Annotated in this window: 47 protein-coding genes, 2 pseudogenes and 1 riboswitch (2 of these 50 running past the window's edge); of the genes and pseudogenes, 22 read left to right on the forward strand and 27 right to left on the reverse strand. The window is 61.9% G+C overall.

Annotated features, from left to right (window positions below):
• A protein-coding gene (locus ACTG20_RS20190) for a substrate-binding periplasmic protein (protein WP_439987356.1) crosses the window boundary here: on the reverse strand, positions 1–514 show its 5' portion. 224 nt of this gene lie to the left of the window's left edge; 514 of the gene's 738 nt are visible here — the first part of the coding sequence; the start codon lies at positions 512–514; its stop codon lies beyond the left edge, outside the window.
• A 120-nt stretch (positions 515–634) separates the two neighbouring features.
• On the opposite strand from ACTG20_RS20190, the gene ACTG20_RS20195 reads away from it, so the two are divergent.
• From ACTG20_RS20195 to ACTG20_RS20205, 3 genes are all read left to right on the forward strand, one after another.
• A complete protein-coding gene (locus tag ACTG20_RS20195) occupies positions 635–1,465 on the forward strand; it encodes a lysostaphin resistance A-like protein (RefSeq protein ID WP_439987357.1) in 831 nt (276 codons plus the stop codon).
• Between the two features lie 194 nt (positions 1,466–1,659).
• Positions 1,660–2,976, forward strand: a complete 1,317-nt coding sequence (locus ACTG20_RS20200) for a sphingomyelin phosphodiesterase (RefSeq protein WP_439987358.1) — start codon at positions 1,660–1,662, stop codon at positions 2,974–2,976.
• On the forward strand, positions 2,973–3,758 hold the full coding sequence (locus ACTG20_RS20205; protein ID WP_439987359.1) for a hypothetical protein: 786 nt from the start codon (positions 2,973–2,975) through the stop codon (positions 3,756–3,758). Before ACTG20_RS20200 ends, ACTG20_RS20205 begins: the two co-directional genes overlap by 4 nt.
• Positions 3,759–3,760: 2 nt before the next feature.
• Here the strand turns inward: ACTG20_RS20205 and ACTG20_RS20210 are convergent, their stop codons facing one another.
• Positions 3,761–4,981 carry a DEAD/DEAH box helicase gene (locus tag ACTG20_RS20210; protein WP_439987360.1) on the reverse strand — a complete coding sequence of 407 codons (1,221 nt, stop codon included), beginning with the start codon at positions 4,979–4,981 and terminating at the stop codon, positions 3,761–3,763.
• 143 nt (positions 4,982–5,124) lie between these two features.
• Here ACTG20_RS20210 and ACTG20_RS20215 point away from each other — a divergent pair, with 143 nt between their 5' ends.
• Complete coding sequence (locus ACTG20_RS20215) at positions 5,125–5,952, forward strand: ABC transporter substrate-binding protein (protein ID WP_439987362.1); 828 nt, start codon at positions 5,125–5,127, stop codon at positions 5,950–5,952.
• Between the two features lie 58 nt (positions 5,953–6,010).
• Here the strand turns inward: ACTG20_RS20215 and tpx are convergent, their stop codons facing one another.
• Entirely contained in the window at positions 6,011–6,511 is a 501-nt protein-coding gene (tpx, locus tag ACTG20_RS20220) for a thiol peroxidase (RefSeq protein ID WP_005341463.1), read from the reverse strand.
• Between the two features lie 184 nt (positions 6,512–6,695).
• Between tpx and ACTG20_RS20225 the strand changes: the two genes are divergently transcribed.
• Complete coding sequence (locus tag ACTG20_RS20225) at positions 6,696–9,149, forward strand: zinc/cadmium/mercury/lead-transporting ATPase (protein ID WP_439987363.1); 2,454 nt, start codon at positions 6,696–6,698, stop codon at positions 9,147–9,149.
• Between the two features lie 210 nt (positions 9,150–9,359).
• On the opposite strand, the gene pulA is transcribed toward ACTG20_RS20225, so the two are convergent.
• Positions 9,360–13,424 carry a pullulanase-type alpha-1,6-glucosidase gene (gene pulA / locus ACTG20_RS20230; RefSeq protein ID WP_439987364.1) on the reverse strand — a complete coding sequence of 1,355 codons (4,065 nt, stop codon included), beginning with the start codon at positions 13,422–13,424 and terminating at the stop codon, positions 9,360–9,362.
• A gap of 261 nt (positions 13,425–13,685) precedes the next feature.
• Here pulA and ACTG20_RS20235 point away from each other — a divergent pair, with 261 nt between their 5' ends.
• Positions 13,686–14,099 carry a hypothetical protein gene (locus ACTG20_RS20235; protein ID WP_005348835.1) on the forward strand — a complete coding sequence of 138 codons (414 nt, stop codon included), beginning with the start codon at positions 13,686–13,688 and terminating at the stop codon, positions 14,097–14,099.
• 47 nt (positions 14,100–14,146) lie between these two features.
• Here ACTG20_RS20235 and dmeF read toward each other — a convergent pair whose 3' ends face one another.
• Complete coding sequence (gene dmeF / locus ACTG20_RS20240; protein WP_439987365.1) at positions 14,147–15,118, reverse strand: CDF family Co(II)/Ni(II) efflux transporter DmeF; 972 nt, start codon at positions 15,116–15,118, stop codon at positions 14,147–14,149.
• Between the two features lie 71 nt (positions 15,119–15,189).
• Here dmeF and ACTG20_RS20245 point away from each other — a divergent pair, with 71 nt between their 5' ends.
• The 3 genes from ACTG20_RS20245 to ACTG20_RS20255 all read left to right on the forward strand — a co-directional run bounded on the left by ACTG20_RS20245 (position 15,190) and on the right by ACTG20_RS20255 (position 17,884).
• Positions 15,190–15,465, forward strand: coding sequence for a metal/formaldehyde-sensitive transcriptional repressor (locus ACTG20_RS20245; RefSeq protein ID WP_058058594.1), 276 nt, complete (start codon positions 15,190–15,192; stop codon positions 15,463–15,465).
• A 127-nt stretch (positions 15,466–15,592) separates the two neighbouring features.
• Positions 15,593–16,789, forward strand: coding sequence for an amino acid aminotransferase (locus tag ACTG20_RS20250; protein ID WP_439987366.1), 1,197 nt, complete (start codon positions 15,593–15,595; stop codon positions 16,787–16,789).
• A gap of 162 nt (positions 16,790–16,951) precedes the next feature.
• Complete coding sequence (locus ACTG20_RS20255) at positions 16,952–17,884, forward strand: LysR family transcriptional regulator (protein ID WP_047434445.1); 933 nt, start codon at positions 16,952–16,954, stop codon at positions 17,882–17,884.
• Between the two features lie 63 nt (positions 17,885–17,947).
• On the opposite strand, the gene ACTG20_RS20260 is transcribed toward ACTG20_RS20255, so the two are convergent.
• The 6 genes from ACTG20_RS20260 to ACTG20_RS20285 all read right to left on the reverse strand — a co-directional run bounded on the left by ACTG20_RS20260 (position 17,948) and on the right by ACTG20_RS20285 (position 22,601).
• Positions 17,948–18,271 carry a DUF1820 family protein gene (locus ACTG20_RS20260; protein WP_005340296.1) on the reverse strand — a complete coding sequence of 108 codons (324 nt, stop codon included), beginning with the start codon at positions 18,269–18,271 and terminating at the stop codon, positions 17,948–17,950.
• A gap of 138 nt (positions 18,272–18,409) precedes the next feature.
• Entirely contained in the window at positions 18,410–19,297 is an 888-nt protein-coding gene (locus ACTG20_RS20265; protein ID WP_439987367.1) for a YjjW family glycine radical enzyme activase, read from the reverse strand.
• A gap of 10 nt (positions 19,298–19,307) precedes the next feature.
• Positions 19,308–20,834, reverse strand: a complete 1,527-nt coding sequence (locus ACTG20_RS20270; RefSeq protein WP_439987368.1) for a YjjI family glycine radical enzyme — start codon at positions 20,832–20,834, stop codon at positions 19,308–19,310.
• Between the two features lie 122 nt (positions 20,835–20,956).
• Positions 20,957–21,292, reverse strand: a complete 336-nt coding sequence (locus ACTG20_RS20275; RefSeq protein WP_439987369.1) for an AzlD domain-containing protein — start codon at positions 21,290–21,292, stop codon at positions 20,957–20,959.
• A gap of 1 nt (position 21,293) precedes the next feature.
• On the reverse strand, positions 21,294–22,001 hold the full coding sequence (locus ACTG20_RS20280) for an AzlC family ABC transporter permease (RefSeq protein ID WP_279488810.1): 708 nt from the start codon (positions 21,999–22,001) through the stop codon (positions 21,294–21,296).
• A 120-nt stretch (positions 22,002–22,121) separates the two neighbouring features.
• Complete coding sequence (locus ACTG20_RS20285) at positions 22,122–22,601, reverse strand: L,D-transpeptidase family protein (RefSeq protein WP_005340284.1); 480 nt, start codon at positions 22,599–22,601, stop codon at positions 22,122–22,124.
• A 278-nt stretch (positions 22,602–22,879) separates the two neighbouring features.
• Here ACTG20_RS20285 and ACTG20_RS20290 point away from each other — a divergent pair, with 278 nt between their 5' ends.
• On the forward strand, positions 22,880–26,047 hold the full coding sequence (locus tag ACTG20_RS20290; RefSeq protein WP_439987370.1) for a S41 family peptidase: 3,168 nt from the start codon (positions 22,880–22,882) through the stop codon (positions 26,045–26,047).
• A gap of 15 nt (positions 26,048–26,062) precedes the next feature.
• Here ACTG20_RS20290 and ACTG20_RS20295 read toward each other — a convergent pair whose 3' ends face one another.
• Positions 26,063–27,361 carry a ferredoxin reductase family protein gene (locus ACTG20_RS20295; protein WP_439987371.1) on the reverse strand — a complete coding sequence of 433 codons (1,299 nt, stop codon included), beginning with the start codon at positions 27,359–27,361 and terminating at the stop codon, positions 26,063–26,065.
• Between the two features lie 305 nt (positions 27,362–27,666).
• Between ACTG20_RS20295 and ACTG20_RS20300 the strand changes: the two genes are divergently transcribed.
• Complete coding sequence (locus tag ACTG20_RS20300; protein ID WP_194495323.1) at positions 27,667–27,900, forward strand: hypothetical protein; 234 nt, start codon at positions 27,667–27,669, stop codon at positions 27,898–27,900.
• A 144-nt stretch (positions 27,901–28,044) separates the two neighbouring features.
• Here the strand turns inward: ACTG20_RS20300 and ACTG20_RS20305 are convergent, their stop codons facing one another.
• The 5 genes from ACTG20_RS20305 to ACTG20_RS20325 all read right to left on the reverse strand — a co-directional run bounded on the left by ACTG20_RS20305 (position 28,045) and on the right by ACTG20_RS20325 (position 36,357).
• A complete protein-coding gene (locus tag ACTG20_RS20305; RefSeq protein ID WP_194495258.1) occupies positions 28,045–28,365 on the reverse strand; it encodes a hypothetical protein in 321 nt (106 codons plus the stop codon).
• On the reverse strand, positions 28,352–29,602 hold the full coding sequence (pgaC, locus tag ACTG20_RS20310) for a poly-beta-1,6-N-acetyl-D-glucosamine synthase (protein ID WP_194495256.1): 1,251 nt from the start codon (positions 29,600–29,602) through the stop codon (positions 28,352–28,354). The genes ACTG20_RS20305 and pgaC overlap by 14 nt, the downstream gene beginning before the upstream one ends.
• Positions 29,599–31,557 (reverse strand): poly-beta-1,6-N-acetyl-D-glucosamine N-deacetylase PgaB, encoded by a 1,959-nt coding sequence (gene pgaB, locus ACTG20_RS20315; protein ID WP_194495254.1) that lies wholly within the window; start codon positions 31,555–31,557, stop codon positions 29,599–29,601. Before pgaB ends, pgaC begins: the two co-directional genes overlap by 4 nt.
• Complete coding sequence (gene pgaA / locus ACTG20_RS20320; RefSeq protein WP_234915295.1) at positions 31,557–33,941, reverse strand: poly-beta-1,6 N-acetyl-D-glucosamine export porin PgaA; 2,385 nt, start codon at positions 33,939–33,941, stop codon at positions 31,557–31,559. Before pgaA ends, pgaB begins: the two co-directional genes overlap by 1 nt.
• 571 nt (positions 33,942–34,512) lie before the next feature.
• Positions 34,513–36,357: a M3 family metallopeptidase gene (locus ACTG20_RS20325; protein WP_439987373.1), complete on the reverse strand. Its 1,845-nt coding sequence runs from the start codon at positions 36,355–36,357 to the stop codon at positions 34,513–34,515.
• Between the two features lie 276 nt (positions 36,358–36,633).
• Here ACTG20_RS20325 and ACTG20_RS20330 point away from each other — a divergent pair, with 276 nt between their 5' ends.
• Both ACTG20_RS20330 and gbpA read left to right on the forward strand, forming a co-directional pair.
• Positions 36,634–38,316 carry a methyl-accepting chemotaxis protein gene (locus ACTG20_RS20330; protein ID WP_194495249.1) on the forward strand — a complete coding sequence of 561 codons (1,683 nt, stop codon included), beginning with the start codon at positions 36,634–36,636 and terminating at the stop codon, positions 38,314–38,316.
• A 265-nt stretch (positions 38,317–38,581) separates the two neighbouring features.
• Positions 38,582–38,667, forward strand: a riboswitch (cyclic di-GMP riboswitch).
• 65 nt (positions 38,668–38,732) lie between these two features.
• A pseudogene (gene gbpA / locus ACTG20_RS20335) lies at positions 38,733–40,152 on the forward strand (N-acetylglucosamine-binding protein GbpA).
• A gap of 58 nt (positions 40,153–40,210) precedes the next feature.
• Here the strand turns inward: gbpA and cbl are convergent.
• The 6 genes and pseudogenes from cbl to ACTG20_RS20365 form a co-directional block, all read right to left on the reverse strand.
• Positions 40,211–41,158, reverse strand: coding sequence for an HTH-type transcriptional regulator Cbl (cbl, locus tag ACTG20_RS20340; RefSeq protein ID WP_194495245.1), 948 nt, complete (start codon positions 41,156–41,158; stop codon positions 40,211–40,213).
• 123 nt (positions 41,159–41,281) lie between these two features.
• Positions 41,282–42,349, reverse strand: coding sequence for a sulfate/molybdate ABC transporter ATP-binding protein (locus ACTG20_RS20345; RefSeq protein ID WP_058058577.1), 1,068 nt, complete (start codon positions 42,347–42,349; stop codon positions 41,282–41,284).
• A 22-nt stretch (positions 42,350–42,371) separates the two neighbouring features.
• Positions 42,372–43,260: pseudogene (gene cysW, locus ACTG20_RS20350) on the reverse strand (sulfate ABC transporter permease subunit CysW).
• Positions 43,257–44,096, reverse strand: a complete 840-nt coding sequence (gene cysT, locus ACTG20_RS20355; RefSeq protein WP_040067348.1) for a sulfate ABC transporter permease subunit CysT — start codon at positions 44,094–44,096, stop codon at positions 43,257–43,259. Before cysT ends, cysW begins: the two are co-directional and overlap by 4 nt.
• A gap of 271 nt (positions 44,097–44,367) precedes the next feature.
• Positions 44,368–44,943 (reverse strand): RBBP9/YdeN family alpha/beta hydrolase, encoded by a 576-nt coding sequence (locus tag ACTG20_RS20360; RefSeq protein WP_194495243.1) that lies wholly within the window; start codon positions 44,941–44,943, stop codon positions 44,368–44,370.
• 56 nt (positions 44,944–44,999) lie between these two features.
• Positions 45,000–46,001, reverse strand: a complete 1,002-nt coding sequence (locus ACTG20_RS20365; protein ID WP_194495241.1) for a sulfate ABC transporter substrate-binding protein — start codon at positions 45,999–46,001, stop codon at positions 45,000–45,002.
• Between the two features lie 219 nt (positions 46,002–46,220).
• On the opposite strand from ACTG20_RS20365, the gene ACTG20_RS20370 reads away from it, so the two are divergent.
• The 4 genes from ACTG20_RS20370 (at position 46,221) to ACTG20_RS20385 (ending at position 48,872) form a co-directional block, all read left to right on the forward strand.
• On the forward strand, positions 46,221–47,483 hold the full coding sequence (locus ACTG20_RS20370) for an MgtC/SapB family protein (protein ID WP_194495239.1): 1,263 nt from the start codon (positions 46,221–46,223) through the stop codon (positions 47,481–47,483).
• An 86-nt stretch (positions 47,484–47,569) separates the two neighbouring features.
• On the forward strand, positions 47,570–48,160 hold the full coding sequence (locus ACTG20_RS20375; RefSeq protein WP_439987374.1) for a sugar O-acetyltransferase: 591 nt from the start codon (positions 47,570–47,572) through the stop codon (positions 48,158–48,160).
• Positions 48,157–48,495 (forward strand): DUF1294 domain-containing protein, encoded by a 339-nt coding sequence (locus ACTG20_RS20380; protein ID WP_194495237.1) that lies wholly within the window; start codon positions 48,157–48,159, stop codon positions 48,493–48,495. The genes ACTG20_RS20375 and ACTG20_RS20380 overlap by 4 nt, the downstream gene beginning before the upstream one ends.
• Positions 48,496–48,659: 164 nt before the next feature.
• Positions 48,660–48,872, forward strand: coding sequence for a hypothetical protein (locus ACTG20_RS20385; protein ID WP_040067337.1), 213 nt, complete (start codon positions 48,660–48,662; stop codon positions 48,870–48,872).
• Positions 48,873–48,957: 85 nt separating this feature from the next.
• Here ACTG20_RS20385 and yrfG read toward each other — a convergent pair whose 3' ends face one another.
• Positions 48,958–49,638, reverse strand: coding sequence for a GMP/IMP nucleotidase (gene yrfG, locus ACTG20_RS20390; RefSeq protein ID WP_194495235.1), 681 nt, complete (start codon positions 49,636–49,638; stop codon positions 48,958–48,960).
• A 144-nt stretch (positions 49,639–49,782) separates the two neighbouring features.
• On the opposite strand from yrfG, the gene nudE reads away from it, so the two are divergent.
• The 3 genes from nudE (at position 49,783) to ACTG20_RS20405 (ending at position 52,950) form a co-directional block, all read left to right on the forward strand.
• Complete coding sequence (gene nudE, locus ACTG20_RS20395; protein WP_194495233.1) at positions 49,783–50,391, forward strand: ADP compounds hydrolase NudE; 609 nt, start codon at positions 49,783–49,785, stop codon at positions 50,389–50,391.
• Positions 50,392–50,428: 37 nt separating this feature from the next.
• Positions 50,429–51,241 carry a 3'(2'),5'-bisphosphate nucleotidase CysQ gene (gene cysQ / locus ACTG20_RS20400; protein ID WP_005357849.1) on the forward strand — a complete coding sequence of 271 codons (813 nt, stop codon included), beginning with the start codon at positions 50,429–50,431 and terminating at the stop codon, positions 51,239–51,241.
• Between the two features lie 437 nt (positions 51,242–51,678).
• On the forward strand, positions 51,679–52,950 hold the full coding sequence (locus ACTG20_RS20405) for an aromatic amino acid transport family protein (protein ID WP_194495231.1): 1,272 nt from the start codon (positions 51,679–51,681) through the stop codon (positions 52,948–52,950).
• A 71-nt stretch (positions 52,951–53,021) separates the two neighbouring features.
• On the opposite strand, the gene ACTG20_RS20410 is transcribed toward ACTG20_RS20405, so the two are convergent.
• From ACTG20_RS20410 to metJ, 3 genes are all read right to left on the reverse strand, one after another.
• Complete coding sequence (locus tag ACTG20_RS20410) at positions 53,022–53,360, reverse strand: tRNA-binding protein (RefSeq protein WP_194495229.1); 339 nt, start codon at positions 53,358–53,360, stop codon at positions 53,022–53,024.
• 84 nt (positions 53,361–53,444) lie between these two features.
• Entirely contained in the window at positions 53,445–54,167 is a 723-nt protein-coding gene (locus ACTG20_RS20415; RefSeq protein ID WP_194495227.1) for an AraC family transcriptional regulator, read from the reverse strand.
• Positions 54,168–54,208: 41 nt separating this feature from the next.
• Positions 54,209–54,532 (reverse strand): met regulon transcriptional regulator MetJ, encoded by a 324-nt coding sequence (gene metJ / locus ACTG20_RS20420; protein ID WP_005343046.1) that lies wholly within the window; start codon positions 54,530–54,532, stop codon positions 54,209–54,211.
• Between the two features lie 205 nt (positions 54,533–54,737).
• On the opposite strand from metJ, the gene metB reads away from it, so the two are divergent.
• On the forward strand, positions 54,738–55,910 hold the full coding sequence (gene metB / locus ACTG20_RS20425; RefSeq protein ID WP_194495225.1) for a cystathionine gamma-synthase: 1,173 nt from the start codon (positions 54,738–54,740) through the stop codon (positions 55,908–55,910).
• Positions 55,910–57,671: the 5' portion of a bifunctional aspartate kinase/homoserine dehydrogenase II gene (locus ACTG20_RS20430; protein ID WP_194495223.1), read on the forward strand. The gene runs 695 nt beyond the window's last position; only the first 1,762 of its 2,457 coding nucleotides appear in the window; its start codon is at positions 55,910–55,912; its stop codon lies beyond the right edge, outside the window. The genes metB and ACTG20_RS20430 overlap by 1 nt, the downstream gene beginning before the upstream one ends.

A 57,671-nucleotide genomic window follows, 5' to 3' on the forward strand; every position in this document is an offset into this window, starting at 1 on the left:
TCTCGTTCATCGGCAGCAGATCGATCCGTTTGCGATCCAGCAGTTGCAGACACTGTGCCAGGGTCTTGGGGCGCTGCAGATCCAGCCCGAAACTCTTGATCACCCCGTCGGCATGGCTGGTACTCCACCCCAGCGGAATACAGACACGCAACCCTTGCCAGCGGCCAGCCTGAATGGCCTCGCTCCCCCGATAGGTAAACCAGGAGAGGCGATCAATATGAATGGGAGCGCTGTAGTGGAAGAGCTTGGCCCGCTCGGCAGTCCAGGCGTAGGGGAAGGTGGCCGCGACCAACCCATTGCGGGTCAACAGATAGCCGCGGGGCCAGGGCAGGTAGTCGACCTGGAGCTCTCGATACCCGGCCTCTTGCAGCAGGGTCGTCACCAGCCGGGTGCTCTCGCCGCCTTCAGGCAGGGCCTTGCCGGTATAGGGGGTGAACTCACCGGTCACCAGCAGCAAGGGTACCGCTTGCAGCCAGACACACCAACAACACAACAACCACAGACAGTGCTTCATCAGCTGCTCTCCCTTTACCCTGTTGATGAGTATAGAGAAGGGATCCGACCACCTCCTGCGCGGTTGTCCTGCTGGCGCCCACTTGTTAAGGTTGCCGCCTGCCTCGATCAAGGAGATCCAATGTTACCCCTTCCCGACTCATTTATCTGGGGCGCGCTGGCGCTGGCCGTGCTGCTTGCCCTCTTCCGCCAACGTCTTCCCGCCTTTGCTCTGCTGGGACTCTCCCTGCTGCTGGCACTGTGGCTTGACCGAATGACGCTACCCGCCCTGCTGGTCTCGGTCGCAGGATTACTGCTGGCGTGGCGTACGCCAACCCTCCCCGCCCGCTGGGCGATGGCGGCCAGAGTGGTGCTGATCCTCTGGGCGATTGCGCTGACCCTGCACCTCATCCCCGGCTTCAACAATCTCAAGGTGCTGGATCAGGCGCTGGCAGGCCCCGCCAGCGTGCCGTTCAACATGTATCTGAACCTCGACAAGCCGCTGCTGCTCTTTGGCTTGCTGCTGGCCTGCCCGATGCTGCTGGGCAAGGGGGGCGTAATCCGCTGGCGCCCGCTGGCCCTGTTACTGCTGCCGCTGGGTGCCCTGCTGGTCATCGCCTGGCAGTTGGGGGCACTGAAACCGGAAGTGGGTCTGCCCCACTGGTGGTGGCTGTTTGCACTCAACAATCTGCTGTTCACCTGTGTGGCAGAAGAGGCGCTGTTTCGCGGCGCGATCCAGCAGGGGCTGACCGAACGTTACCGCCCCTGGATTGGCATCGTCGTGGCTGCGCTACTGTTCGGAGCCATCCACCTGCCCGCTGGCCCGCTGCTGGCGCTGTTTGCGACCCTGGCAGGCTGCTGCTATGGCCTGGCATTCCAGCTCAGCGGGCGGCTCTCCGTGGCCATCCTGATCCACTTCGCCTTCAACTTCGCCCATCTGGCGCTCTTCACCTACCCGCTGGCCCACCGCTAACTCCTGAAGGCGCCTGACACGGGCGCCTTCCCTCGCTCCTCTCTCTTTAAGCGTGCTGCCTCGCTCGCTTTACACCGCCATAAAGCTCCAAACAAAACCAATTCATTTACTTGTAACCAAAATGTAAACAAACTGACCTCTGCATTCGCCATAACAGTCACTTTCCATTGCCCTGCAACCAAAAGGATCCTGTGATGCAGAAAACCCTCAGTTATGCCGCCCTGCTGCTGGTCAGCCAGTTCCCGCAACTGGCACTGGCCGATACCGATGTCTACCTCACCAACAACAGTCCTGAACCGCTCCAGATCGACATCCGCCAAAGCGGCAGCGGCCAGCTGCAACCCGGCAGTCATTGGAGCCAGCACCGCACCGAGCTGGGCCCGTGGGAGAGCGCCATGGTACTCAGCTTCAATCGCTATGAGGGGGTCAAGGCGGGCAAGAGCTATCTGTTCGAAACCCGCGTGACCACAGCGGGTGGCGACGTCTATCGGCTCAACCAGCTGATGGAGGGAACCTGGTGGAACACCACCTTGCAGCACGGTGGCGAGACACCGACCAGCGCATCCGGCTGGCAAAACGATCGGGCGATCCACCGAGTTACGGGGCCACAAGATCTGGCCTTTGCCGCCAAGTTCACCGGCCGTTACGACGATTTGCACTATATGATCACGCCTCCCCAAAAACGGGAGCAACCGGAACCGGCAGAAAACAGGCTCAAGGTGGCCAGCTACAACGTCTGGGCACTGCCGGTGATCGCCTCCAGCATCGGCGAGCGGTTGACCTTGCTGCCCGATTATCTCAAGGGCTATGACGCCCTGCTGCTGCAAGAGGTATTCGATGGCCGCCGCGAGGGCTTTTTGCAGGCGCTGGCGAAAGAGTACCCCTACCAGACCAAAGTACTCGACAAGCCCGGGGTCAACATTCATGACGGCGGCGTGGTGATCGTCAGCCGCTATCCCATAGTGCGGGAGGCCCAGCTGGTCTATCCCCAATGCACCGGTACCGACTGCTTCGCCGACAAGGGGGTGATGTACGCCGAGGTGATCAAGGGGGGCAAGGCGTGGCACCTGTTCGCCACCCACACCGCCAGCTTCGACACCGACGAGGCGCGCAAGCTGCGGCAGATCCAGTTCGGTCAGATCCGCTCTCTGGCAGCCAGCCTCAAGATCCCGGCCACCGACACCGTCATCTACGGCGGCGACTTCAACGTCAACAAACGCAAGTTTGCCGATGACTACGCCAACATGCTGGCTAATCTGAACGCCCATGAACTCGCCTATGGCGGCTATACCGAAGCCACCTTCGACCCCAGGATCAACCCCTATGCCGGTGGCCCGCTCTCCGGTGGCGCCAACGTAGAGTATCTGGACTATCTGGTGGTGAGCCGGGAATACGGCAGCGCCAGCCACAACCTCAACACGGTCTGGATCCCGCGCAGCAGCGATGGCAGCCTCTGGCCCGCCAGCAACCTCTCAGACCACTTCCCGGTCAAGGGAGAGATCAGCCGATGACTCGCCGTTACAGGATACTGGCACTGGCTATCCTGACCCTTTTGCTGGTGAATCTGGGCTGGCAGGAAGAGCAGCCCCCGATATCGCCAGAACGGTCGACGACGCCTTCTCCGGCCGATGTGCAGTTGCCAGCAGAACCGGGGAGCCCGCCTCCCCGCATGCCAAACGCTGAGGGGATGGATGGCAAAAGCAAAGAAGTGCCCAGCAGCTGGCAGGCGATGCCGGATGAACTGATCAACCAGCTTGCCAGCGAGATCAGCGACAGCGAGTTGCCGCTGGCGCAGCGTGTGAGCAATCTGGAAGCAACAGAGGCCGGGTGGCTGAGCGAGGGTGAGAGCCTGATCCGGCTACAGGGGCGCTATGCCCTGGCGCTGGATCAGTTGGCGCAAGAGAGCGAGCAGTTACCGCTGGCCGAGCGGCTGGACACCCTCAGCCGCTTGCAGGACCGGTGGGCGGCGGATCATCCGGATCTGGCGGTGGATCTGTTCAACCCGGATGCCCGCCTGCAGCAAGCCCGTCAGCGGTGGGGAGATGAGGAGCTGGCCACCCTGGCCCATCACTTCCTGCCCGCAGAGAAGGCCGAAGCCACGCTGGCGTTTGCCGAGGCGCGCCAGCAGCAGCTCGATCAACGCAGCCGCTACCAGCGAGAGCTGGCCGAGCTCGAGCAGCAACTGGCGGCCAGCCAACAGCAGATGGATCCTGCGCTGTGGCAACAACACAAGGAGGAGGTGTTGAGCCAGTGGCGTCGTGACTTCTTCGCGCGGGAGCAAGGTAAACCCTGAGGTCAGCGCTTGCCCTTGAACTGCTTGACGCTGCGCTTGGCCTGAGTACGGCGATTGGCCTGCTTGTCACGCGGGGGGCGCTTGCCTTCCCCGCTGGCAGGCTGGTCGGTAACCGGGAATCCAGCCAGATCGCCCAACGGCAGCTCGCGGCCGGTCAGGGTGCGAATGGCTTGCAGCATGTCACTCTCGCCATGGCAGACCAGCGAAATGGCCAGCCCCTCGCGGCCAGCCCGGGCGGTACGACCGATGCGGTGTACATAGACGGGGGCGCTGGCGGGCAAGTCCAGATTGATCACCACTGGCAGCGCCTCCACATGGATGCCACGCGCCATCAGGTCGGTGGCCACCAGCACCCGAATTTTGCCCTCTTTGAAATCGCCGAGCGCCTGCTCGCGCACCGCCTGCTCCTTCTCGCCATGAAGGGCGGCCACCGCAATGCCCGCCTTGGCCAGCTTTCTGGCAACCCCGTCGGCATCATCCCGCGCACTGATAAAGACCAGCACCTGCGGCCATGCCTGCTCCTTGAGCAGGCTGATGAGCGCCGGGACCTTGCTGCTCTTGTTGACCAGATAGAGCCGCTCTTCGATCTCGTTCACCACGCTGTTGAGGGGGTTTGCCTCGATACGGTTAGGCTCGTGCAGCAGGCCGTTGGCCAGCGTCTCCAGCTCGGCAGGCAAGGTGGCGGAGAAGAGCAGGGTCTGGCGATCCGCCGGAATAAAGCCGAGCAGTGCCTTGATGTCGGGAGCAAAGCCCATCTCCAGCAAGCGATCCGCTTCATCCAGCACCAGCAGTTGCAAACCATCCAGCCCCAACAGTTGCTGGGTCAGCAGATCCCGCAACCGCCCCGGCGTGGCGACCAGCAGCTGTGGCCCCTGCGCCAGTTCGGCCTGTTGCCGCTCCTGCGCAACGCCCCCACACAACGTCACGATGCGCAGCCCCAGCGCATCGGCCCCCGCTTTTAGCGCGGCAGTGACCTGAATCGCCAGCTCGCGGGTTGGCACCAACACCAGACCCTGCACCTGACTGGAGGCAGGATCCAGCCGTTGCAGCAGCGGCAAGCCAAACGCCAGAGTCTTGCCGCTGCCGGTCTGGGCCAGCGCCAGCAGATCCTGCCCCGCCAGCGCAGCCGGAATGGCCAGCTGCTGGATGCGGGTCGGCGTCTGCAAGGTGGCGGGCAAAGAGGCAAGCAGAGCGGGATGGAGGGCAAGTTCGCTAAAGGTCATGGCGCTACGTCAACAAAGAAGTGGGAGGCGAAGTCTAGTGAGCGGGGGCCGAGAAGTAAAACCCTATCCATGATGGCCTGGCCGAGGGGGCTGGCGACGGGCTGACTACACTTTAGCTGACCCATCACCAAGAGAGACACGCCATGACCAGACACATCCCCCTTATGCTGCTCGTGGTCACCCTGCTCGGCAGCGCGACTCTCGGCCTGTCGCAAACTCCGGAGAACGACGCTGCCCCCGAGCCGCCGAAACCGGTGCGCATCCTCAATGCCCACCTTGGCGAGCTGCCGGGGCTGATCAATGCCGACAAGACAGGCCCCTTTGTCGATCTGGTACACGCCATCGATGATCTCTACCCCGATGTGACCATCAAGATCACCATCTACCCCATCGCCCGTGCCATGGCTGGGGTGATCTCCGGCAAGGCTGATCTGGGGCTGCCCGCCATCCGCAACCTCAAGGATATCGATATGCTGGCTTATCGCTTCAGCACCCGCAGTTTTGGCAAAGTTGCCCATGTGATTTACAGCAATACCGCCAATCCGGTCACCACGGATATGGCCTATGGCATAGTGCCCACCAAACGGGATCTGCTGATCGAGGCCGTTCCCGACTATATGCCCTTCCCGGTGCAGCGCTCGATGAGTATCGAGCAGTCACTGCGCAAGCTCTCACGCGGCCGTATCGACGCCTTTGTCTGGGCGCAAGAGGAGGCCGACCTGATGCTCAAGCAGCTGGGGCTGACCAATATCAGGCGAGAATTTTTCGGAGATTTCGAGGATGTCTTCATCATCCAGAAAGGGGCTGCAGGTGATGAGATGGACGAATTTCTCCGGCAAGCCATCGATCAGCTGGCTGCAACCGGCAAACTGGCCGAGATCTACGAGAAGATCCACCGCCCCTATGTGGAGTGGCAACCCTCCCCAACCGCCAAGGCTGAACCGGCGACCACCCCGCCAGCTACGCCCTGAACGGACAATTCCCGCATAAAAAATCCCGCCGAAGCGGGATTTTTTATGGCTTGCAGCCTTACAGCACGGCCAGCGCCGCAGCGTAGTTCGGCTCGTCGGCCACTTCGGCGACCAGCTCGCTGTGCAGCACCTTGTTGTCACCATCCAGCACCACGATGGCGCGAGCGGTCAGACCGACCAGCGGACCGGAAGAGAAGGCAACGCCGTAATCTTCCATGAAGGCCGCACCGCGCAGGGTGGAGAGGGTCACTACCTTGTCCAGACCTTCGGCGCCGCAGAAGCGGGACTGGGCGAACGGCAGATCGGCGGAGATGCACAGCACGACAGTGTTCTCCAGCGCGCTGGCCTGCTCGTTGAACTTGCGCACAGAGGTCGCGCAGGTCGGGGTATCGACGCTCGGGAAGATGTTCAGGATTTTGCGTTGACCGGCAAAGCTTGCCAGGGTCACATCGGAGAGATCCTTGGCCACCAGGGAGAAGGGCTTGGCTTGCTCACCGGCGACCGGGAAGTGACCAGCGACGGAAACCGGGTTGCCTTGCAGAGTGACTGAGTTGCTCATGTGTTATGTCCTTTATTGGTGTAGTAAAAATCCGGGTGATCAGTATAGGGGCGGCGAGACCAGACAAACACCCTCGAAGACAAGGGATATAAAGGGGTTGACCTTGGACTTAACACCAAGGTTTAGACTCCTTCTCGGTAATCAGGGATCTCGCAGGGGCGGGATCCATCAAGAGGGACTCATCATGAGCAAATCCTGCTGCAATCATCAGCACACCGCCCCCATCAAGGCCGTCAGCAAGGCGGCCTCCGGCCAGAGTGAGCATCACCACGATAGCCACTGCTGCGACAACACCACGCCCGTCAGTTGCTGTTCAACCCCGACGCCTCATGAGCACGCATCCCGTGACGGCAATGAATCCCCCGGGGATGAAGAGCCTCCCCGAGGAAGCTGTCACGCTCAAGCGTGCTGCAGCGCCCCCTTATCGCCAGCTCACGATCATGAGCATGAGCATGAGCATGAGCACGATATGCCCCCTGCCGACCCGCTGGTTGCACCGGTACAAGGCAACAGTCGCCACAGCTGGCAGGTGATGGGAATGGATTGCCCCAGCTGCGCCCGCAAGATCGAGACCGCCGTCAGCCGGGTGAGCGGCGTGCAGCAGGCGCGCGTGCTGTTTGCCACCGAGAAGCTGGTGGTGGATCTGGCCCCCGGCCTCTCCCCCGATCCCGTCACCGCCGCCGTGCTGGCCGCCGGTTTCCAGCTCAAGGGGGAAAGTGCTGACAAGCAGGTAGCTGGCCGTAAGCAAGCTTCACAACAGCCCCTGCAAGGCAATCTATTCGGTAACTTTTTGGGCAAATATTGGCAGCCCCTGTCACTGGCCAGTCTGATGCTGGTCGCCGCCCTGCTGCCGAAAGAGTTCGGTCAGCCGCTCTTTACCCTGGCGACCCTCTGGGGGCTGTGGCCTATCTCTCGCAAGGCGTGGGCGCTGACCAAAAGCGGCTCCCCCTTCGCCATCGAGACCTTGATGACGGTGGCCGCCGTGGGCGCCCTGTTTCTCGGCGAGACCGCCGAAGCGGCCATGGTGCTGCTGCTCTTTATGCTGGGTGAACATCTGGAGGCCTACGCCGCCGGACGCGCCCGGGCCGGAGTGACCGCCCTGATGGCGCTGGTACCCGACAAGGCGCTGCGGATCCGTACCACTGCCGAGGGCGAGGTGCGGGAAGAGGTAGCTGCCGATGAGCTGCGTCCCGGCGATATCATCGAAATCGCCCCGGGTGCCCGTCTACCGGCCGATGCCCGCCTGCTCGACACCCTCGGAGCCTTTGACGAGAGCGCCCTGACCGGTGAATCCATTCCGGTGGAACGCCGTCAGGGTGACAAGGTGCCAGCCGGCAGTCTGGCGGCGGATCGGGTGCTGCGTCTTGAAGTCGTCTCCGAGCCCGGCAACAACGCCATCGACCGCATTCTGCACCTCATCGAGGAGGCCGAAAGCCAGCGCGCCCCCATCGAGCGCTTTATCGACCGCTTCAGCCGCTGGTATACCCCGGCCATGATGCTGGTCGCCCTGCTGGTGGTGCTGGTGCCGCCCCTTGCCTTCGGCCAGAGCTGGGACGAGTGGATCTATCGCGGGCTGGCGTTGCTGCTGATCGGCTGCCCCTGCGCGCTGGTCATCTCCACCCCGGCAGCGGTTACCTCGGCACTGGCCGCCGCCACCCGTCAGGGGGCGCTAATCAAGGGCGGGGCCGCGCTGGAGCGACTGGCCCATATCGATACCGTGGCGTTTGACAAGACCGGCACCCTGACCCTGGGCAAGCCGCAGCTGACCGAGCTGGTCAGCCTTAATGACCAACCGGAGGCCGAGTTGCTGGCACTGGCGGCTGCCATCGAGCAGGGCTCCCACCACCCGCTGGCCCGCGCCGTGGTCGCCAACGCGACCGAACAGGGGCTGACGCTGGCGGAGGCCCGCGACCTGCGCGCACTGCCGGGCATGGGGGTTGAGGGACGCATCAACGGTGAACTGTGGCAACTGCTGGCACCGAGCCGGGTGGCGGCCCTGAATATGGAACAGCAAACCCGGATTGCTTCGCTGGAGCGGCAGGGCAAGACCGTTGTGGTGCTCTGCCAGAGCATCGGCGACCAAGCGCTGCCGGTCGCCCTGCTGGCGCTGCGGGATCAGATCCGGCCGGAGGCGGCAGCCGCTCTGCAAGAGCTCAACCGGCTCGGGCTCAACAGCATCATGCTGACCGGGGATAACCCCCGCGCTGCCGAGGCCATCGCAGGTGAACTCGGGATGGGCTGGCGTGCCGGCCTGCAGCCGGAGAACAAGGTCGAAGAGATCGCCAAGCTCACAAGCACCCGGAAGGTTGCCATGATCGGCGATGGCATCAACGATGCCCCCGCCATGAAGCGGGCCAGTATCGGCATTGCCATGGGGGGCGGCACTGATGTGGCGCTGGAAACCGCCGATGCGGCGCTGACCCACAACCAGCTCGGCGGTATTGCCGCGATGATCCGGTTGTCGCGGGCGGCACTGGCCAATATTCACCAGAATATCGCGCTGGCGCTGGGACTGAAGGCCATCTTTCTGGTCACCAGCCTGCTCGGCATCACCGGCTTGTGGATTGCGGTGCTGGCCGATACCGGCGCCACTGCGCTGGTGACCGCCAACGCCCTGCGGCTGCTGCGCAAGCGTTAAGCCAGCCGATAGCATCCCAACCAAAAGCTGTCCCCCAACCGGGACGGCTTTTCTTTTTCCTCTCATTTCTCTCACGGCACCCCGTAAAAGAAAAAGCGCGCCTGCCGGTCGGCAGTCGCGCTTTGCTTACTCTCTCGGAGTTATCCCACCCTTGGCAAGGTGGAATTCAACCCGGGGGCGCCGAGCCATCCCCCGGACTCAATGGCTTGCTTACTTGACGCTGCACTCCTGAATGACGGCAGTACCCGCCTTGACGCCAGCCGGGTCAACCTTCACCAGCACACTCCACAGCCCCTGCGGCAGGGTGATGCTGTTATTGGCACTGCCCCCCTTGGAGAAGGCGAACGAATAGCCGGTTTCAGCGTTCACCGCGCCACCACCGTTGAGCAGGTACTCCTTGCTCCAGTCCTCGTTGGCCACCTTGAACTCGGTGCTGCCGGCGTAGTTGAACGCCGCCTGATAGATGGCGAGATCGCCGTCCATCCCCTTGTAGCTCAGCTGGTACTGAGGTTGGGCTCCCCAGCCGGAGAGCTCACCCTTGACGAACAGGTTGTAGCCGAGCGGATTGCCCGCCACCGTGTCCAGCACCTTGCAGCTCTGCACCGGCTCGGTGAAGCTGACGCTCAGGGTCGGTTTGTCCTTGTTCATGGCGGTGAAGACAAACTTGTAGCTGCCTGCCTTGGCCAGATCGACACCGATATTGCCGGTTTCTCCCCCCTTGCAAAGGGTCAGCGGAGTGCCGACCACCAGCTTGTCACCGGCGTTGCAGCTGCCGTAGTTAATGCTCCAGCCAGAGTCCGCCACCTTCAATTCGGTGTTACCAAGCTGCTCCGCCGTCACTTCTGCGCTGAACTCGTACATGAAGTTACTGGTAAATGTCAGCGGATTCTTGTCGCCAAAACTGGGGTCCAAGAAGCCCTTCAGATAAACATCGGTGTTGCCAAACGGTGGCAGCGTGCTCAGGTCGGTCTTCTTGCTGACCGGTAGGCCCGCGCCCTGGGCGCCATTCTGCGGCTTGACGAACACGGCGGCAGACCAGGCCACCAGCGTCAGCTGGCCGTTATCATAGGCGGCGCCGCTGGCGATACTGTCGACTGCGCGATGCTTGCTGCTAAGCACCATACCGCTCAGATCGATGGGCTGATCGTTGCCGTCACGGAAGTCGCCGATGCTCTGGCTCTGGTTGCTGGCGTTGATCATCACCACCAGACCGTCGATGGCCGGATCCAGATCCGCCCCGGCACTGACGCCATCATCCACCGTCATGACGATAAGGCCGGGCACCTGATCCGGGCCGGTATTGCGGAAGTCGACCCGCTTGATCACCTCGGCACCGCTGCCCAGACGCAGCAGGCGGGAGGAGTTGCGCAGCTCCGCCAGCTCCTGATAGAAGCTCACCATCTGCGCCATCTCGGCCGAGCCCGGCTTGGCATGCTTGCCGAGCACCTGCTCGATCAGCGGATAGTTGTCGCCATCCTTGTCCTTGCGCGGCAACCCCTTGTCGAAGTTGTTGTCGCCCAGGGTGTAGTCGACCTTGTTGTACCAGTCGCCCGAGTCATAGCTGTCCCGCTCCATGGATTTGGAACGCAGCAGCTCGACACCTGCGTGGGTGAAGGGAATGCCCTGACCCAGCATGGCGGTCGCCAGCGAGACCCCCTGCATCCGCACCAGATCGGCTCCGGCAGGCGCCTTGTAGATCAGGTTGTCGAACAGGGTCTGGTTGTCGTGCTTGTCGACATAGTTCTGCACTTCCACCGGGTCCTGGGCATAACCGGCGCTCTGACCGTTGTAGTCGATCTCGGCGCCTTTCTTTGGCATGCCATCCTTGTCGGTCAGCACGAACTCCTTGAGGTTGCCCGCCATGCCGAGCCGCACCAGATCGGACTGGTGCAAGGCCGTAGCCAGATCCACCTTGCTCATTTCGTTAGGATCGACGAAAGCACCGTTGCCAAAGCCCTGGGTCTTGCGAATGGTATCGCCGCCGTCGAACGGACTGCCGCCGCGCACCGCATCGCGCAAGCGGTCCGAGAAGGAACCGATGCCGGTACCGCCCAGATGCTTCTGGGTCGCCTGCACGAAGCGCTTGTCATCCTGCACTTCGCCGAAGTTCCACCCCTCGCCGTAGAAGTACATCTCGGGATTGACCTTCTTCACCGCGGCCAGCGCCTGCACCATCTGATCTTTCGGATGGTGGCCCATCAGATCGAAGCGGAAGGCGTCGATCTTGTAGTCGCGCGCCCAGGTGACCAGAGAGTCATCCATCAGCTTGGCGAACATGGCGTGTTCCGGCGCCGTGTTGGAGCAACAGGTGGAGTTCTCCACCGAGCCGGTCTCCGGATTGAGGCGCTGATAGTACCAGGGCACTATCTTGTCGAGCACCGACTTGGGGCCGAGCCCGGATTCGTTGGTGTGGTTGTAGACCACGTCCATCACCACGTTCATGCCGATGTTCTGCTTGATGGCCTTGACCATCTCGCGGAACTCCAGAATACGTTTGGTGCCCTCGGCGTTGGTGGCGTAGGAGCCTTCCGGCGTGGTGTAGTGGTAGGGATCATAACCCCAGTTGAAGGAGTCGACGCCGCGCAGATAGCCGGAAAGCTCCTGCACCTGCGGATTATCCTTGCTGTCGCCCCCTTGCAGGTCGGCCAGCACATCTCCCACGGTCTGACCGCCACCGCAATAGCCGCCAAATTTGGATGTTTTCACATCCGGATTGACCTGACAGAGCTTGCTGAAGTCATCGCCGAGATTGGCTACCTTGGCCGGATCCTCGTTGACGGTGGCGATATCGAACACCGGCAGCAGGTGCAGGTGGCTGACGCCGCTTTTGGCCAGCGCTTTCAGATGGTTGACCGGTACAGAGTCGGGCTGGGTCAGACCGACAAACTTGCCGCGCTTCTCTTCATCGGTGGAGGCATCGTTACCGGTCAGGTCGCGAATATGGGCCTCATAGATGGTGATGTCGGCGGGGTTCTGCTGGCTGTGTGGCGCCTTGAGGCTGTCCCATCCTTCCGGTTTCAGGGCCGGATCGTCGAGATCCACTACCTGACTGAACTCGGAGTTCATCGCCAGACTCAAGGAGTAGGGATCGGTCACCTCGTAGTGCTCAACCTTGCGGCTCAGCGGATGGTAGACCTCCATGTCGTAGCGGTAGAACTGGCCGATCAGCTCGCTGCCCCCTTCGTAACTCCAGCTGCCGCTGGCGCTGTCGAAGGTCATGGCCACTTCACCACTCTTCTGGTGGCTGGCGTTGTAGAGGGCCAGCTTGACCGACTTGGCGGTCGGCGCCCAGAGGCGGAAGATCACCCGGTTACCCTCCACCACGGCACCATAGCTCAGCTTGGTCGCCTCGGGAGCATAAAGCGCATCGAGGGCGCCGGCGCTCTGCACCAGGGTCACCCCCTGCAGGATACCGTCAGCATCGGTGCCGATAGCCACCAGCTCACCCTTGAGCAGGGGCTTGAGATCTTTACCGGCCGGCAGGGCAAAGGCGGCGGCATCCTTGAGATGCGGATATTTGGCCTGCTGCTCGGCAGTCAGGCCGGTCGCGGTCAAGCTGATATAGGGGAAATCGAACACCCCATCGGCATTGGCCTTGATGGTGCCCGAGTCGCTGTAATAGAGGCGAACGTGGGGCTTGTCCTTGCCCCCTTGCCAGATCAGGGTATTGCCATCGATCAGATGAGCGCTGGCCCCCGCCACGCCAAAGGCGGCGGTAAATGCTTCGGCACGGCTGCCAAACAGATCTTTCTTGCCCGCGACGATGGCCACGGTGCGATCCGGGTGCTCACTGAAGCTCACCTTCATATCGCTGCCGGTCAGGTTGGCCAGATCGCCGTTGCGAGCGATAAAGTTGATGCACCCTTCCACATTTTTGAGCGGAACAACCCAGGCCGGACCAAAGCTGTCGGCAGTGGCAGGAGTCTTGCTCTTGTCATCCCAACCGGTATTCAGGCCGCTATCAGCGGTAGCGTTACAGGCATCGTTGTTCCAAAGGTGCAGGCTGTGGCTGTCAAATGGTGCCTTGGCCCCCTTGGCTGCCGACTGGGTATCCACCAGCGCAATGACCACCTGATTCTCCCCGGCAACCAGCAACTCTTTCGGGGGATCCATCTTGGGCAGACGAGCGACAGGCCCATCGGTGACTTCAGGTGTAGGCGGTGTAGGGGGGACGGGGTTCACACCGGAGGCATCAGAGCTGTTGTCATTACAGCCAGACAAAAGCGCGAGCAGTGAGGCTGTTACCAGCGCCACTTTGGTCTTTTTCATATCCATATTTTTATAATTCCCGCTGTAGTTAGTCTCGATAGTCGAGCACCCGGTCATTGCCAGGCGATGCCATATTAATCAGCGGCAATCGATTCAAATGTGAGCGGAAAGCCAAAAAAGCCATACAGTTTCAACAAGATAACGTTTTCAGACTGAAACTTCGATCCGGCTCACAGACCTCGCAGCCATTTGGCCTCATATCTGGAAAACGGCAGTCACGGGGTCAGAAAAGCAATGTCTGATCAAGTGGATAGACAAGGAGTAAACATGAAACGGATTGAAGAGCAGGCAAGACGACTCGATCAGGAGTATCAGGCGATCGGGCAGCTGTTCGACCAGTTTTGCCAGCAGGCTGGCACCCTGGCCGAGCAGTATCACTTCTTCAACTGGCCCGATTATGAAGACTCGCCCCCGCTGAGCCGCGCCTTCACCCTGCTGGGGGAACCCCGCGAACTGCGGCTGCGCTGTCAGCCCGGTGAGCGCTCCGCCCTCAATGGCCTGATCCAGGTGGTCTCGGAGGATGGCACCATAGATGCCAGCCTCGGGTTTCGCGCCGATGGTCAGCTGCTGCTGGAGTCGGGCAAGCTGCTGGACAACCCGCCCGGACTGCTGCTCAAGCTGCTGCTCGGCGCAGTGTGGCAACACAAGCCCCAGGATGAGATCACCGGGCAACCGCACTGACATCAGAGTGCCAACGGCACTGAAACCAAGGGGGCCAACGGCCCCCGTTATTTATCCTGTTCGCTGGCGATCTCGATGGTCACATGCACCAGCTCTTTATGGATCGCCAACCGTTCGCGGATCTGCTGCGCCGGTAGCGGATTGACCATCAGCAAAGAGAGCACGCAGGCATACTGCTGCTGCCCTACCCGCCAGACGTGCAGATCGCGAATATCAGTGCCCGGCAGTTCGGCGATGACCTCGCGGATCTCTGCTACCAGCGGGGTATCCATCTCGGCATCCAGCAGCACCCGACCGGAGTCGCGCAACAGGCCCCAGGCCCACACCGCGACCAGTCCGGCACCCACTATGCCCATCAGCGGGTCGAGCCAGTCAGCGCCCCACAGCATGCCCCCCACCAGCGCCAGAATCGCCAGCACGGAAGTGGCCGCATCCGCCAGCACGTGGATATAGGCGGCGCGCAGGTTGAGATCCTGATGGCCGTGGTGATCGTCATGGTCATGATGATGAGCGTGGTCGTGATGCTCATGATGGTGGTCATGCCCATGGCCGTGGTGATGGTGGCCGTGATCATCCTTGAGCAGCCAGGCACAGGCGAGGTTCACCAGCAGCCCCACCAGCGCGATAGCGATCGCCTGTTGATAGTGGATCGGGCTGGGATCGAGCAGCCGGAACACAGACTCGAACAGCATCAACCCGGCCACTCCCACCAGCAACAGGGCGCTGGTGAAGCCACCCAGCACCTCGATCTTCCAGGTGCCGAAGCTGAATCTGTGGTCACGGGCGAAATGGCGGGCGGCGCGATAGGCCAGCACCGAGAGACCGAGCGCCAGCGCGTGGGAGCTCATGTGCCAGCCATCGGCCAGCAGCGCCATGGAGTTGTAGAACCAGCCGCCGCCAATCTCCGCCACCATCATGATGACGGTCAACAATACGGCCCAGCGGGTCTTCTGTTCGGCCAGCGGATTGCCCTCGTGGATGACGGGTTGATGGCAGTGGGATTGAGCGAGGGATGACATGGATTTCTCCTGAGAGCGATGATGCAATATACTATACCCCAGTATAGTTTTATTGATCGAGAGGATCCCTCATGTCCCACACTATTCACGACAAAAAGAAGTTGCTGGCACGGGTGCGCCGCATCAAGGGACAGGCCGGTGCGCTGGAAAGCGCGCTGGAGCAGGAGAGCGACTGCGCCGCCATTTTGCAGCAGATTGCCGCCATCCGCGGCGCCGTCAACGGCCTGATGCTGGAGGTACTGGAAGGGCATATGCGCGAGCATCTCGGCGCCCCCGATGCCACCCCGGCCGAGCGATTGGAGGATCTGGATCAGGTGGTCAGCGTCCTGAGATCCTATTTGAAGTAAGCAGGATGGCGGCGCCATCCCTTCAGGCTCGACCAGCGTCGGGCTTGAGCCACCGCCAGCTTTGCGCCATGATGTCCAGCCCGGCTGACCGCCGGTTTTACTGGACAGTCAATTTCAAGGATCCCCCATGTTTGAACACGTCGATGCCTATGCTGGCGACCCCATCCTGACGCTAGTCGAGACCTTCCACAAAGACACCCGCGAGCAGAAGGTGAACCTGGGGATTGGCCTTTATTACGACGAGCAGGGGCGTATTCCGCTGCTGCCGTCGGTGCAGCAGGCCGAAGCTCAGCGCGCCGCCGCCCCGGCCCCGCGCCCCTACCAGCCGATGGAAGGCGCCGCCAACTACCGCACTGCGGTGCAGCACCTGCTGTTTGGTGCCGACCATGGAGCGGTCAAGGCGGGACGTATCGCCACCATCCAGACCATCGGTGGCTCAGGCGCGCTCAAAATCGGCGCCGATCTGCTCAAGCGCTACTTCCCGACCTCCGAGGTGTGGGTCAGCAATCCGACCTGGGACAACCACAAAGCGATGTTCGAGGGAGCCGGCATCAAGGTGCATGACTACCCCTACTACGATGCGGCCACCGGTGGTGTGCAGTTCGATGCCATGATCGACTGCCTGAGCACCCTGCCAGCCAAGAGCATCGTGCTGCTGCACCCCTGCTGCCACAACCCGACCGGGGTGGATCTCTCCCGCGCCCAGTGGGATCGGGTGATCGCGCTGGTGGTCGAGAAGAACCTGATCCCCTTTATGGACATCGCCTACCAAGGCTTCGGTGACGGACTGGAAGAGGATGCCTACGCCATCCGCGCCATGGTGGCCGCAGGCGTCAGCTTCTTCGTCAGCAACTCGTTTTCCAAGAACCTCTCATTCTACGGCGAGCGCTGCGGCGGTCTGTCGGTCATCTGTCAGGATGCCGAAGAGGCAAGCCGCGTACTGGGCCAGATGAAGGCCACCGTGCGCCGCAACTACTCAAGCCCTCCCACCCACGGTGGCCAGATCACTGCGGCGGTGATGAGCCAGCCGGAGCTGCACGCTATGTGGGTCGATGAAGTGACCGAGATGCGCACCCGCATCAAGGCGATGCGCCAGAAGCTCTACGAGGTGTTGAGCGCCAAGGTGCCGGGCCGCGATTTCAGCTACTTCATCAACCAGCGCGGCATGTTCAGCTACACCGGCTTCACCCCGGAGCAGGTAGATCGCCTGCGCGAAGAGTTCGCCGTCTATCTGGTGCGCTCCGGTCGCATGTGCGTGGCTGGCCTCAACAGCCGCAACGTCGACTATGTGGCCGACGCCATGGCGGCGGTGCTCAAGGGCTAATCCGCATCAGCCCCGCTTTGGCGGGGCTTTTTGTCTGTTGCGTTCGCAGTCACCTCTTGAGGAGTCTGCTCACCCTCCCCCTGCTGTGAGAGAATGCCAGCAGGTCACGTTGAATCTTTCTGATTCCAAGCCTGTTTATCTTCATCAATTTCAGGAGCCACTATGGATCTGATCGCTCTCTCTAGGCTGGGAGGTCGCCATCTGGTCACCCTGCACCTGTTGCTCGACAACCAGAGCGTCACCCGCACCGCCGAGCGGCTCTGCACCACCCCTTCCACCGTCAGCAAGACCCTCAACCAACTGCGGGATCTGCTGGGGGATCAACTGCTCTACCGTCAGGGAAACCAGCTGTTGCTCACCCCCATGGCCGAGCGACTGGCTCCCACCCTGCATCGACTACTGGGGGAACTGAACGGCCTCACTCGCCAGAACGCCTTCAACCCCCAACAGTGGCAGGGCAGCTTGCGGCTGGGATTGCGCGAGAGCGTGATGACCTGGCCGGTGGGCCCCATTCTGGGTCAGCTGATGAAAGAGGTGCCGGGCATGGTGCCGGAGATCTGGAACAAGGATGAACAGGGGCTGGAGGCGCTGGCAGCGGGCAAACTCGACTTCGTGATCCTGCCCCATGACCAGAGCCAGCCATTGCCGCGCCAGCCCGGGCTGGTGTGGGAGACCCTGCGGGAAGAAAAACTGGTCTGCCTGCTGCGCAAAGACCACCCAGCACTAGCCAAGCCCTGGGATCTCGATGCTTATCTGAGCTGGCGCCATATCGCCATCCGGGATCAGGAGCTGGCCAACCCCTTCTTTGAGCAGAGCCTGGCCCAGCAGCAGGTGCGTCGCCAGATTGGCGCCACCCTGCCCGATTTTGCCAGCGCGGCGGCCCTGCTGCCCCAGACCGACCTGATCCTCACCGCCATCGGTGGCTGGGCGGCCTGCATGGCCAGTCAGCCGGATCTGGTGATGCGTCCGGCACCGTTCGATTACGGCAAGGTGAGTCACAGTCTGGTCTGGTATGGTCCGGCCGGTGATGGCTCGGCCCGTCACTGGTTCCGCCAGCGGATCCTGCAACTGGGTCGCGAATTGATTGAGCCCTGAGCCGGACGACAAGGAGAAGAGATTGATGTTTCACCGCGGCGAAACATCAACGGCAAGTAGGGACTAGGGACGTTTGGTATAGATGGGGCTGGGGAAGGAGGCGACGTTGCTGCCCAGATCCGTGATGCGAGCTGCCCCCTGCTTTTTCACCTGATCGATGCGCAGCACCTGATGCATGGGGATAAGGGTCTGGCGCACATCGGCAAATTCGCTCTTGAGCTTCTCGTGACTGGGATCGACGATGAGCGCCGTGTGGTTGTCCCAGACAAAGTCGGCAATCTCGATAAAACCGAACAGCTGGCCCTGATTGACTTCGCGCACATACACTTCGTAGCGCTCGCTGTGGCAAATAAACTGAACCCGATATAACGCCTTGCTTTCACTCATGATTATCTGTCATTGAGAGGTAAGAAGATGGCCATTATTCTAGCCGCCGTTCTCGCCCCCTCCAATAGACAGAAATCACAGTTGCGGCCTTTCCATGCCGCACCTCACGCCATGACGGTCACCGGATGACGCAACCACTCAGCCCATCAAGGCAGGTAGTGAGACCGGCCCCAATCCCGCTGCACGCAAACGGCTGGCCAGCTGTTCCAGCTCGGTTTGGTGAGCCTCTGGCCATTGCGCCGCCGCCCCCCGCACCCCGTGGTGGCGAAAGCCGTTGAGGCGAATGGGCACAGGCCCAAGCTGCTGCAAGAAGGCGGCAAGATCCGCGTCCAGCTCACCACTCGTATCCAGAAAATCGCTCTTGCCCGGCACATGGAGCAGCCGCAGTTCGGTCAGCTTGCCGTGGCGTGCCAGCAGTTGCAGCGATGCCAACACCCGCTCGCGACCATAGCCGGTCAGGGAGTGATGCACCGAGTCACGCCAGCCCTTGAGATCGAGCATGGCGCCGTCGAGCACCGGCAGCAGCCGCTGCCAGCCGGTTTCGGCCAGAGAGCCGTTGCTGTCGAGCAGACAGCTGAGATGGGCCAGATCCGGCACCTCCTTGATGGCGCGAAACAGGGCCACCACGAAAGGAAGCCGGGTGGTCGCCTCACCGCCGGAGACGGTAATCCCGCTCAGCAGCGGGCCGTAGCGGCGCAGCAGGGCCAACACGTCGGCCACCGTCATGGTAGTGGTTTTGGGATTGGCGCTGCGCGGGCAGGCCTCCAGACAGGCATCGCAATCGGTGCAGAGCGCCTCCTGCCAATTAACCTTGCCCTCGCTCATGGTGAGGGCGCCGCTCGGGCAGACCGCAAGGCAGTCACCGCAATCGTCGCACAGCCCGATGGTGTGGGGATTATGGCAGCCGGGGCAGCGAAAGTTGCAGCCCTGCAGAAACAGCACCAGCCGGTTGCCCGGCCCGTCGACACAGGAGAACGGCAGCACCCTGCTCACCAGGGCGCTACGTGTTGGCAAAACATCAGCCATCGGTGCGAACTCAATACTCGCAGATGGTCGATTCGTGGGCGACCACCCGCGGTGCCCGCTGACGAATGGCGGTCACTTCACTCGCCTCGGCACCGAGACAGGTGGTCTGCAAGCGCGACCCCTCCTCTGCGAAGCGGGCCACGTCGCTCTTGCGGATCATGTAGCCGGTCACCCGCACCAGATCGCTGTCGGCCACGTTGGCGGTGAACTCGCGCATACCGATGGCGAGCGCCCCTTTGCAGAGCTGCAGCAGGGCCTGCGGGTTCTGGCGGATGGTGGGATCCAGCGTCAGGATCTCGCTGATCCCCGAATGGTAATAAGTGTGGTGCGGTGCCAGTGCCAGCACATGGCTTGCCGGATCCGGCTCATGCCCGTAGGGAATGCGCACCCCGGGGGTAACAGCCACATCGATGCTGAGGCCACCTTGCGAATGCAACAAAGCGCGGCCACCCCAGGCATGGGTTTGCGGCGTCGCAGTGACATATTCCGAGAGCTGGGCCGAGATGCGATAGCCAAGCTGGTTCGCCTCCTCGTCATGGCCGTAGCGATCCGGCAGATTCTCTTTATCCATCAGGATATTGACCGCTTCCGCCATGCCGTAGATACCGAACATGGGGACGAAACGATCCTCATCCAGCAGCCCCTCTTTCACCAGGAAGCTGTCGAAGAAACCGGACTCATCGTGGAGAAATGCGGCCCGCGCTTCGATCAGCTGGGAGGCCAGACGGCAGTAGTGGGGCAGCAGGCAACCGAGGAAATCATCGATCCCCTGACACTGCTCGGCGACCCGCTTGAGGGAGATGCGCACCAGAGTATTGGCGCCACCGGCCTGCGGCAGGGCGTTGTAGCAGCTGACGATACCAAAACCACGCAGGTCGAAGGTATCGCGGTGGATCGGGTAGTTGGCGATGTGCGGCTTGCTGCACTCGGCGATATTCTTCACCGCCAGCAGCAGTAGATCGTCGGGAGTCTGCTCCGGATCGTGGAAAAAGGTGAGGTTGGGGGCCACCTGCTTGAGCTCGTTGTCGATGCGCAGGATCAGGCGGCAGATCCGGTTGTCATCGGGACCGATGTTGACGTGCATGAAGGCGTCCGGCAGCACCCTGTCCAGATAGACCCAGAACCCCTTCAGCTTGCGATAGAGGGTCTCGTCATCCAGTTCGCCGACAAACGGCAACAGCAGATGGTCGAGCCGACCCAGCCAGACCGGCATGCCGGTGACGGAGGGGACATGGTGATAGAGGATGCGCAGGGCGTTGAGCGCCTCGTCGAAATCCTGTGGTGGTGCCAGCTCCAGCCAGGCAGAGCCCTGAGTCAGGAATTTTTCATAGTCCGGCAGCACATAACGCGGCTTGTAGGGGGCATGCCCTTCGAACATGTCGCAGATAAAACCCAGCTCCATCGCCTCGGCGACTGCGGCAGGCAGGTCGGGGTAGGGCAACGCATTCTCGGCGGCCAGCGCCAGTGCGTGGCTCTTCTGGGCGGCGGAGAGATGGGGATCGCGCACGATACGCTGACAGGTTTCGATCAAAGACATGGGACACTCCTTCACGGACAGAGCCCATATCCTCACCATTTGCAGGCTTTTTTTGAAGTGACATTCATGACATGACGGATGTCGAATAATGACATCCATTACACAAGATCACGGCTCGCGCTTCACAAAGGCAAGAGCTCGGCTATGCCTCCCAGCCAGCGCAGCAGAAAGAAGCCCCCCATTCCACCCACCACCACAACCAGAGTCGGCAGCCGCAACAGGGTCAAGAGCATTACCCACAGGGTGGCAGTCAGGTAGTCAGGATCCCAGTCAAGACCTATCCCCGGCTCGTAGCTAAAGACGATGGGCAACCAGATTGCAGTCAGCACCGACTGGACCGAAAAGCCGAGAAACGCCCCCATCTCGGCACCCGGCTGATATCGGGTCAACCGAGAAAAGAAGGCGAAGCGGTTGAAAAAGGTGATCAGGGCCAGCAGGCCAATCATCAGCCAGCTCACGCTACCTCCTCATCCGGTGCAGCACATAGCCCACCACCATGCCAGCCAGAGCCGAGACGATGATGTGGATCTCCGCCAGCAGCGGCTTGGTAAGCAACGCTGTGCCGCCGCTCACCAGAGTGGCCGCCACCATGGGCAAGTTTTTCATGGCGGGAATGGTCATGGCGATGAAGGTGGCCGCGATGGCAAAATCCAGCCCCATGCTGTCCAGTCCATCGATGTACTGGCCGGCCGCGATGCCGACCAGGGTCGCCAGATTCCAGAACAGATAGAAGACGAATCCCGCGATGAGCGCGTAGGCCGGATCAAAGTGGCCGCTGCGCTCCCGGTCTTTCAGCGCCACAGCGAACATCTCATCAGTCAGGAAAAAAGCAAGGCTGGCCCGCCAGCGCAGGGAGAGCGGCAATACGTCACGGCGGAAGGTGAAGCCGTATAGCAGATGCTGGGAAGTGATCACCATGGTGGAGCCCATGATGGGCAGCAGGGGCGTGCCCGCCCCGAACAGGGTCGTGGCCGAGAGCTGGGCGGCTCCGGCGTAGACCAGCAACGACATCAGCTGCGCCTGAAGCGGACTCAGCCCTGCCTGCAACGCCAAAGCGCCACACAGGATCCCCCAGGGGATCACCGAAATGGAGAGCGGGAGCATATCCAGTGTGGCACGCCACCAGAGCATTCCCGTTCGCTCGGGCACGCTCGTTACTGACATCATGTGATCTTCCTTGTCACAGCCAAAGCGAGCCGAAAAAACTAGCACGGGACAGCAAGCGCTGTCACGTCATCACTGACGGGTAATAAAACGCCCGCGGAGTCGCGGGCGTGCACAAGGGGATCAGGGCTCGATGACGATGGGCGTACCCGGGTCAATAGCGTCCCACACCTCATCCAGCTCGTGATTGAGCATGGCGATGCAGCCGTTGGTCCAGTTGGAGGGCTGAACCCTGCGGTTGCCAATGCTGTTGCGCTGCCCGTGGATCATGATCATGCCACCCGGACGAACACCCAGCTCATTGGCCCGCTTGATGTCATCCAGGTTCGGATAGTTGATATGGATGGCTTTGTAGTAGCCGGAATTGGTCTTCTTGTAGTCGAGGGTGTAGCGCCCTTCCGGCGTACGCTGATCCCCTTCCTGCTGCTTATGCCCCTTGGGCGCCGGGCCCAGAGCAATCCAGTAGCGCTTCAGTTCTTTGCCATCCTTCATCAGGGTCAGGCTATAGGTCGACTTCTTGACCACCACCAAATCGGCTTTTTCGGTCAAGGCAAAACTCAATGCGGGCCAAAGCCCCAACAAACACAGTAATACGGCTCTCATTCCATCCCTCGACAAGCCTCTGGTGCGGGCTTTTCTTGTTACCAGATCATCTGAACGATGCCCGCCGAGCGGCGAGCGAGCGCCATGATATTGGATCGCCATCAATACTCAATATGCCCGGCAAAACATATCTTGTCGCAGCCAGGCCATCTTCCTTGAACGCCGTCATTTGGCATTAGTAATTAACAGTTAAAACAACAAGATACAAAAATTATCGCGCTGGCACCCGGGGCAATGATCGGCGAAGATAACACTCCACTCCCCGACAGGATCATGCCATGCGCTCTTCGTGCCGCCTCGCCACCCTGCTGTTCTCGCCACTCCTGCTCTGGCTGCCCGCCAGTGTCGCCGCCGATGCACTCTGGCTGCGCGAGCCCGCCCTCTCCCCCGATGGCAAGCGGCTTGCTTTCACCTGGCAGGGGCGCATTTTTGTCGCCAGTGCCGAGGGTGGCCCCGCTACGGCGCTCACCGGCAGCGACTACCTGAGCCAGCGGCCAATCTGGTCACCGGATGGCAAACAGCTCGCCTTTGCCGCCAATCTCTACGGCAACGAAGATGTGTTCGTGGTACCCGCCAACGGCGGCGAGATGGTGCGCCTCACTCGCGATTCGCGCACCGATCTGCCGCAAGCCTTCAGCGCCGATGGCAAACGGCTGTTGCTGAGCAGCCAGCGCCTGGGCGCGCCCGATGCCGACCATTTTGTCGCGGAAGGCTACCAATGGGGCGAGCTCTACTGGACTCCCATCTCCGGCGGCACCTTGCAGGCCAATCTGCCGCTGCCTGCGACCCTCGCCCGCCCCCACGGGGAGCGGCTCGTCTACCAGATGCCCGCGGCGGATCAACCCTTTCGCAAGCATCAGCACTCGTTCGCGGTGCCCCGTCTCTGGCTGTTTGATGGCAAGCAGCACAAGCAGCTGACCGAAGATCGGGTGGCGGCCACCGATCCGGACTGGAGCGACAAGGGAGATACCCTCTTTTACCTGAGCGAGCGCAGCGGTGATTTCAACGTCTGGCGCCGGGATCTCGCCAGCGGCAAGGAGCAACAGCTGACCCACTATCAGGGCCATCCGGTGCGGGGGCTCAGCGCCTCTCGCAATGGCGATCTGGTCTGGTCATGGCTGGGCGAGCTCTATCGCCTCGATGCCGGTAGCAGCGAGCCACGCAAGCTGACCCTCAGCCCGCAAGTGGCGAGCACGCCGGATGAGGCGAGCGAGGCCCTGACCCTGGCAGACGAAGCGCTGGTCAGCGAAGAGGCGGACGAGCTGATCCTGGTGAGCGAGGGCAACCTGTTTGCCGTCGACCCCGAGCGGGAGCGGGTGCGTCAGCTGACCCGCGATCCGAGCGAGCAATCCAGCCCTCTCTTCGCCGAGCAGGGGCGCGCCCTCATCTATCTGTCGGAGCAGCAGGGGCACGCCGCCCTCTATCGCCTGCGCAAGGGGGACCCTGATCTGCTGTTCAGCGATCCCGGCACTTTGACCGAGAGTCTGCTGCTGGCGATTCCCGACAAGGGGATCAGCCGTCCGGTGCTCTCCCCCGATGGCAAACAGCTCGCCTTCGTGGTGGATGGCCAGGCCATCCATCTGCTTGATCTGGCGAGCAACAAGCAGCGGGAGCTGGTGCCTGCCAGCTTAAACCCGTCGCGCCACGAGGTACATCTCGCCTTTGCCCCCGACTCCCGCCATCTGGCGCTCACTTTCCGCCCCGATGCGGCAGAGCAGGAGATCGCGGTGCTCGATACGGCCAATCCCAAGGCCAAACCGGTCAATGTCAGCCTCAACGGCTATCAGGATGGGCAACCGGGCTGGAGTCAGGATGGCGCCATCCTCTACTGGCAATCGACCCGGTTTGGCGCACTGGGGCCCGATGGCGAGCCCCTCGTCACCAACCTGCTCGGCATTTACAGCAGCCGCGCCGCCAGAGCCGATGCGATTGCCGAGCTGGAGCCGCCGAAAGGGGGATACGGCTTTGAGAGCGATCGTCTCAACCATCGCGAAGCGCTGCTGCTGCAACCCACCGGCACCCTGCTCGCCAGCCGCATCATCGGCGACCAAGTGATCTATCTGGTGGAAGAGATGGGGGTCAACAGCGAGAGCGAGATCAAGGGCTACAGCCAGGATCTGCGCAAGGGCAAAACCAGCGAACTGTTTGGGGAGCAGCCCGGCCCAGCGCTGGCAAGCCTCAACCAGCAGGGCACCCTGGCTACCCTGGTGCGGGATGGGGAGATCACCCGGATCCATCTCGACTCCGGCGAGGCCACCAGCGCCCCCTTCGCCTTGCAACCCACCAGCCGCTGGCAGGAACGCATGACCGCCGCCTTCGATCAGATCGCCCGCCTAACCCGGGACGAGTTCTATCTGGACGATATGAACGGGGTGAACTGGGATAGCTATGTCGCCGCTTACCGCCGCCTGCTGCCGGGCATCGGCAACCCGCGGGACTTTGGCAACCTGTTGGCGGAGCTGGCTGGCGAGCTCAATGTCTCCCACACCTGGGGCAGCGGCCCCGCCCCCTTCCCGCGCATGGCGGACGAGACCGCCAGCCTTGGCGGCTACTGGCAGGATGGCGAGCAAGGGGTGATGCTCACCGCCATGCTCTCTGGCGGCCCGCTGGATCAGGAGAGCGATATCGCCCCGGGCGCCCGCCTGCTCGCCATCAACGGTGTCCCGATTGCCAATCTGACCGAGCTGGATCGGGCCCTCAACCATCAGGCTGGCGCCCGGCTTGCCCTCACCTTCCAGCAGGAGGGCAACAAGCAAACTGACCAGGTGGTGCTCACCGCCATCGACAAACAGCAGGAGTACCAGCTGCAACAGGATCGCTGGATTGAGAAACGGCGGGAGCTGGTGGCCAGCCTGAGCGGAGGACGGGTCGGCTACGTCTATCTGCCGGCAATGAATAGCGAGGTCTACGATGCGGTGGTGGCGGATGCCCTCGGCAGACAGCGCAATCGCGATGCGCTGATCGTCGATGTCCGCTTCAACAGCGGTGGCTATCTCGCCAATACCCTGGTGGAGTTTCTGACCGGCAGCGGCAGCACCAAGGGAATGGCCAGCAGTTGGCCCCGTCAGGGCAAGGGTGAAACCGACGCCGCCACTCGCCAGTGGACCAAACCCTCGGTGGTGCTGGTGAACGCCGCCAGCTACTCGGAAGGCTCCGCCTTCCCCGAGTACTACCGCGCCCTCAAGGTCGGCCCCATCGTCGGCGATCCGGTGCCCGGCACCGGCACCATGGTCTACAGCCACGACTCTAGGCTGATTCCGGGGCTCTCCTACGGCATTCCGACCCTGGGGCTGCGCAAACCGGACGGCACCTTCTACGAGAATCAGGAGCTAATCCCGGACCTGCAGGTGCCCCTCACCCCCGCCGACATGGTGGCTGGGCGCGACCCGCAACTGGAGGCGGCAGTACAAGCCGCCCTCAAGCAGTTGTCAGCCAGCGCCAAATAACGGCCCCCATCGAGCTCAACGAAAGCGAAACAGCTCGCGATGCAGATGCCCGTCCGGCAACAGCCGGGTCAGGGCATCTGCCATCCCCTCCGGCCCGCAAAACCACACCTGCTCGGGGGCATCCTGCGCAATGCGGGCAAGATCCAGTCGCCCGGCCGCCTTGTCCAGATGCAGCTGATAGCGCACGCCGGTGCGATGACAGAGCTCGGCCAACCGCCGGTGGTAGACGGCGCCTGCCAGATCCGGCGCACACTGGATCAGGGTGATCTCCTCGCCGCGCTCCCCACGGGCCGCCAGCCCCTCCAACCAGGCCACAAACGGCGTGATACCGATCCCAGCCCCCAGCCAAAGGGCTCTACCTCCCCCTTGCGGGGCGACAAAGGCGCCATAGGGCCCGGTCACCACCACCCCATCCCCGGCGCGCGCCTCTGCCACCAGCTGACGAGTATGATCCCCGAGCGCCCGCACCGCGATCACCAGCTGGCGCCGATCCGCCGACACCCGCACCAGGGTAAAGGGATGCGGCCCCTCCTTGGCGTCAAACTCGAAGAAGGCAAACTGACCCGGGCGGTAATGGGCGAGCGGCTGCTCCAGCTGCATGGTCAGCTCGCAGGTGTGATCCGCCAGCGTCCGCACCGCAATGATCCGGCCCGGATGGCGATCCCGTGCTCCCACTTGTCCCAACAGAGAGTAGAGGGCCCCGATAGCACCGATCCCGCCGATCAACCAGATCGCTACCCCAACCGGCGTCATGGCCCCCACCTGAGGCAGCAGGCAGAGCCCGTGCCCCCAACCCGCCAGATAGATGAGCGGCGCCAACCGATGGATCAGCCGAAAGCGGCCATAACTCACCAGCGCCAGCAAGCTCACCACCACCAGCGCGATCAGCAGATAGAAACTCCACTCCCCCAAGGTATTGCCAAGGGCATGGAGCGAGATGCCATTACCTGCTCCTGCACCAGCTGCGGCCGCGCTGGCCCCACGCCGGGCGGGACGGCTCAGCCAACCCGCCGAGACCGCCCACTTGGGCGCCTCCACCAGCAGCCAGTGAGCGGTCAGTGCCAATGCGCCGCCGATGGCCGTCTGGCGGTGCAATCGCAACATCCGGTCCAGACCGCCACACCACACCTCCAGCCGCGGCAGACGCAATGCCAGCAACAGCGAAATGGCCATATAGGCCATCCCCAGCAGGCCCGTCAGCAGCAACATCTCATGGCGCCAGGGCCACACCCCGTTGGCGTCCCCCGCATAACCCAGCCACCAGACTCCAACCGCCAGCAGCGGCAACAGCCACCACACCCGTTTACCCGTCATAACATGCTCCCTGGTTCCATCGCGGCAGGGCCTCATCCCTGCTCATGGCTCCATTACAACCCCGTCCGGTCACAAGACTTTGCCAGAGGGGGAAGCTTGTGTGGCAATGTGTGACAAACGGCAACAGCAGAGGGGCCCGCCGGCCCCTCTGGTCACCCTTGCTGACTGGCCCTCTCTTCATGGGGAATAGTGCAAAATCCACCTCTGCCGTGATTGACGATCTACCTGCAAAAGGAATCAAATGGGGACGACACATATCTGCGGCGGAAACCCTGCTGCCCACCTTCCGGACAAGGAGCTCCCCCTTGCTTTCATCCACCGAACAACGCGTCTGCTCAAGCTGTCAACGCGAGACCAACCATGTCGTGGTGCTGGTCGACAAATCCTTTGGCCAGCAGCTGACCCCGGAGCAAAAGCGCAAAGCCTTTATCAAGGACTTCATTACCGGCTGGGCCGCCGGCCCCTTTCTGGCCAACATGGATCGCTTTGAGCGCCACGCCATCTGTGAAAATTGCGGAAATAAAGTTATTGATGAATGAAAAATTAGGGGAAAAACGACTGGTTTTGGGAGTGTCGGCGACATCGCTATGGCAAACCGGCCCGGAAAAATGCTCCGGATACCCCGCCCGTTTCGCTGCCCGTGACCGGTAATAAAAAGTGAGGGGCCGACCGGCCCCTCATGATTACGGCGCTTTTGAGGCCGTTCGCTTGCCCACCAACCGGTGCAGCAGCCTATTGTATTTTGCCCAGGAGTGGATCAGCAGGAAGATGCCGAACAGCAGGGCCAGAAACAGTTGTCCCACTTCGATGGCATCCAGCGAGCCGATAAAGCTCTCATCCTCCTCCGCCTCCGCCTCCAGATAGTTGAGCCAGGGTTGCAGGGCCAGAAAAATCCAGCCGACCCAGGTCACCAGCAGGATCAGCAGATCCCGCAGCCGATACTTCCAGCTGCGCCGGGTACCGTTGCTGATGATCATCTCGTTCGCCAACTTATGTTTTGTCACGGAACGACTCCCCCCTGTCAGGACTCTCCCACACCGCCAACTGGCCACGACGACGCAGGATCGCCTTGGGCACCGCCACCACCACGGTCACCAGATTGAGCAGCCAGTAGATGAGCGGATACCAGACACACCAGATAAAACTGCGGGCCATGCGCTTGTCGTAATGGTTGTCGATAAGGATGCTGACCCCGAACTGCACCAGACAAATCGCGGTCATCATCACCCCGCTCCACTGGAACAGGTGGCCCACCGCCAGTCCGCTCACGTCAGGCTCAATCAGCCAGATTAGCGCCAGCAGCAGCATGCTGTAGCACCAGGCAACGCTGGAGAGATATTCCAGCAGCAGCAGCCAGAAGCGGCGGTTGCGCCAGCGCATCGCCTGCAACCCGTAGCGCAGAAACACCTCGGCGCCACCCTGCGCCCAGCGCAGCCGCTGCTTGTAGAGACCGCGCACAGTCTCCGGCATCAGCACCCAGCAGAGCGCCTGCGGTTGGTAGTGAATGAGCCAGCCGGCCAGCTGCAGCTTCCAACTGATGTCGATGTCCTCGGTCACCATGTCATTGCTCCAGCCGCCGACCGCCTCGACCGCCTGCTTGCGAAAGGCCACCACCACTCCGGAGACGGTGAAGACGGTGCCGTAGATACGCTGGGCCCGCTTGATGAGGCCGATGATGGAGCTGAACTCGCCGGTCTGGATCTTGCCGATGATGGTGGAGCGGGTGCGTACCCGCGGATTGCCGGTGACCGCCCCGACCCTCGGGCTCTCGATGAAGTGCTTCACCATCCAGCGCACCGCGTCATAATCCAGCACCGCATCGCCGTCGATACCGACCAGGATCTCCCCGCTGGCCACCGCCAGCCCGTTGTTGAGCGCCATCGCCTTGCCCTGATTGTGCTGGTGGAGCACGGTCAGGCGTGGATCCTGCTGCGCCAGCCGATCCAGCCGCGCACCTGTGTCATCCTTGCTGCCATCGTTGATGGCCAGCACCTCAAAATCGGGATAGCGCTGGCGCAGCAGGTGGCCGATGGTCTCCTCGACATTGGCCCCCTCGTTGTAGCAGGGCACCATCAAGGTCACCCTGGGGTAATAGGGGAGCTCCAGCCCCCGCTTGGCCAGCGCGATATCCCGCCGCTCCCACTGGAAGTAGTAATAGAGACCGCCACAGACCCACACCATGGCCATCAGACTGGGATAGGCCAACGTAAAGATGGCTATCCCTTCCAGAAGATCCTTCACCGCATCGCCTCCCCTTGGGTGGCTTTAGCGGCACTGACTGCGACCGGCGTCACCGGCAGCTGGGCCGGCTGAGGCTGGGTCTGCACCGAGAAGACCGGCTTGAGCACCGCCGGATCCGGCTGGTTGTTGTGAAAATCATCCGGGTAGTAGCCAAAGTTGGTCACCCCCTTGCGCTGGATGATCTCCATCCAGCGCGCCAGCTCGGCATCGGGGATGGGCTGGTCGGTACGCCAGTTGCGGCTCTGCAGCTCGAACACCAGCCGATTGGCCGGCACCTGTGCCAGTGAATCTTCCGCCAGCCTGGCCAGCCACTCATCGGGGTTTTCTGCCTGCTCCATATAGGGCATGGCCATTACGGCGGTGTAGTCATAGGCCTTGGCAAACGCCGCCATGCTCTGGGCAAACCACTGTTGGGATTGCGGCTCTGTCACCAACGCCGCATAGATGTTGCGGGCAGTCTTGAGACCGTCGGCGCCCCCTTGCCGGTAACGAGCGGCGGCATCACGCAGCGCCATGGTGAAGTCGATCAACAGATCGGTCTTCTGCTCTCCCTGCGCCTGCAACGCATTCGGGGTACGAGCCAGCGACATCGGCCCCTCGTAGTCGCTGAGGAACGCATCGTCATGGAACAGCAGACCATCGAACTTGGTGTAAAAACCGAGATCCTCGTAGATATCCAGCAGCAGCTGACGGCTGGCAGGATCCCAAGGCGAGAGGCGCAGATACTGCCCCTTGGCGGGGGCGCCGGTACGGCTGTCGGTGACATAGGCATGGTTCGGCCCCATGTCGTAGGCCATCACCGGCATCCAGGCGAACACCTTGACCCCGGCACGGGTCTTGAGCTGCCAGGCCACCCGGTTGAAGAGATCCGCCTTGACCGGCATATGACGGTTGGGGAAATAGAGCGCCTCCGCCACCCCGTCGCCGTTGTCATCGGCATAGGCCTGCAGATAGACGGTGGTGATGCCATACCCCTTGATCCGATCCAGCAGCATGTCGATATTCTTGTTCATCTGCTGCGGATCCTTGTCGTAGACATAGTCCAGATCCACGTGCACCAAGCGCTCCACCTGCCGCTCCCAGGTATTGCCCCCCATGATCTCATCCAGGGTTTCGAGGCTGGTGTCCTCCTCCAGCAGATAGCGGCGCACCGTGCTGCCCGAGTCACTCAGCTTGTTGAGCCCTTCCGCCAGGGTGAAGGTGTAGGGCATCCCCGCCGCACTGGCCAGCTCCAGCGCCGTCTGGTTGAAGGCGCCGTAGGGCCAGACCAGGATCCGTGGTGCCCGACCGGTCTGCTCCCTGAGCTGGCTGGCCGTTGCGTCGAAGTCCGCTTTTATACGGGCCCGATAGTCGGCCATGCTCTCGTAGCCATTCTGGCTCCAGCCTGCGGTGGTCACCGCCGGCTGCACGTTGCCCTGCGGGTTGGCGAGCAGCCCGTAGTGGGAGGTGAAAGTGTGGGAGGCCAGCTCCACCAGTCCGGAGTCCTGCATCTCGCGGATCTGCGGCCAGCCGACGAAGTAGCTGCGTGGCAGCTTGTCATTGCCGTACGGGACCATCTTGTCATCGGCCACATCCAACCAACTGCCCACCAGCGCAAAGACCGCCGGATAGTTGTAGAGCTTGAGCAGCGGATAGACCAGCCGGTAGAAGCTCTCGTAGCCGTCGTCGAAGCTGAGCAGGATCGCCTTCTCCGGCAGCTGTGCCTTGCCTGCTTTGGCATCCAGGATCTGCTGGAAGCTGACCGGGTGATAACCCTGCTGCTTGATCCAGTTGAAGTGGCGGATCAGGGTGTCGCGCCGGATGGTCTGGGGATAGAGCTTGAGGTTGGGGGTCAATTTCAGATCAACGATATCGTGGTAGCAGAGCACCACATAGTCATCGGGTTGCCGGGCTGCCTGCGTCAGCGAAGGCAGCAGTGCAAGCAGCAAAACGAAAGGAGCAAGCCAGCGTCTCATCACATGAAACTCCATTGCAGATTGGCGAAGATGAAATTTCCGAACTCGGGGTTGCCGTCATAGATGGCCTGACGGCGGCCCAGGCCATAGCCCAGGCTGAGAGCGGGAGAGAGGATCCAGTCATGGCGATAGCTGAGCTGCCACCCCTGATCGCTGCCATAGCCCTGCTGCCAGTAGTGGTTACCACTCATGGTCAGGCTCTGCAGCAGGGAGCGACGCCCATCCAGCGGCAGCCGGTAGCGCCCCGCCAGCTCCAGCTCCAGATTGCGATCCTGCAAGGGATTGAAGTAGTCGACCTCCAACGCCTCGTTGCGGGAGGTAGCGCCGCGCAAGGTGGTATCGAACCACCAGCGATCCCGGCGCCAGAGATCCTGACGCAGCCAGCCGGAGGCCGTCAGCCGGCGGTTGCCATCGCTGATATCCATCTGCTCCAGTCGCAGTGCCCCCTCGCGGGTCTCATCCTGACGCCAGCCCAGATCGAGTTGGTATTGATCGGCGTAGTTGCCGCGCGCCAATGCCCGCAGCGGGGTGTCGGCACTGTTGAGATTGATGGCTGCACCCAATGTCCAGTGATCATCCAGCCGCCAATCGAGGCGACTCCAGAGATAGCCTTTGTGGTTGAGCTCGCTGCCCGAGCCCCCCTCCAGCGTCAGTTGCAGCGGGTAGAAAAAGATCTCGGCCCCCAGCCCGGTATAGGCGGCACGCTCGGGCTGCTGGTCGAACTCGCCAAAGCTGCCTTGACGGCGGACAAACAGTCGATCACCGCCATCAGTGCGAGCGCTGTAGAGGCGGCTGTCGTAGCTCCAGTCACGGCTGGCCTGCACCGAGCCCCCTTCGTTGCGGCCATGGGTCAGGTCGGTAACAAATTGTGGCGCCTGCTCCAGAGTCAGCCGCTGCTGCAACTCCTGACGATCCCGGGTCAGGTTGCCAAGGGTGCGCACGGCCTGCGGCGTGCCCTGCCAGTCCCCCTTGTCGAGCCGGGCATTGAGGCGACCCGGCTCGGCCAGCACGGTGCGACCGGCAGGCAGCCAGCGCACGGCCTGCCGATACGCCTGCTCGGCCCCGTCGGGATGGCCCCGCCAGCGGCGAATATCCCCCAGTTGCAGCCAGAGCCAGGGATTGGCTGGTGCGGTTTGCAGCCACGCTTCCAACTGAGCCTCTGCGGCGCCCGCCTGACCACGCCAGGCCTGCAGCAAGGTTTTCAGCTGCAATACCTTCTCGTAGTCGTCATTGGCCATCCGCATGTTGCCGGTGAAATCCCAGCGAGTCGGTGGCTCCTGCCAACCGGCCAGCAGACCCTGTGCCGCACCATAGCGCTCGCCATCCGAATAGGCGTAGAAGCGCTTCTCCAGCAGGCGTTTGTCTTTGGCCCGTGCAGGGGTCGCCAGTTGCTGGTAAATCACGGAAGCCTCATCCACCCGTCCCAGCCCGGCCAGTGCATCGGCGCGCGCCTCAAGCACATAGTCAGGCAATGGCCCCTCGGCCTGCAGCGTAGCGGACTCCCGTTCGGCTCGGGCAAACTCGCCGAGGGCCACCAGCGTCACCACTACATCTCGGCGGGCACTGATATAGAGCACATGATCGTGGGGGGCGCGGGCCAGGATCCGTTCTTGCAGCGCAAGAGTACGGGTCAGGGAGCGGCGGGCCAGCACCGGATCCTCGGTCTGGGCCGAGATCCGCAGCAGATTGACCGCCTGGTAGTAGTCGAGCCAGAGCCGGTCGACCGGTTTGAACAGCTTGGGGTAACGGCCCATCAGGTCTGCAGCCGCAGGGCCTGCCCCCAGGCTCACCGCTACCCGATAGAGCGCCAACACCTGCTCGGGATTATCCGGCTCCAGCTCCAGCCACTGCTGACGGGCCAGCAGCTCACCCATGGGATCTTCACCCTGGCGGGCGGCATAGATGCGGGCTTCGAGGATCGCCTGATCGCGGCCAAAGTTGGCCTCATATTCACCCGCAGCGTGGCGGGCCAGCTCGCGGTTGCCCTGATCACTGGCAGTGAGAAACAGCCCGAGCCAGCCATTGCGGTTGGCCGGATCGCGTCCCTGCAGGATGCGGTAATAGCTGATCGCCTCGGAGTAGCGCTTCTCGTCGCGGGCGGCACGGGCCACCCCTTCCAGCGTACTGTTGCTGATGGGGCTGAGCTCGCACGGCTCACAGGCGGCCAGCGCCCCCTTGCGATCACCCCTCCACAACTGCACGGCGATCAGGTCATCGAGCACCTTGCCATCACCACTTTGTCGATAGAGAGCATCCAGCCCGTGCGCTGCCGCATCCAGCTCTCCCGCTCGGGCCTTGATCACCCAGGCTTCACGCACTCTGTCCACCTCACTGGCACACACCAGCAGGGGCAACAGCGCCAACATCAAAAAGATGCGATTCATTCGCAACATACCACCCATAACAAACGCTGGTCATATCGTCCCTGCACGACCATACGGATATACACACCCGTCCGCTCCTGCCTGATGAGCAAGAGGGCTTCCTGACTTGTGTGCTGATTTCGAGGGTGAAAGGCGGGCAACGGCCACACCTTTCCTATGTGCGGCCCAGCCATCTCCGGGCGGAGATCTGAGGCTTTCCGAACCCGATTCACATCGGGAGTGGCAAGGTGGGCGATTTTGCAGCTGTGGACAATTTAGTCAATCCGGCAAGATGGGAATGGTTCTCAAAAAGATGAATAGATCAATCTTTATGCACAAAGGTGAGTGCAAAAAACACTATTAACAAAATAAACAAAGATATGAAGCGATAAGGTTCTATGAGCTTATGGCCTGCCCTGTAGAGACTTGTTCATATGAATACATATTTAATCTGGAATCCGCATACCAAAACCATCATGCGACAGCCTGTGTCATCAGCATTTCTAAAGTCACACCAGCCAGTCATCGCCGCGAACAGACATCAGAACCACGCCAAGAGTGCCCCCGGCTCAAGAACCGGGAGCATTCCAGCTTACGCAACTGAGGCTCGTGCGCTGTGGCTCAGGATCCACGCTTCGAAGTCGGCCAGCATGCGGGTTTCCGACTCGCTGTTGTCGGCGATAAGCTCGGCGCCGTGTACCACCCGGATATGGGCATCGAGCTGGCTTCCCTCACCCGCCGCGGGGCGCTGCTGGGCTGCGGCCATGCAGGCTTGCGCCTGTTGCCACGCTTCGGCTGCGCTCAGATTGCATGCCTCGGCCAGCGACACCGCGCTGAATCCCTCGCCGGTCAGGCTGCGCAAAGTCTCATCGTGACTCATGCCATTGCCCGGCCCCCAGTAGTGGGCGGCCAGATCCGGCCCGATACGCGGGTTGTCGGTGAGGTAGCCATCCCGTTTCAGGAAAAAGGCGCGGGTCTGCTCCACCGCCATCAGCGCCAGCAGGTAGCCGTGATAGGCGCAGGCCGACTCCTGATTAAGAAGGTGCGGAATGGCCAGCAACGGACGCGGGCTCTCGACACCGAGGATCTTGCGCTCCCACTTGCGGGCCAGCGCCAGCACAGTCTCGGGAGTGCGATCGCTCTCTGCCATGGCGTAGAGATCCCGCTCGAAGTAGGCCACCAGCGCGATCTGGCGCTCGTTAAAAGCGCGAAACGGCTGACGCGCTTCAATCATCTCCTTGATGAGGGCATCGGGAACTGCCTCTCCCGCCGCATTTCTGGCATAGCGTTTGAGCCAGTCGGCATCGTCCAGCAGGCTGTCGCAGAACATCGACTGGGTTTCGGCATAGGCCATGGAGGTGGGCGGGAACTCCTGTGAGAAGCAGGGGGCGTTGCCGGTGACATTGGCAAAATGCGCGGCGTGGCCCCCCTCGTGGAACAAGGTATTGAGGCCGTTCCAGCCGCTGCCCACCTGCGCCGGATCGGCCAGGCTGGTGAAGTTGACCACCGCCGGCACCCACTCCCCCTGTTGGAAGAAGCTCGGTACCGGGCCGTGGCAGAAGCCGTTCTCGTATTTCCCCTCCCGGGTCAGCAAATCCAGCGTCAGGGTCGCCCCGCGATACTGGATGCCGAGCCGGCGGAAGCTCTCGACCCAATCCCGCAGCGCCCGCGAGAAGGGCACGTAAGGATCGAGCTGGCGGGTCACATCGCCGCTCACGCTGTAACGCAGGTTGTGGGGCAGCAGGGCCGCCTCGCCCTTGGCGGCCTTCAGCTCTTCCAGACTCTGCTGCAACCGGGCGTCGGTGCGGGCAATAAAGTCGTCGAGGATGGCAAACAGCTGCTCCGGGCTCATCTGCTCGTTCTTGCGCACCTTGTAGTCGAAGTAGTCGCGATAGCCCATGGTGCGGGCAAAGCGGTTGCGGATCGCCACCACCTCGAGAAAACCGTTGCCGACCACCCACTGCTCCAGGGTGTGGAACATGGCGAGCGCGCTCTGGCGCACCGCCTCGTTCGGGCTGGCGGCGAGCGAGGTACTGGCGGCAGGCAGGCTGCCAGCGACCTGCTGGCCCTGCTCATCCAGCAGGGTCAGTTTCAGCCCCTTGCGGCGGGCGAACAGCTCCGCCTCGGCGGCTACCAGCTCATCCATCAGGGCGGCAGCGGCGGGATCTTCAATCACATTGCACTCGAAGAAGGCGATCCAGCCTTGCAGACCGCGCTTGAGGTCATCCTCGTCGGCCTGCACCAACATCTCCCGCAATTCGGGCAGACGGGCCGGATTAGCACAAAAGGCCTTGTAGGCCTGCTCGGCCGTGGTGAAACCGGCCTGATCATCGCTGGTGCCCATATAGGTGGACCAGAAGAGATCCTCCTTGCGCCTGTGCACCTGCAGGTAGTCGGCGTTGAGCTGGTTGAAGTAATTCCTGGCAATGGAACTCATAAATTCCCTCTTGTTATGGGGTCACCCGCAGCGGGGCCCACTCCTTTTTTTGAAGAAATGCCAAACCATTCACACTCTTTGGCAAAAATTGCGCTGGGATGCGCATCAACACGCTACCAAAAAGTGGGGGTTGCTGTCTGCTGACTATACTGATGTTAAAACGCTCATTTGAGAAAGCTCGGCAAGAGACTGAAAGTAAATGAGTTGTTAACTCTTACGAACTGGCTGCCGCGGTACAGAGCCACATAAAATCAACAGGGAAATGAGGGTTTAGTCATGTTCAAGCTCGGTGATATTACCGTGAGCCGCAAATTGATTTTGCTGCTCGCACTGGCGTTTGTCGGTTTTGTCTCGCTGCTGCTTATCTCGGCCAACGCGCTCCAGCGCAATCTGATGAGCGAGCGAGAGGCGCGGCTCAATGCGGTACTGGAGCAGGCCATGAGCCAGATCCAGTTTCTGGCCAGCACCCTGCCAGCAGAGCAGGCTCAGCAGGAGGCGCGCAAGCTGCTGACCAACACCCGCTTTGATGGCAACAACTACCTGTTCGTCATCGACGAGAACCGCACCATGGTGGTTCACCCCATCCGTCCCGAACTTGTCGGCCAGAAGATGGGTGAAGGAGGTGCCGCCACCGCCGGGCAGTTCTGGTATCAGATGGTGGATATCGCCAAAGGGGGCAAACAGGGCACTCTGCAATATGTGTGGGTCGGCCCGTCCGGTGAGACCGCCGACAAGCTCTCCATGGTCTCCGGCTATCAGCCTTGGGGCTGGATCCTCGGTTCCGGCATGCTGCTGCAGGATATTCAGCAGACCATCTGGGCCCAGTACATGAAGATGGGTACCGCCACCGCCATCGTGATCCTGCTGATGGGGCTGCTGGGCTGGCGCATCACCCACTCCATCGTCTCCCCCCTCAGCCAGATCAACCACGCCATGCAACGGGTCGCCAAGGGGGATCTGGTGGTAAGCATCCCGGTACAGGGCAAGGATGAGTTGGGAGTGGTCGCCCGCTGCACCAACCAGAGTCTCGATGCCATCCGTCACGCCCTGCTGGAGGCCAGCCAGGGGGCTCGCAACGTGGCGGATGCCGCCCTGCGCATCGCCGCCTCTGCCGAGCAGACCAATCAGGCGGTCACCAGCCAGCGGGATCAGCTGGCCCAGCTCGCTACCGCCATGAACGAGATGAGCGCCACCATCTCCGATGTGGCCGGGCACGCCGAAAATACCGCGCGGGATACCCAGGAAGCGACCGGTGAAGCAGGACTCGGCAACCGCGACGTTCACGCCAGCGTGCACGGCATCAAGGCGCTGGCCACCGAGGTGGAGCAGGCCACCCAGCAGGTCAACCAGCTTAAAGAGGGAGTGATGCAGATCAGCGAAGTGACCGCCGTCATCAGCGCCATTTCGGAGCAGACCAACCTGCTGGCCCTCAACGCCGCCATCGAAGCAGCCCGCGCCGGTGAGCAGGGCCGCGGCTTTGCCGTGGTGGCCGACGAGGTGCGCCAGCTGGCCAGTCGCACTCGCCAATCCACCGAAGAGATCCAGAGCACCATTGCCCAGCTGCAGCAACGGGCCGTCACCGCCGCCAACGCCATGGATACCAGCCGCAAACTGGCAGAGAGCAGCGTCAACCAGTCCCAGCAGGCGGGGCAGGATCTCACCCTGATCGTCAACCACATCCAGCATGTAAGCGACATGGCGACCCAGATCGCGACCGCCGCCGAGCAGCAGAGCATGGTGGCCGAGGATATGAACCGCAATGTCAGCGGCATCAACGACTCGGCGCTGGAGATGTCCCAGTCCGCCTCGCAACTGGCGCAGGAGAGCGAGTTGCTGGCCGGTCTCTCCCGCAGTCTGGATGAGCGACTTGCGGTGTTCAAACTGGGCAAGGAGTCAGCTGCAGCGCCAATGATGGCTCCCGTATCTCCCCCCTCCGGAGAGCAGCGCACCCGTCATTGATGGCGTCAATCCGTGTCGCCTTGTCACCCAACCTGCCAGCCAAGCTGGCAGGTTTTTTTTACGTCAGCAACACGCAATCAACATGCATCTTATCGACATATTCAACGTTAATCGGTGCCATTCACAGATAAGAGAACAATTTAAAAACAGCCAGTTAGAATGATTTTCGCGCCATTGAATGGCGCATTTAAACATTTAACTTCAAATAATTAATCAATGCAGTGCACAATGCTGATGGCCGAACATTTGGCCCATCACTAACCATCTAGTCATTTGGCAAACTGACCGAAAGGTCGGGACGCAAAGCCTCCGGTCTACAGACGTTTTGTCCAGGATAGCGGGGTTGCCACACGCAAGTGTGCATCGGGGATCTCCCCGGCCAACTGACTGCCCACATCTATCGAACAGAGGAATGTATGGCAGCAAAAATCCAACTCAATCACATCGCGGCGATGCTGGCCCTGCTGGCCAGCGGCAGCGCCCTGGCCCGGCTACATCAGCCAGCCCGAGAGCCGCAACTACCTGTGCAAAACCGGTGGCAACAGCCAGTGTGGCGGCGTGCAGTGGGAGCCCCAGAGCGTGGAGGGCCCATCAGGCTTCCCGCAAACCGGCCCGCAGGATGGCCAAATCGCCTCGGCGGGCAGCCCGCGCTGGAGCGAGCTGAACATCCAGACCAGCGACCGCTGGACCAAGCGTGAAGTACAGCCCGGCCCCTTCGCCATCAGCTGGACCTTCACTGCCAACCACGTCACCCGCAACTGGCGCTACTACCTCACCAAGCAGGACTGGAACCCCAACCAGCCGCTCACCCGCAACTCGTTCGACCTGACCCCCTTCTGCGTCATCGACGGCAACATGGTGCAGCCGCCCAAGCAGGTGACCCACAACTGTGTCCTGCCGGAGCGCACCGGTTATCAGGTGATCCTCGGCGTGTGGGAAGTGGGCGACACCAGCAACAGCTTCTACAACATCATCGATGCCAAGTTCAAAGATGGCAGCCAGCCGCCGCTGGAGTGGAGTCAGGCCGGCACCATCTACCCCTCCATCGACCTCGCGGCAGGCGACAAGGCGATGACCCGGGTATTCGATGCCAACGGCGAGCGCCCCGATCTGCAGACCGTGCTGACCATCACCACCGCCGAGCAGGGCCAGAAGAACAACTGGGCTCATGCCCTCGCCAGCAAGATCAACGCCGAGCAGAGCCTGATCCGCGCCGGTCAGCAAGGAGCCGATGGCCAGTTCAATCCGATCTACGGCATGAACCCCGTCTATCTGAAGCGAAACAGCAAACTGGAGCGAGTCGAGATTGACCTGCAACAGCTGCAACCGCCAGTGGTGGACAGCATCAGCGTCAGCGGTCTGGCCAGCGACTATGTGCTGGACAACGGCAAGGCAACCCTCGATTTCACCGTCACCGCACAGGGCGATCTGGCCGTCACCAACACCCTCTATGACCACGGCGGCGTCGCCAAGGGTGAAAGCAGTGCCGACATCAAGGACAGCAGCCACACCTTTACCATGGCGCTGGAAGGGCTCAAGGCAGGTCACCACCAGCTGGTGATCAAGGCCACTCCGAAAGCGGGTGGCGAGACCATCCAGCAGACCATGGATCTGATGTTCAAGGAGCAGAGCAGCGGCGAATACGACTTCGTCTTCCCAAACTCGCTCAAATCCTATGCCGCCGGCACCAAGGTGCAGCAGCCGAAAAATGGCAAGGTCTATCAGTGCAAGCCCTTCCCCTACAGCGGCTACTGCCAGCAGTGGACCACCACTGCCACCCAGTACGAGCCGGGTATCGGCTCCCACTGGCAGATGGCGTGGGATGAAGTGAAGTAACTCGCCACCGGATAGCAGAAGGGGAGCCATTGGCTCCCCTTCTGTCGTCTCTTCCGATTCAAATCTGGAAGTCGATGGCAGGCTCGCTGCCCATGGCGCGGGCCTGAATATCCGCCAGCGCCAGTTCGGGGTTGCAGAGCTGGATAAACTGCCAGGCAAAGTTGTGCTGGAACTGCCCCTGCTTGAGGCCAATCCAGGCGGTATGGGGGGCAAACAGATGGCTGCCATCAAGCTGTACCAGCCCCTGATCCCGCTGTGCGTCGAACGCCATGTCGGCCAGTATGCCGACCCCCATCTCCAGCTCGACATAGGTCTTGATGACATCGGAGTCCTGCGCCGTCAGCAGGATCTGCGGCTCGATGCCAGCCGCAGCAAACGCCTCATCCACCCGCACCCGCCCGGTCAACCCGGCTTGATAGGTGACGATGGGCCAGTTGGCCAGCGCCGCCAGCGTCAGATCCCGCTCGCCTGTCAGCGGATGTTGCCCGGGCACCACGATGTTGTGGTGCCAACGGTAGTAGGGGAATGCCACCACCCCTTCGCTCTTGTCGAGCTGCTCGCTGCTGATGCCGATATCCACCTCGCCGGTCTGCACCAGCCGCACTATCTCCTCCGGGCTGCCCTGACGCAACTCCAGCTGCACCAGCGGGAACTGCTCGCGAAACGCCTTCACCACCCGCGGCAGGGCATAGCGCGCCTGGGTATGGGTGGTCGCCACCAGCAAACGGCCCGAGTCGCGGTTGGCAAAGGTACTGGCCAGTTTGCGGATGTTGTTGGCGTCATTGAGAATGCGCTCGGCAATCACCAGCAGTTCCTTGCCAGGCTCGGTCATACCGAGCAGCCGCTTGCCGTAGCGGATGAACAACTCGATCCCCAGCTCCTCTTCCAGCTCGCGGATATGGCGACTCACCCCGGATTGCGAGGTAAAAAGGGCGTTGGCCACCTCGGTCAGGTTGTAATCCCGCCGCGCCGCCTCCCGGATAATGCGTAACTGCTGAAAATTCACCTTGTCGCCTCCTGCGAAGAGTGGGTGACACAAGCTGGTCACCCCCTCATTTTTGTTATTTGGCCGGATCATGCCCCGGCAGAGCGCCTGAACCCGGGTAGCCATGCCACCCGCAACACAACATCAAATCTGGTAATCGGGATAGAACTGCGCCTGTCTGGCCACCAGCCGCACCCCCTGTCCCGGGGCAAACTGCTTGGCCGCCTCCTTGCTCAGCTCCGCCTCATAGTGGGCCCCTTTGGTTTCGCCATCGCCACGCAGCTCCACCCGAATGCGTGGCCCCATGGGCAGCAGACGGGTGATGGTGGCACGGATCCCGCCCGGCGCATCGGCTGGCAGAATCTCCAGTTCATGGGGACGAACATAGGCGATGGCGGCACTGCCGTGGGCCAGATGAGAAGCCGACGGCCCGCCGAGCAGCTGCTCGCCGACACCGAATCCCTGCTCCGCCACCCGACCGCGGAACTGGTTCACGCTGCCAAGGAAGCTGTGGACGAAGGAGCTGGCGGGCTGGTCATAGACCTCGGCCGGGGTGCCAATCTGCTCGACCCGTCCGGCGTTCATCAGCACCACCCGATCTGCTACCTCCAGCGCCTCCTCCTGATCGTGGGTGACGAACAGGCTGGTGACGTGCAGCTCGTCGTGCAACTCGCGCAGCCAGCGGCGCAGCTCCTTGCGCACCTGCGCATCGAGGGCGCCGAAGGGCTCGTCCAAGAGCAACACCTTGGGCTGCACCGCCAGCGCGCGGGCCAACGCAACCCGCTGACGCTGACCGCCGGAGAGCTGGGTCGGATAGCGCTCGGCCACGTGGCTGAGTTGCACCAGATCCAGCAGCTCCTTGACCCGGGCGCGAATGGCCGCCTCGGCCGGGCGCTCGCTGCGCGGTTTGACCCGCAGGCCAAACGCCACGTTCTCGAAGACTGTCATATGGCGAAACAGGGCATAGTGCTGGAACACGAAGCCGACGTTGCGCTCGCGCACATGGAGATCCGAGGCGTCCTCGCCACGGATGATGACGCTGCCACTGTCGGCCTGCTCCAGCCCGGCGATGATCCGCAGCAGAGTGGTCTTGCCGCAACCGGAGGGGCCGAGCAGCGCCACCAGCTCACCGTCGTGAAAGTCGAGGTTGATGTCTGCCAGCGCCGCGTACTGATTGAAATGCTTGTTGAGTTGTTGAACCTGAATGCTCATGGCTGCCTCTTTAAAACGGTGATCAGTGAGATTTGGTGGGCTGGGCACGCAGCCGGGCCAACAGGGTTTCACCCAGCAGGGTAAAGATCCCGAACAGAGCCAAGAGGCTTGCCACCGCAAAGGCGGCGCCGGTCTGGTACTCGTTGTAGAGGATCTCGATATGCAGCGGCAGGGTATTGGTTTGGCCGCGAATATGACCGGAAACCACCGACACCGCGCCAAACTCCCCGACCGCGCGGGCGGTACAGAGCAGCAGGCCATACATCAGGCTCCAGCGAATGCCGGGCAGGGTGACGCGCCAGAACATCTGCAGACCGCTCGCCCCCAGCATGATGGCCGCCTCTTCCTCTTCCGGGCCGCGCGCCTCCATCTGGGGCAGCAGCTCGCGCACCACGAAGGGCACGGTAATGAAGGTGGTGGCCAGGATGATCCCCGGGGTGGCGAAGATGATCTATGTCGTGCTCGCTCAGCCAGTCACCAAACCAGCCGCGGCTGCCGAACATCAACACCAGCATCAGACCGGCGATCACCGGCGACACCGAGAAGGGCAGATCGATGATGGTGATGAGCAGCTGCCGACCGGGGAAGCGGAAACGGGCGATAGCCCAGGCCGCCGCAATCCCGAACAGCAAATTGAGTGGAACCGCACAGAGGGTCACCAACGCGGTGAGACCGAGGGCGCTCAAGGCATCCGGCTCGCTGATGGCGTGCCAGAAGAAGGCCAGCCCAGGGCTCAGCGCCTGAATAAAGACGGTGGCCAACGGCAGCAGCAACAGGGCGGCAAACCAGCCCAAACCGACCGTGATGAGCAGCCACTTGACCCACTGGGGTTCACGGATCACGACCGGTGCCTTGCGAGCGGGGGTCGCCTCCACAGAGGCCGCCTCAATGGCGATAGCAGATGAACTCATATCCGGCTCCCTCCGATGCGAGACCAGCTCCAGGCCTGCAACTTGTTGATTAGCAGTAACAAAATGAACGAAATCAGCAGCATCACCACGGCGATGGCGGAGGCACCTGCGTAGTCATACTCTTCCAGGTGGCTCATGATCATCAGCGGCGCGATTTCCGAGACCATCGGCAGGTTGCCGGCGATGAAGATGACGGAGCCGTACTCCCCCACCCCACGGGCAAACGCCAGCGCAAAACCGGTGAGCAGGGCAGGCACCAGGGTCGGCCAGAGCACCCGCAGAAAGGTCTGCCAGCGATCGGCGCCGAGGCTGGCGGCCGCCTCCTCTTGCTCGGTTTCAGCCTCCCGCAGCACCGGCTGCAGGGTACGCACCACAAACGGCAATCCGATAAAGGTGAGTGCGATGACCACCCCGATAGGGTTGTAGGCGAGCTGAATGCCGAGCGGCGCCAGCAACTGGCCGATCCAGCCGTTGGGGGCGAAGATGGCGCACAGGGCGATGCCGGACACGGCGGTCGGCATGGCAAATGGCAGGTCGATCAGCGCATCCACCAGACGACGACCGGGGAAGGTGTAGCGCACCAGGATCCAGGCCAGGATCAGGCCAAACAGGCTGTTGAGCAGCGCCGCGACAAAGGCCGCCCCGAAGCTCAGGCGAAAGGAGGCGAGCACCCGGGGTGAACCGATCACCTGCCAGAACTCGGCGGCGGTCAGGTTGTTGATCGCAAACAGCACCAGGGCCGAGAGCGGCAACAGCACCAGCAGGCCCAGATAGAGCAGGCTGAACCCCAAGGTGGGGCCAAAACCGGGCAGGACAGAATAAGAACCAAATCGCATAACACATCCATCTGTTATGAAGAATTTTCGATATGGTGATTCTGCGCACTCCCCTCATCGGCAACAAACATCAATTGCGACTTTGCTAATCACTTTTTTGTCTAACCGCAGAGTCACAAGGCTCTTGGCGCACTCCAAATAAAAAAAGGTCTTTTATATAAATAAAAGACCTAAGAAATGGAGCAATACGGAGCGGAGCATTCAAAGAACGGGGGCATGGAGTAGCCAGCGAAAAGCGCGCTCGCCAACCCTCCAACCACTTCACAGATACCTAGCGAAAGCCCAGTACGACCGGCCGGGTCGATGCGGTCTTGACCGGTGCAACTACCAGCTCACCACGGCGGTAGAGTGCCCCCAGCAAATGCAGCCCCTGATGCCAGTCCCCATGACCTGACTGGGCATTGATATGGCCCGCCTCACCGGCATCGAACAGCGGCACCTGCCACTGACGGCTCCAGTATTCGGCCCGTTCAAAGCTCATCCAGGGATCATTGCGGCTGGCCACCAGCTGGGCCGACACCTGCAGCGGCCCGGCCAAGGCCTCATCCGCAATGCCAAAACGGGCGGGATCGGCGGGCGCCACCAGAAAGATCGAGGCCACCTTCTCCGGCTGCAAGCGGGCCGCCGCAATGGCAGTCAGCGCGCCAAAAGAGTGAGCCACCAGATGAACCCGGCTGCGGCGACGTTTCAGCTTGCTCGCCAGCTTGGCACTCCAGACCCTGAGGTCCGGCTTGTCCCAAGGTAGCCCGATCATCCGCTGCCATTGGGGAAAATGATCGTGCCAGCGGCTCTGCCAGTGATCCGGCCCACTGTTGTGCAGACCGGGAACCAGGAGGATCTTGTTCATCTTGGTGCTCCTATCGGCTGGCACAGGGGCCAGTTCAGTGATGGATAACGAAGCTATCAACGACCCGGCTGATAGATCTGGTCAAACAGACCGCCCTGGGCGAAGTGTTTCTTCTGGGCTTTCTCCCAATCCCCTTCCAGATCCTTGACGGTAAAGAAGGCAAGCTGCGGGAACTGGGCTGCCGTCTCCTTCAGGATCGCCGGGTTGCTGGGGCGATAGTGATGTTTGGCGACGATATGCTGCCCCTCGTCAGAGTAGAGATAATCGAGATAGGCCTTGGCCACCGCTTCGGTACCGTGCTTCTTGGCCACCTTGTCCACCACCGCGACCGGCGGCTCCGCCAGAATGGAGACCGAAGGCACCACCAGCTCGAACTTGTCGCTGGCACCCGCCTGACCAAGCACCAGCAGGGCTTCGTTCTCCCACGCCAGCAACACGTCACCGAGACCGCGCTCGGTAAAGCTGGTGGTGGCACCGCGGGCGCCTGAGTCCAGCACCTTCACGTTCTTGAAGAGATCGCCAACAAACTGCTTGGCCCCCTCTTCACTGCCGCTCTTCTTCAGGGCATAGCCCCAGGCGGCCAGATAGTTCCAGCGTGCCCCGCCGGAGGTCTTGGGATTGGGAGTCACGATGGCGACATCCTTGCGCACCAGATCATCCCAATCCTTGATCTGCTTGGGATTACCCTTGCGCACCAGGAAGACAATGGTGGAGGTATAGGGCGAGGCGTTGTTGCCGAGGCGACTCTGCCAGTCGGCAGCGGTCAGCCCCTCCTTGGCAACGGCGTTGACGTCGTAGGCAAGCGCCAGCGAGACCACGTCAGCTTCCAGTCCGTCCACTACGGCGCGAGCCTGCTTGCCAGAGCCACCGTGAGACTGGCTCACCACCACATCGTCACCGGTTTTGGCCTTCCACTCCTTGGCAAAGGCGGAGTTGTACTCCTGAAACAGCTCGCGGGTCGGATCGTAGGAGACGTTGAGCAGGTGTACTTCCGCGGCGTAGGCCTGGCCAAAGGCCAGCACGGAGAAGAGGGAGAGAGCGGTCATTCGCAGTTTCATGGTGATACTCCATATCGTTGGGTTGAGAGCAGCATGCCGCGGAGTTGTTATGCCGAGAAGAAAGAAATAACTCTTTGCTTATCTCTTTTGCTCATATCAGGCAGCCAGTCACACGCCACAAGGAGCCAGACGCAGACTCTGTGAGCCATGCCCCTCTGTGACCTCAATCGCTGTGCCATCATGGGAACAAGGCAGGCAGATGACGAAAAGGAAGTCGTTATGTGGATCAATGCAGAACCCGTCAACGGTGCCCTGGTCTCGCTGGCCATCGGCCTAATCATCGGACTGGAGCGGGGCTGGCAGGTGCGCCAGCTGGGGGATAACCAGCGCATCGCCGGGATGCGGACCTACGGCCTCATCGGCCTGCTCGGCGGGGTATGCGGTTTGCTGCTGCCCACTCTGGGCCCCTGGCTACCGCTGCTCGGCCTGCTGGCGGTGGTGATCGGTTGCGGCCTCTCGGTCTGGCTGGCCCAGCGCTGGCAAGGGGAGTTCGGCCTCACCAGCTCGGTAGCCATGCTGCTCACCTATTTGCTGGGGCTGATGTCGGTACTGCTGAGCCCGAGCGAAGCGGTGGCCTGCGCCGTGCTGGCCGCCCTGTTGATGGGTTTGAAGGGACAGATCCAGCAGGGGATGCTGTTTCTCAGCGAGACCGAGTTTCACGCCACCCTGCGCTTTCTGCTTATCTCGCTGGTGCTGTTGCCGGTGCTGCCCAACGAGGAGATGGGGCCCCTCGATGCCTTCAATCCCTTCAAGATCTGGCTGATGGTGGTGGTGATCGCCGGCATCTCGTTTTGTGGCCACTTCGCGGTGCGCCTGCTCGGCACCCGCGCCGGGCTGGTACTCACCAGCATACTGGCGGGCTTGGCCTCCTCCACCGCCCTCACCCTGCAGTTCGCCCGCCTCAATAAGGAACAAGGGGGGCTGGAGCGGCTGCTGGCCACCGGCATCCTGCTGGCGGGGGCCACCATGTGGCTGCGGCTGCTGGTACTGGTGCTGCTCATTCACAGCGAACTGGCGATGCGCCTCATCGCCCCCCTGTTGCTGCTGGCCACCACAGTCTACGGCTGTGCCTTCTGGTTCTGGCGTCAGCGCGAGGAGCTGACTGACGGCCCGGTGCAGCCGGAAACCAGCAACCCGCTCGATCTGGCCACTGCCATCAAGTTCGGCCTGCTGCTGGCACTGATCGGCTTTATGGCAACGCTGCTGCAAGACAAGGTGGGCAACTCGGGGGTCTATCTGCTGGCGCTGGTGTCGGGGATCACCGACGTGGATGCCATCACCTTGTCGCTCTCCCAGCTCTCCCACAAGGAGCTGGCGCTGGAGGTGGCGGCCCGCGGCATCCTGCTAGCCGGGCTGGTCAACTCGCTGGTGAAGGGGCTGCTGGCCCTGGGGATAGGCGGCCGCCGGCTGGGACTGCGGGTGCTGCTCCCCTACTTCGTCTCGGCCCTGCTGATCCTGCCCCTCGTCTGGCCCGCAGGTTGACGGGGATCACCCGCCAGAAGTGACAGACTGACGCCTCTCGCGCTTGTCACGTATACTGCCACCTCTTGCAGCATGAGGAGGTAGCAATGGCGAGCGACTGGGACAAGGTACTGGCAGGCGGGGCACTGGATAGCCAGAGCGAGGAGATAGCCAACGACCGGATCCGCGGTCAGGCGCTGCTGGCCAAGCTCAACGGTTCATCGGCGGGCGATGGCCCTTTGCGCCAGCAGATTTGCCGCGAGCTGTTCGGCCACTGCCCCGACTCCTGCTGGATCAGCACGCAGTTTACCTGCGAATTCGGCCGCAACATCCATATCGGCGAGAAGACCTTCTTCAACTTCAACGTCACCATTCTCGATCTGGGCGAAGTGCATATAGGCAGCCATGTGCTGCTGGCCCCCAACGTGCAGATCTACACCGCCACCCACACCATGAACTATCTGGAGCGACGCAACTGGACCGCCTACAACAAGCCGGTGCGGATCGGTGACGACTGCTGGATTGGCGGCGGCGCCATCATCTGCCCCGGCGTCACCATAGGGCCGCGCTCCATCATAGGTGCCGGCGCCGTGGTCACCCGCGACATCCCGGCCGACTCGGTGGCGGTGGGCAATCCGGCCAGGGTGATCCGCACCCTCAAACAGGACGAGGAGCGCTGCTGGGAGTTGGCCCAATGATGGCGCTGGCGCTGCTGCCACTGGGCGCCGCCCTCTGGCTCGGCCTCGACGAGCAGCAGTGGTGGCCGCTGGCCGTGTTGCTCTCCATGAGCCTGCTCACGGTAGCCGCCTACGCCTGGGACAAGCGGCAGGCGGTACGGGGTGAGTGGCGCATTCCCGAATCGAGGCTCCATCTGCTGGAGCTGTGCGGCGGCTGGCCGGGGGCGCTGGTTGCCCGCCAGTGGCTGCGCCACAAGACCCAGAAGCGCAGCTACCGGCTGGTCTTCTGGTTTATCGTGCTGCTGCACCTCACCCTGTGGGCGCTCTGGGTCGGTCGACCCCTCTGGCAGCAATAGCCACCTGGGTAACAAGATTGTGGCTTGGCCGCCCCCTCTGGCAGCAATAGCCAACTGCATCACAAAGGCGAAACGGGACCCATTGCGGCCAATTGGCGGCTGTGAGAAAACAGAACGGATCCCATCAGCGTTTTCGCCGTTTATAGACGACAAGGAGTCGTGACATGACCATGTGGACAGGCATAGTCCTGATCGTATTTATCAGCCTATTGTTCGGATATCTCGGCAAACGGGCCCGCTATCAGATGGGGGATGCCCGCATCACCGACCGCCTCGGCAAGCAGGATATGATCATCAGAGAGTTGCAGGAGCGGATCGCCAATCTGGAGGCGATCGTCATCGAGGAAGAGAAACGGCGCCCGTTTCGGGAGCTGTGATTTTTCGCCATCAGGCGTCAGATAACCAAAATTCAAATCAAAGAAAGAGGGCTGCATGATGCAGCCCTCTCTCGTTTCAGCAAATTCAGATTGCCAGCGGCAGCAACTCGGCATAATCGCGGATCGCCGGAAAAGCGGTGATGCTCTGCTCCGGCTTGCAGCTATCCGGATTCTGGATCGCCAGCTGATAGCCAATGCCATAGTCGGCGGCAGCCCGGAGGATCCGCTCGCTGTCATCCACAAACAGGGTACGGGCCGGATCGAACGCCAGCCGCTCGGCCAGCGCCTGCCAGCAGTGCTGGCTCTCCTTCGACCAGCCCAGCTCGTGGGTACTCACCATCAGATCCAGATGGTCGGCAAGACCGAGTTGCGCATCCTTCACCGACAGACTGGCGGGGTGGGCGTTGGTGAAAAGCACCAGCTGCTTGCCCGCGGCGCGCAGCTCGGCCAGAAAGGGGATGGCGTGGGGACGCCACTGGATCTTCGCCAGCAGCTCCTGCTTGAGGGCACGAATATCGAGCCCCAGGGTCTCGCTCCAGTAATCCACGCAGTACCAGTGGAGGGTGCCGTTGACGGCGTGATAGTGGACGTCGATCTGCGCTTTGGCTTCATCCAGCGGCAGACCGAGCCGCTCGGCGTAACGCTCCGGCACCAATTGCTGCCAGAGGTGGTTGTCAAAATGCAGATCGATCAGGGTGCCATCCATATCGAGCAAGACGGTATCTATCTGGTGCCAGGGCAAGGTGGTGGAGCGGGAGTGTGGCATCGGGCCTCTTGATCGCGGATCTCGGAAAACGGGGCGGCAGTATAACGGATTTTTCCTCCCCCTTTGCCATCCCTGGCCCGTGGTGTTCGGTGTGAGAGTCGTTTACTCTTGAAGCACGATTTTTTAACGAGCAGCCAGCGTCCGATGAGCGACCCCCACAAGAGCAAACCCGAGCACATCTCAGCCGACCAACTGGATCACCCCAAGAGCAAACCGGAGATCCTCAAGGCCGAGATCGTGGCCGAGAGTCGGCTGTTCAGAGTGGAGTCCCTCCACCTCAAATTCTCCAACGGCGAAGAGCGGGTTTACGAGCGGATGCGCGGCGGTAATCGTGGCGCCGTCATGGTGGTACCGCTGTTCGATGCCCACACCCTGCTGCTGGTGCGCGAGTATGCCGCCGGCACCCACTCCTACGAGCTGGGCTTTCCCAAAGGGCTGATCGACCCGGGCGAAGATGCCTTCGAGGCGGGTAACCGGGAATTGATGGAAGAGGCGGGCTTTGGCGCCAACAGCCTGACCTTGCTCAAGCAGGTGTCGCTAGCGCCCGGTTACTTCTCCAGCCGGATGGATATCCTGCTGGCCCGGGATCTCTTCCCCGAGCAGCGGATCGGCGACGAGCCCGAACCGCTGGAAGTGATCCCCTGGCCGCTAAACCGGATAGACGAATTGCTGGCGCGACCCGACTTCACCGAGTCGCGCAGCATCAGTGCCCTGCTCTTGGCCCAGAAGTGGCTGGCGGAGCAGGCAAAGTAGCCCGCAGACGGGCAGTTAACAGACAGAGGATAACGAGATGCAGGAGTTGTTGGCCTGGGTGCCGGGGGTCAAGGAGATTGCCCGCGAAGCCGGAAGGATCCTTCACGACATCTATCACGGCGGTCAGTTCGAGCGTCAGCTGAAGGAGGATGCGACCCCGGTCACCAGTGCCGATCTTGCTGCCGATGCCTACCTCAAGCAGGCGCTCTCGGCGCTCACTCCCCACGTTCCCGTGCTGACTGAAGAGGCGGCCGACATCCCCTTCAGCCAGCGATCCAACTGGCGGCAGTACTGGCTAGTGGATCCCCTCGACGGCACCGGCGAATTTATCGCGGGCAGCGGCGACTTTGCCACCCTGATCGCCCTGGTGCGGGACAATGTGCCGGTGCTCGGGGTCATCTACGCCCCCGAGTCCAACGTGCTCTACTGGGCGGTGCGCGGCTACGGCGCCTTCAAGGAGGTGAACGGCGAGGTACTGCCCATCAGCGCCATGCACCACGAGCATGACCAGCCCGACTCGCTGGTGGTCGCCATCAGCCGCCGCCAGAAGCTGGAAAACCTCACCCGCCGTCTCAACCCGGCCATCAACTACGAGCTGATCCCGCTTGGTTCCAGCTCCCTCAAATCCTGTCTGGTGGCGGAAGGTGCGGCCGATTGCTACGTGCGGCTCGGCCCCACCGGCGAGTGGGATACCGCCGCCGCCCAGTGCATCGTCGAAGCAGCCGGTGGCCGCATCCTCAGCCTGGCGTTGCAGCCACTCAGCTACAACGAAACCGAGTCGCTGGAGAACCCGGACTTTATCGTGATGGGGGATCCGGACCTCGCCTGGGGCAACATTCTGGCCCACTAGGCGGATAGCGATATCATCACACCAGACAAGCAGGCGGCCCGATGGCCGCCTGCTTTTTCAGGGAAGTTGCCCCGGGTGATGGCCGGTGTGATCCGCTGGTCAAGGCGCTCTTGAACAGCGTGATACGCTGGCAAAGCGGCAAAATGATAGTGAAACATCACAATCGGTCGGCGAGAAATGGTGCGATTTTTCACGTAATTCTGAAAACACCTGATTAGCCAAAATAAAAAAATGGCAGTAGATCAAATTTTGGTTTTATATTTCACAAAAACCACCAATATCAGTTTTGTTGCATTCTGCGATCCAGATTTCATTCCCAATCTCGCTGGCTAAACCCCGCAATGACAGTGATATGTTTCAGTCTCGCTTTTTGAGAATTAAATCCCGATAAACCACAATGAACTCAGATTAAAACACTAACAAAAAGTGAATTAGTAATGAGTTTATCTGTAGAGGCGACCAAGGAGCTATCCGGTTCCTGCACCACCACGTCCAGCACCACCCGCTGGCGCCGTCACGACACCCACTGGGTCATCAGTCTGTTTGGCACCGCCGTTGGCGCCGGTATCCTGTTCCTGCCCATCAATCTGGGTCTGGGCGGGATCTGGCCTCTCGTCATCGTCGCGGTACTGGCAGGCCCCATGACCTTCCTGGCCCACCGCGGGCTGGCGCGCTTCGTGCTCTCATCGTCACGCCCCCACGCCGACTTCACTGAAGTGGCGGAGGAGCACTTCGGCAAAATGGCCGGCCGCCTTATCTCGGCGCTCTACTTCCTCTCCATCTTCCCGATCCTGCTCATCTACGGGGTCGGGCTGACCAACACGGTAGAGAGCTTTATGGTCAACCAGCTCGGCATGGCAACCCCGGATCGGGTGATGCTCTCCGGCCTGCTGGTGTTTGCCATGATCGCCGTGATGCTGGCGGGTGAGAAGGCGATGCTGCGCGCCTTCGCCTTTATGGTCTATCCGCTGGCGGCCATTCTGGCGGCCCTCTCTTGCTACCTCATTCCCCAGTGGCAGTGGCCAGAAGTAACCGCGTTTGAGGGGGTCAGCTTCCTCAATACCGTCTGGCTGGCGCTGCCGGTCACCGTGTTCGCCTTCAGCCACGCCGCCGCCATCTCCGGCTTTGCCAACGTGCAGCGTCGTGAATATGGCGAGCAGGCAGAAGCCAAGAGCGGCCTGATCCTGCGCAACACCACAGTAATGCTGGTGGGCTTCGTGCTGTTCTTCGTCTTCTCCTGCGTGCTGAGCCTCTCGCCAGCCCAGCTGGCCGAAGCCAAGGCCCAGAACGTCTCTGTGCTCTCCTATCTCGCCAACATCACCGATAACCCGGTGATCGTGACTCTGGGGCCGCTCATCGCCTTTATCGCCATCAGCTCCTCCTTCCTCGGCCACTTCCTCGGTGCCCGCGAAAGCCTGAAAAGCCTGATCGCCAAGCCCACCGGCCTGCCGCTGGCCAAGGCGGACAAAGTCGGTATCGCCCTGATGTTCTTCTCTATCTGGGGTGCCGCCGTCATCAATCCGGGCATTCTGGGGCTGATGGAGACCCTATCCGGCCCGGTTATCGCCATGATCCTGTTTATCATGCCGGTGATTGCCATCTACAAGGTGGAGGCGCTGGCCCGCTTCCGTCACGGCTGGACCAACGGTTTTATCCTGCTGACCGGGTCGCTGGCGGTATCGGCGCTGATCTTCAGCCTGTTGAAGTAACGACTCGCAGCAGAAAACAAACAGAGAGGCGACCCAGGGGTCGCCTCTCTTGTCTCTGTTCGGGCGTGAACTCAGCCCAACTTGGCGCCGTTCTCCACCGCCCGCTCGGGAATAGCCATCACTACGGCGCCATCCGGCCGATAGAAACCGGTCAGCAGAAACTCCGAGTGAAACGGGCCGATCTGCTTGGTCGGGAAGTTGACTACGGCGATGATCTGGCGGCCCACCAGCTGCTCTGGCTGGTAGAGCGCGGTGATCTGGGCGCTGCTCTTGCGTATCCCCAGTTCGGGGCCAAAATCCGCCCACACCTTGTAGGCTGGTTTGCGCGCTTCGGGGAACGGCTCGACCCGCACCAGGGTGCCCACCCTCAGCTCCACCATCTCGAAATCCTGCCAGCTAATCGTCTCCATTTCGGCTCCTGTTTATCGTGCACCTTGCATGACCCGCAGCATGGCCCAAAGAGAGCATCCCGTCTTCGGCAATCAGCCGTTTCGTTACGGCAGGTGGCCGTTTTGCTGGCGCCAGAGGGACGGAGTGAGCCCGGTCTCGGTCAGGAAGCGCTCGCTGAACGCCCCCTGATTCTGGTAACCGCAGCGGCTGGCAATCTCGCCAACGGGCAGTTGCGTACCGGCAAGCAGGGTACGCGCCAGCGCCATGCGCCGACTGCGAATGTAGTGGGAGACGCTCACCCCCAACTGCTGGCGAAAAGCGAGCTTGAACTGGCTCTGGCCAAGGCAGGCGATGGTGGCGAGTTGCTGATTGGTCAGCGGGGCGGCGAGGTTGGCATCGATATGGCGTTGCACCTTGAGGATGCGGGCGGCAAGACGCGGGGTGGCAGTGCTCTGCATCCCCTGCCCTTCCGCCAGCAGGGAGAGCCACACCTGCTCCATGCCCACCACCTGCCGCCCCTCGGCCACCATGCGGTGCAGAAACGCGAGGTAGTGGCGCTGGGGCTCATCCAGCTCGATAAAGGGGCAGGCCGCCAGATCGCCGGGTAGCCAGTCGCTCTCCTGCACCAGAAACGAAAGCGCGGGATCGGCAGCGTAGTCGTGCCGCTCGCCGGGGGCGATGACGCAGGCAGAACCGGGGGCAAGCCTGCGCCCCCGGCCCTGCACCTCGATCTCGAGGGGGCCGTCGAGGGGGATCACCAGCTGGGCAAAGTCGTGGCTATGGCTGCAGACGTGGTGGTGATAGTGGCGCAGGCTGAAGCGGGACATGGCTGATAGCAATGACGCGGCCAGGGCCGCGTCATTGGGGGTTATTCCTTGTCGAAATCTTCGATCTCTTTGCCCAGCGCTTCCATGATGGCGCGTGCTTCGGCAGGGACGCTGTCCGGATGATCCTTGCGCAAGTCTTCGTCGCAAGGGAGCGGCTGGCCGGTGAAAGCGTGCAGGAAGGCTTCACAGAGCAGCTCGCTGTTGGTCGCATGACGCAGGTTGTTCACCTGACGGCGGGTGCGCTCATCGGTCAACACTTTCAACACCTTGAGCGGGATCGAGACGGTAATCTTCTTGACCTGTTCGCTCTTCTTACCGTGTTCCGCGTAGGGGCTGACGTAGTCGCCGTTCCACTCTGTTCCCATGACTCACCTGTTCTCATTTAGCCGTGAGCGCGGATTTTAACCCTTAAGGAAATTAATGGCAATCCAACAGCAAAGCCATTTAGACGTCTGGAAGTGTTGACGGCTTTTTTAAGCTAGCGTAGTGTGGTTGACCATGAGCCCGCAATGGCGGGATGGCGCGTGGCAGCAATATGCCGGCGTGTGAAGAGACATCAAGGAGAGTGATATGACCCACAAGGCCACCCTGGCGGTTCGCACCGGGATTGAGACAGACCAGCAACACGGTGCCGTGGTGCCGCCTATCTACCTCTCCAGCAACTACACCTTTGCCGACTTTGGCGAACCCCGTCAATACGATTATGCCCGCTCTGGTAATCCGACCCGCACCAATCTGGCGGACGCGCTGGCGGCGCTGGAAGGGGGCGCTGGCGCCGTGGTTACCGGCACCGGCATGGGCGCCGTCCATCTGGTCACCACAGCACTGCTCAAGGCGGGAGATCTGCTGATCGCCCCCCACGACTGCTACGGCGGCACCTGGCGCCTGTTCGAGTATCTGGCGGCCAAGGGCCACTACCGGGTGCAGTTTGTCGATCAGGGGGATGAGGCCGCACTGGCCGCCGCGCTGGCCCTGAAGCCTGCGCTGGTATGGGTGGAGACCCCCTCCAACCCGCTGCTGCGGGTGGTGGATATCAGCGCCATTGCCAGCGCCGCCCACGAGGTGGGTGCGCAGGTGGTGGTGGACAACACCTTCCTCTCCCCCCTGCTGCAACAACCCCTGGCCCTCGGTGCCGACGTGGTGGTGCACTCCACCACCAAGTACATCAACGGTCACTCCGACGTGGTGGGCGGAGTGGCGATCGCCAAGGAGGCCGCACTGGCCGAGTCGCTGGTGTGGTGGGCCAACTGTCTGGGGCTCACCTCCGGGGCGTTCGACTCCTACCTCACCCTGCGCGGCCTGCGCACTCTGGCCCCCAGATTGCGCACCCATCAGGAGAATACCGATCGCATCCTCACCTTCCTGCAACAGCAGCCGCTGGTGAAACGCATCTATCACCCCAGCCTGCCGAGCCATCCGGGCCACGATATTGCGCGCCGTCAACAGTCCGGCTTCGGCGCCATGCTAAGTTTTGAACTCGATTGCAGCGAGGCAGGCATTCGCGCCTTCCTCGCGGCCCTCACCCTCTTCTCGGTGGCCGAGTCCCTCGGCGGGGTGGAGAGTCTGGTGGCCCATCCGGCCAGCATGACCCACAGGGCCATGACCCCGGCGGCGCAGCAGGCAGCTGGTATCAGCGCCCAGCTGCTGCGGTTGTCGGTCGGTATTGAACACGGTGAAGACCTGGTGGCCGATCTGGCTCAGGCTTTTGAACAGGCGCAGCAGGCAGAACAGGTAGCGAAGTAATGGAACAGCAGCAACAAGGAGAGATCGCGGTGGCAGCAGAAGCAGGATTGAAGCGACGTCACGTCCACAAATTTGGTGGCAGCAGTCTGGCGGATCCGGTCTGTTATCGCCGGGTCGCCAGTATCGTTGAACAACAGGTGGGCGGGGATGAACTGATCGTGGTCTCCGCCGCCGGCAAGACCACCAACCGGCTGATCCAGCTGGTGGAGCTGGCCGAAGCGGGGGATGAAGCCGCAGGTGAAGCCATCTCTGCCCTACAGGCCTATCAGCAGAGCCTGATCGACGGCCTGCTGGAGGGTGAACTGCAGCTCGACCTGAGCAAGCAGTTGGCCGACGACATGCAGCTCATCGCCAAGACGCTTGAGGGGCAGTTTGACCGCTTCGCCCGCAACGGCCTGCTCGCCTTTGGCGAGGTGTGGTCGGCGCGCCTGCTGGCGGCCCTGCTCACCAGCCGAGGCGACAAGGCCATCTGGCTCGATGCCCGCAGCTTCCTGCGCGCCGAGGATGGCGCTCTGGTCAAGGTGGATACCGCCCTCTCCAGCGAGCTGCTCAAGGCACGGCTGGCCGAACATGCCGGTCGCATCGTGGTGACCGGCTTTATCGCCGCCGACATGGAGGGGCGCTCCCTGCTGCTCGGTCGCAACGGTTCCGACTACAGCGCCAGCCTGTTGGCACTGCTGGCGGACGGCGAATCCACCACCATCTGGAGCGATGTGGCCGGGGTCTACAGCGCCGACCCCCGTCGGGTGAAGGAGGCGCGTCTGCTGGAGCGACTGAGCCTCGCCGAAGCCAACGAGCTGGCCCGCCTTGGCTCTTCGGTATTGCACTCACGCACCCTGCAACCTGTGGCCGACAGCCGCCAGCGCCTCACTTTGCGCTGCAGCTACAACCCGGACGAGGGCTGCACCCATATCCTGCGCCGCGCCCCCCGCTCCGGCGGCGCCCGCATCGTCTCCTCGGTGGATCAGATCGCCCTCATCGAGCTGAAGGTGCTGCCGCAGACCAACTATGAGCAGACGGTGGCCACCATCGAGGCCCATCTGGCCCGTCACCGCCTCAACCCGCTCACCCTGCAGCGCCAGCCGGATCGCCGGATCCTGCGTCTCGCCTACACCCTCGAGGTGGCACAAGGCGCCTTCGAGCTGCTGCGCGACTTCCAGCTGCAAGGGAGCTTCACCGGCCTCATCCAGAAAGAGGGGTTCAGTCTGGTGGCGCTGGTCGGCGCCGGTGTCACCGACAACGCGGAGCAGTGTCATCGCTTCTATCAGCTGCTGGCAGATCAACCGCTGGAGTTCGTACAGGTGGCCCGAGATGGCCTGAGTCTGGTGGCCGTGCTGCGTCAGGTAGTGCTTGAGCCGCTGCTCATCGCCCTGCACAGCGCCCTCTTCAGCCGCCCGAACCGGGTCGGTCTGGTGCTGTTCGGCAAGGGCAATATCGGCGGCCACTGGCTAAGCCTCTATGCCCGCGAAAAAGCACGGCTGGAACATGAACTCAATCTGGCGCTCACCCTCTACGGGGTGTTCAGCTCGGAAGGCGGCCTGCTGGATGAAGAGGGACTCAACCCCCTCAAGGTACAGGACAACTTCAACCCCAAACCGCTGATCTGGCCGGAGTTGCTCTCCCAGCTTGAGCAGCACGGCTTCGATGCGCTGATTGCACTGGACATGACCGCCAGCGAGACGGTGAGCCGCTACTACCCGGACTTTGCCCAGCTCGGCATTCACATAATCGCCGCCAACAAGTTTGCCGGTGCCGCAGACA

This window comes from Aeromonas sp. 84A (assembly GCF_051919345.1).
Lineage (GTDB): Bacteria > Pseudomonadota > Gammaproteobacteria > Enterobacterales > Aeromonadaceae > Aeromonas > Aeromonas veronii.

Bases quoted from the DNA above. Each gene is read 5' to 3' on its own strand.
- ACTG20_RS20370 (WP_194495239.1), top strand. From the start codon at position 46,221: ATGTGGATCAATGCAGAACCCGTCAACGGTGCCCTGGTCTCGCTGGCC.
- ACTG20_RS20245 (WP_058058594.1), top strand. From the start codon at position 15,190: ATGTCCCACACTATTCACGACAAAAAGAAGTTGCTGGCACGGGTGCGC.
- ACTG20_RS20255 (WP_047434445.1), top strand. From the start codon at position 16,952: ATGGATCTGATCGCTCTCTCTAGGCTGGGAGGTCGCCATCTGGTCACC.
- ACTG20_RS20270 (WP_439987368.1), bottom strand. From the start codon at position 20,834: ATGTCTTTGATCGAAACCTGTCAGCGTATCGTGCGCGATCCCCATCTC.
- ACTG20_RS20385 (WP_040067337.1), top strand. From the start codon at position 48,660: ATGACCATGTGGACAGGCATAGTCCTGATCGTATTTATCAGCCTATTG.
- ACTG20_RS20360 (WP_194495243.1), bottom strand. From the start codon at position 44,943: ATGAACAAGATCCTCCTGGTTCCCGGTCTGCACAACAGTGGGCCGGAT.
- ACTG20_RS20375 (WP_439987374.1), top strand. From the start codon at position 47,570: ATGGCGAGCGACTGGGACAAGGTACTGGCAGGCGGGGCACTGGATAGC.
- ACTG20_RS20235 (WP_005348835.1), top strand. From the start codon at position 13,686: ATGAAACGGATTGAAGAGCAGGCAAGACGACTCGATCAGGAGTATCAG.
- ACTG20_RS20225 (WP_439987363.1), top strand. From the start codon at position 6,696: ATGAGCAAATCCTGCTGCAATCATCAGCACACCGCCCCCATCAAGGCC.
- ACTG20_RS20195 (WP_439987357.1), top strand. From the start codon at position 635: ATGTTACCCCTTCCCGACTCATTTATCTGGGGCGCGCTGGCGCTGGCC.
- nudE (WP_194495233.1), top strand. From the start codon at position 49,783: ATGAGCGACCCCCACAAGAGCAAACCCGAGCACATCTCAGCCGACCAA.
- ACTG20_RS20330 (WP_194495249.1), top strand. From the start codon at position 36,634: ATGTTCAAGCTCGGTGATATTACCGTGAGCCGCAAATTGATTTTGCTG.
- yrfG (WP_194495235.1), bottom strand. From the start codon at position 49,638: ATGCCACACTCCCGCTCCACCACCTTGCCCTGGCACCAGATAGATACC.
- tpx (WP_005341463.1), bottom strand. From the start codon at position 6,511: ATGAGCAACTCAGTCACTCTGCAAGGCAACCCGGTTTCCGTCGCTGGT.
- ACTG20_RS20265 (WP_439987367.1), bottom strand. From the start codon at position 19,297: ATGGCTGATGTTTTGCCAACACGTAGCGCCCTGGTGAGCAGGGTGCTG.
- ACTG20_RS20405 (WP_194495231.1), top strand. From the start codon at position 51,679: ATGAGTTTATCTGTAGAGGCGACCAAGGAGCTATCCGGTTCCTGCACC.
- ACTG20_RS20200 (WP_439987358.1), top strand. From the start codon at position 1,660: ATGCAGAAAACCCTCAGTTATGCCGCCCTGCTGCTGGTCAGCCAGTTC.
- dmeF (WP_439987365.1), bottom strand. From the start codon at position 15,118: ATGTCATCCCTCGCTCAATCCCACTGCCATCAACCCGTCATCCACGAG.
- cysQ (WP_005357849.1), top strand. From the start codon at position 50,429: ATGCAGGAGTTGTTGGCCTGGGTGCCGGGGGTCAAGGAGATTGCCCGC.
- cysT (WP_040067348.1), bottom strand. From the start codon at position 44,096: ATGCGATTTGGTTCTTATTCTGTCCTGCCCGGTTTTGGCCCCACCTTG.
- ACTG20_RS20210 (WP_439987360.1), bottom strand. From the start codon at position 4,981: ATGACCTTTAGCGAACTTGCCCTCCATCCCGCTCTGCTTGCCTCTTTG.
- ACTG20_RS20205 (WP_439987359.1), top strand. From the start codon at position 2,973: ATGACTCGCCGTTACAGGATACTGGCACTGGCTATCCTGACCCTTTTG.
- ACTG20_RS20295 (WP_439987371.1), bottom strand. From the start codon at position 27,361: ATGACGGGTAAACGGGTGTGGTGGCTGTTGCCGCTGCTGGCGGTTGGA.
- ACTG20_RS20410 (WP_194495229.1), bottom strand. From the start codon at position 53,360: ATGGAGACGATTAGCTGGCAGGATTTCGAGATGGTGGAGCTGAGGGTG.
- ACTG20_RS20280 (WP_279488810.1), bottom strand. From the start codon at position 22,001: ATGATGTCAGTAACGAGCGTGCCCGAGCGAACGGGAATGCTCTGGTGG.
- ACTG20_RS20290 (WP_439987370.1), top strand. From the start codon at position 22,880: ATGCGCTCTTCGTGCCGCCTCGCCACCCTGCTGTTCTCGCCACTCCTG.
- metJ (WP_005343046.1), bottom strand. From the start codon at position 54,532: ATGGGAACAGAGTGGAACGGCGACTACGTCAGCCCCTACGCGGAACAC.
- ACTG20_RS20415 (WP_194495227.1), bottom strand. From the start codon at position 54,167: ATGTCCCGCTTCAGCCTGCGCCACTATCACCACCACGTCTGCAGCCAT.
- ACTG20_RS20365 (WP_194495241.1), bottom strand. From the start codon at position 46,001: ATGAAACTGCGAATGACCGCTCTCTCCCTCTTCTCCGTGCTGGCCTTT.
- pgaB (WP_194495254.1), bottom strand. From the start codon at position 31,557: ATGAGACGCTGGCTTGCTCCTTTCGTTTTGCTGCTTGCACTGCTGCCT.
- ACTG20_RS20285 (WP_005340284.1), bottom strand. From the start codon at position 22,601: ATGAGAGCCGTATTACTGTGTTTGTTGGGGCTTTGGCCCGCATTGAGT.
- metB (WP_194495225.1), top strand. From the start codon at position 54,738: ATGACCCACAAGGCCACCCTGGCGGTTCGCACCGGGATTGAGACAGAC.
- pulA (WP_439987364.1), bottom strand. From the start codon at position 13,424: ATGGATATGAAAAAGACCAAAGTGGCGCTGGTAACAGCCTCACTGCTC.
- ACTG20_RS20380 (WP_194495237.1), top strand. From the start codon at position 48,157: ATGATGGCGCTGGCGCTGCTGCCACTGGGCGCCGCCCTCTGGCTCGGC.
- ACTG20_RS20215 (WP_439987362.1), top strand. From the start codon at position 5,125: ATGACCAGACACATCCCCCTTATGCTGCTCGTGGTCACCCTGCTCGGC.
- ACTG20_RS20325 (WP_439987373.1), bottom strand. From the start codon at position 36,357: ATGAGTTCCATTGCCAGGAATTACTTCAACCAGCTCAACGCCGACTAC.
- ACTG20_RS20250 (WP_439987366.1), top strand. From the start codon at position 15,593: ATGTTTGAACACGTCGATGCCTATGCTGGCGACCCCATCCTGACGCTA.
- pgaA (WP_234915295.1), bottom strand. From the start codon at position 33,941: ATGAATCGCATCTTTTTGATGTTGGCGCTGTTGCCCCTGCTGGTGTGT.
- ACTG20_RS20345 (WP_058058577.1), bottom strand. From the start codon at position 42,349: ATGAGCATTCAGGTTCAACAACTCAACAAGCATTTCAATCAGTACGCG.
- ACTG20_RS20260 (WP_005340296.1), bottom strand. From the start codon at position 18,271: ATGAGTGAAAGCAAGGCGTTATATCGGGTTCAGTTTATTTGCCACAGC.